Source organism: Streptomyces sp. NPDC006393, from assembly GCF_040628575.1.
GTDB lineage: Bacteria > Actinomycetota > Actinomycetes > Streptomycetales > Streptomycetaceae > Streptomyces.
Map to the genome: position 1 here is coordinate 1 of NZ_JBEXZD010000008.1, position 57671 is coordinate 57671.

The 57671-nt window shown below is 73.1% G+C and carries 47 protein-coding genes (1 of these 47 running past the window's edge); 28 read left to right on the plus strand and 19 right to left on the minus strand.

Translation table 11 applies throughout. From position 1 onward, the window contains the following. Positions 1 to 222: 222 nt before the first annotated feature. On the minus strand, positions 223 to 1161 hold the full coding sequence (mmuM, locus tag ABZ484_RS05920; RefSeq protein WP_358864638.1) for a homocysteine S-methyltransferase: 939 nt from the start codon (positions 1159 to 1161) through the stop codon (positions 223 to 225). A gap of 147 nt (positions 1162 to 1308) precedes the next feature. Here mmuM and ABZ484_RS05925 point away from each other — a divergent pair, with 147 nt between their 5' ends. Together ABZ484_RS05925 and ABZ484_RS05930 are read left to right on the plus strand one after the other, a co-directional pair. Then, entirely contained in the window at positions 1309 to 1680 is a 372-nt protein-coding gene (locus tag ABZ484_RS05925) for a VOC family protein (protein ID WP_358864639.1), read from the plus strand. A gap of 105 nt (positions 1681 to 1785) precedes the next feature. Beyond that, on the plus strand, positions 1786 to 2244 hold the full coding sequence (locus tag ABZ484_RS05930) for a hypothetical protein (protein WP_358864640.1): 459 nt from the start codon (positions 1786 to 1788) through the stop codon (positions 2242 to 2244). A 6-nt stretch (positions 2245 to 2250) separates the two neighbouring features. On the opposite strand, the gene ABZ484_RS05935 is transcribed toward ABZ484_RS05930, so the two are convergent. The 8 genes from ABZ484_RS05935 to ABZ484_RS05970 all read right to left on the minus strand — a co-directional run bounded on the left by ABZ484_RS05935 (position 2251) and on the right by ABZ484_RS05970 (position 12627). Beyond that, positions 2251 to 3033 carry an alpha/beta hydrolase gene (locus tag ABZ484_RS05935; protein ID WP_358864641.1) on the minus strand — a complete coding sequence of 261 codons (783 nt, stop codon included), beginning with the start codon at positions 3031 to 3033 and terminating at the stop codon, positions 2251 to 2253. 4 nt (positions 3034 to 3037) lie between these two features. After that, positions 3038 to 3613 (minus strand): WHG domain-containing protein, encoded by a 576-nt coding sequence (locus ABZ484_RS05940; RefSeq protein WP_358864642.1) that lies wholly within the window; start codon positions 3611 to 3613, stop codon positions 3038 to 3040. 94 nt (positions 3614 to 3707) lie between these two features. Next, the gene (locus ABZ484_RS05945) at positions 3708 to 6605 is read right to left on the minus strand and encodes a glycoside hydrolase family 2 TIM barrel-domain containing protein (protein WP_358864643.1); all 2898 of its coding nucleotides are present in this window, start codon (positions 6603 to 6605) and stop codon (positions 3708 to 3710) included. 12 nt (positions 6606 to 6617) lie between these two features. Then, positions 6618 to 7493 (minus strand): carbohydrate ABC transporter permease, encoded by an 876-nt coding sequence (locus tag ABZ484_RS05950; RefSeq protein WP_358864644.1) that lies wholly within the window; start codon positions 7491 to 7493, stop codon positions 6618 to 6620. Next, positions 7490 to 8455 (minus strand): sugar ABC transporter permease, encoded by a 966-nt coding sequence (locus ABZ484_RS05955; RefSeq protein WP_358864645.1) that lies wholly within the window; start codon positions 8453 to 8455, stop codon positions 7490 to 7492. The genes ABZ484_RS05950 and ABZ484_RS05955 overlap by 4 nt, the downstream gene beginning before the upstream one ends. A 20-nt stretch (positions 8456 to 8475) precedes the next feature. Continuing rightward, complete coding sequence (locus tag ABZ484_RS05960) at positions 8476 to 9741, minus strand: sugar ABC transporter substrate-binding protein (RefSeq protein ID WP_358864646.1); 1266 nt, start codon at positions 9739 to 9741, stop codon at positions 8476 to 8478. Between the two features lie 270 nt (positions 9742 to 10011). Beyond that, on the minus strand, positions 10012 to 11259 hold the full coding sequence (locus tag ABZ484_RS05965) for an ROK family transcriptional regulator (RefSeq protein WP_358864647.1): 1248 nt from the start codon (positions 11257 to 11259) through the stop codon (positions 10012 to 10014). A 120-nt stretch (positions 11260 to 11379) separates the two neighbouring features. After that, positions 11380 to 12627: an FAD-binding protein gene (locus tag ABZ484_RS05970; RefSeq protein ID WP_358864648.1), complete on the minus strand. Its 1248-nt coding sequence runs from the start codon at positions 12625 to 12627 to the stop codon at positions 11380 to 11382. Between the two features lie 238 nt (positions 12628 to 12865). Here ABZ484_RS05970 and ABZ484_RS05975 point away from each other — a divergent pair, with 238 nt between their 5' ends. The 4 genes from ABZ484_RS05975 (at position 12866) to pntB (ending at position 19302) form a co-directional block, all read left to right on the plus strand. Continuing rightward, positions 12866 to 14233 (plus strand): radical SAM protein, encoded by a 1368-nt coding sequence (locus ABZ484_RS05975; protein WP_358864649.1) that lies wholly within the window; start codon positions 12866 to 12868, stop codon positions 14231 to 14233. Positions 14234 to 14520: 287 nt separating this feature from the next. Continuing rightward, positions 14521 to 16056, plus strand: coding sequence for a cellulose-binding domain-containing protein (locus tag ABZ484_RS05980; RefSeq protein ID WP_358864650.1), 1536 nt, complete (start codon positions 14521 to 14523; stop codon positions 16054 to 16056). Between the two features lie 213 nt (positions 16057 to 16269). Beyond that, positions 16270 to 17829, plus strand: coding sequence for a Re/Si-specific NAD(P)(+) transhydrogenase subunit alpha (locus ABZ484_RS05985; RefSeq protein WP_358864651.1), 1560 nt, complete (start codon positions 16270 to 16272; stop codon positions 17827 to 17829). 6 nt (positions 17830 to 17835) lie between these two features. Beyond that, positions 17836 to 19302, plus strand: coding sequence for a Re/Si-specific NAD(P)(+) transhydrogenase subunit beta (pntB, locus tag ABZ484_RS05990; RefSeq protein ID WP_358864652.1), 1467 nt, complete (start codon positions 17836 to 17838; stop codon positions 19300 to 19302). Positions 19303 to 19393: 91 nt separating this feature from the next. On the opposite strand, the gene ABZ484_RS05995 is transcribed toward pntB, so the two are convergent. Continuing rightward, complete coding sequence (locus ABZ484_RS05995; protein ID WP_358864653.1) at positions 19394 to 21127, minus strand: DEAD/DEAH box helicase; 1734 nt, start codon at positions 21125 to 21127, stop codon at positions 19394 to 19396. Positions 21128 to 21214: 87 nt separating this feature from the next. Beyond that, a complete protein-coding gene (locus ABZ484_RS06000; protein WP_028423304.1) occupies positions 21215 to 21418 on the minus strand; it encodes a cold-shock protein in 204 nt (67 codons plus the stop codon). 452 nt (positions 21419 to 21870) lie between these two features. Here ABZ484_RS06000 and rsgA point away from each other — a divergent pair, with 452 nt between their 5' ends. The 3 genes from rsgA (at position 21871) to ABZ484_RS06015 (ending at position 25236) form a co-directional block, all read left to right on the plus strand. Further along, complete coding sequence (rsgA, locus tag ABZ484_RS06005) at positions 21871 to 22995, plus strand: ribosome small subunit-dependent GTPase A (RefSeq protein WP_358864654.1); 1125 nt, start codon at positions 21871 to 21873, stop codon at positions 22993 to 22995. Positions 22996 to 23191: 196 nt separating this feature from the next. Continuing rightward, complete coding sequence (locus ABZ484_RS06010; protein WP_358864752.1) at positions 23192 to 24589, plus strand: AlkA N-terminal domain-containing protein; 1398 nt, start codon at positions 23192 to 23194, stop codon at positions 24587 to 24589. 128 nt (positions 24590 to 24717) lie between these two features. Further along, positions 24718 to 25236, plus strand: a complete 519-nt coding sequence (locus tag ABZ484_RS06015; RefSeq protein ID WP_358864655.1) for a methylated-DNA--[protein]-cysteine S-methyltransferase — start codon at positions 24718 to 24720, stop codon at positions 25234 to 25236. Positions 25237 to 25257: 21 nt separating this feature from the next. On the opposite strand, the gene ABZ484_RS06020 is transcribed toward ABZ484_RS06015, so the two are convergent. After that, positions 25258 to 26244, minus strand: a complete 987-nt coding sequence (locus ABZ484_RS06020; RefSeq protein ID WP_358864656.1) for a helix-turn-helix domain-containing protein — start codon at positions 26242 to 26244, stop codon at positions 25258 to 25260. Positions 26245 to 26787: 543 nt separating this feature from the next. On the opposite strand from ABZ484_RS06020, the gene ABZ484_RS06025 reads away from it, so the two are divergent. The 3 genes from ABZ484_RS06025 to ABZ484_RS06035 all read left to right on the plus strand — a co-directional run bounded on the left by ABZ484_RS06025 (position 26788) and on the right by ABZ484_RS06035 (position 31105). Beyond that, on the plus strand, positions 26788 to 28611 hold the full coding sequence (locus tag ABZ484_RS06025) for a protein phosphatase 2C domain-containing protein (protein WP_358864657.1): 1824 nt from the start codon (positions 26788 to 26790) through the stop codon (positions 28609 to 28611). 84 nt (positions 28612 to 28695) lie between these two features. Beyond that, a complete protein-coding gene (locus ABZ484_RS06030) occupies positions 28696 to 30438 on the plus strand; it encodes a pyruvate dehydrogenase (protein ID WP_358864658.1) in 1743 nt (580 codons plus the stop codon). A 184-nt stretch (positions 30439 to 30622) separates the two neighbouring features. Continuing rightward, positions 30623 to 31105, plus strand: a complete 483-nt coding sequence (locus ABZ484_RS06035; protein WP_358864659.1) for an ATP-binding protein — start codon at positions 30623 to 30625, stop codon at positions 31103 to 31105. A 128-nt stretch (positions 31106 to 31233) separates the two neighbouring features. Here the strand turns inward: ABZ484_RS06035 and ABZ484_RS06040 are convergent, their stop codons facing one another. Beyond that, entirely contained in the window at positions 31234 to 32271 is a 1038-nt protein-coding gene (locus tag ABZ484_RS06040; protein WP_358864660.1) for a DUF2637 domain-containing protein, read from the minus strand. Between the two features lie 339 nt (positions 32272 to 32610). Beyond that, positions 32611 to 33444 carry a (2Fe-2S)-binding protein gene (locus ABZ484_RS06045; RefSeq protein WP_358864661.1) on the minus strand — a complete coding sequence of 278 codons (834 nt, stop codon included), beginning with the start codon at positions 33442 to 33444 and terminating at the stop codon, positions 32611 to 32613. Between the two features lie 167 nt (positions 33445 to 33611). Between ABZ484_RS06045 and ABZ484_RS06050 the strand changes: the two genes are divergently transcribed. After that, complete coding sequence (locus tag ABZ484_RS06050) at positions 33612 to 34496, plus strand: GntR family transcriptional regulator (RefSeq protein ID WP_358864662.1); 885 nt, start codon at positions 33612 to 33614, stop codon at positions 34494 to 34496. 109 nt (positions 34497 to 34605) lie between these two features. Here ABZ484_RS06050 and ABZ484_RS06055 read toward each other — a convergent pair whose 3' ends face one another. From ABZ484_RS06055 to ABZ484_RS06065, 3 genes are all read right to left on the minus strand, one after another. Then, a complete protein-coding gene (locus ABZ484_RS06055) occupies positions 34606 to 34938 on the minus strand; it encodes a hypothetical protein (protein WP_358864663.1) in 333 nt (110 codons plus the stop codon). Between the two features lie 144 nt (positions 34939 to 35082). Beyond that, positions 35083 to 35850, minus strand: coding sequence for a hypothetical protein (locus tag ABZ484_RS06060; RefSeq protein WP_358864664.1), 768 nt, complete (start codon positions 35848 to 35850; stop codon positions 35083 to 35085). A 165-nt stretch (positions 35851 to 36015) separates the two neighbouring features. Continuing rightward, positions 36016 to 37773, minus strand: a complete 1758-nt coding sequence (locus ABZ484_RS06065; RefSeq protein ID WP_358864665.1) for a PucR family transcriptional regulator ligand-binding domain-containing protein — start codon at positions 37771 to 37773, stop codon at positions 36016 to 36018. A gap of 377 nt (positions 37774 to 38150) precedes the next feature. Between ABZ484_RS06065 and ABZ484_RS06070 the strand changes: the two genes are divergently transcribed. From ABZ484_RS06070 to ABZ484_RS06090, 5 genes are all read left to right on the plus strand, one after another. Continuing rightward, on the plus strand, positions 38151 to 39044 hold the full coding sequence (locus ABZ484_RS06070) for a xanthine dehydrogenase family protein subunit M (RefSeq protein WP_358864666.1): 894 nt from the start codon (positions 38151 to 38153) through the stop codon (positions 39042 to 39044). Continuing rightward, the gene (locus ABZ484_RS06075; protein ID WP_358864667.1) at positions 39044 to 39625 is read left to right on the plus strand and encodes a (2Fe-2S)-binding protein; all 582 of its coding nucleotides are present in this window, start codon (positions 39044 to 39046) and stop codon (positions 39623 to 39625) included. The genes ABZ484_RS06070 and ABZ484_RS06075 overlap by 1 nt, the downstream gene beginning before the upstream one ends. 1 nt (position 39626) lies before the next feature. Further along, positions 39627 to 42011 (plus strand): molybdopterin cofactor-binding domain-containing protein, encoded by a 2385-nt coding sequence (locus ABZ484_RS06080; protein ID WP_358864668.1) that lies wholly within the window; start codon positions 39627 to 39629, stop codon positions 42009 to 42011. Positions 42012 to 42230: 219 nt separating this feature from the next. Next, positions 42231 to 43697 (plus strand): NCS2 family permease, encoded by a 1467-nt coding sequence (locus tag ABZ484_RS06085; RefSeq protein WP_358864669.1) that lies wholly within the window; start codon positions 42231 to 42233, stop codon positions 43695 to 43697. Between the two features lie 49 nt (positions 43698 to 43746). After that, positions 43747 to 44898, plus strand: coding sequence for an XdhC/CoxI family protein (locus ABZ484_RS06090; RefSeq protein WP_358864670.1), 1152 nt, complete (start codon positions 43747 to 43749; stop codon positions 44896 to 44898). Between the two features lie 35 nt (positions 44899 to 44933). Here ABZ484_RS06090 and ABZ484_RS06095 read toward each other — a convergent pair whose 3' ends face one another. After that, positions 44934 to 47714, minus strand: a complete 2781-nt coding sequence (locus tag ABZ484_RS06095) for an SIR2 family protein (RefSeq protein ID WP_358864671.1) — start codon at positions 47712 to 47714, stop codon at positions 44934 to 44936. A 206-nt stretch (positions 47715 to 47920) separates the two neighbouring features. Here ABZ484_RS06095 and ABZ484_RS06100 point away from each other — a divergent pair, with 206 nt between their 5' ends. Continuing rightward, positions 47921 to 48601, plus strand: a complete 681-nt coding sequence (locus ABZ484_RS06100; protein WP_358864672.1) for a hypothetical protein — start codon at positions 47921 to 47923, stop codon at positions 48599 to 48601. Positions 48602 to 48618: 17 nt separating this feature from the next. Here ABZ484_RS06100 and ABZ484_RS06105 read toward each other — a convergent pair whose 3' ends face one another. Next, positions 48619 to 49077, minus strand: coding sequence for an SRPBCC family protein (locus ABZ484_RS06105; RefSeq protein WP_358864673.1), 459 nt, complete (start codon positions 49075 to 49077; stop codon positions 48619 to 48621). A gap of 78 nt (positions 49078 to 49155) precedes the next feature. On the opposite strand from ABZ484_RS06105, the gene ABZ484_RS06110 reads away from it, so the two are divergent. The 9 genes from ABZ484_RS06110 to ABZ484_RS06150 form a co-directional block, all read left to right on the plus strand. Next, positions 49156 to 49665 (plus strand): GNAT family N-acetyltransferase, encoded by a 510-nt coding sequence (locus ABZ484_RS06110; protein WP_358864674.1) that lies wholly within the window; start codon positions 49156 to 49158, stop codon positions 49663 to 49665. A 110-nt stretch (positions 49666 to 49775) separates the two neighbouring features. Further along, positions 49776 to 50738, plus strand: a complete 963-nt coding sequence (locus ABZ484_RS06115) for an NAD-dependent epimerase/dehydratase family protein (protein ID WP_358864675.1) — start codon at positions 49776 to 49778, stop codon at positions 50736 to 50738. A gap of 289 nt (positions 50739 to 51027) precedes the next feature. Further along, complete coding sequence (locus ABZ484_RS06120) at positions 51028 to 52665, plus strand: carbamoyltransferase C-terminal domain-containing protein (protein WP_358864676.1); 1638 nt, start codon at positions 51028 to 51030, stop codon at positions 52663 to 52665. Then, positions 52662 to 53699, plus strand: coding sequence for a glycosyltransferase (locus tag ABZ484_RS06125; protein ID WP_358864677.1), 1038 nt, complete (start codon positions 52662 to 52664; stop codon positions 53697 to 53699). The genes ABZ484_RS06120 and ABZ484_RS06125 overlap by 4 nt, the downstream gene beginning before the upstream one ends. An 86-nt stretch (positions 53700 to 53785) precedes the next feature. Then, positions 53786 to 54409 carry an HAD-IIIA family hydrolase gene (locus ABZ484_RS06130; RefSeq protein ID WP_358864753.1) on the plus strand — a complete coding sequence of 208 codons (624 nt, stop codon included), beginning with the start codon at positions 53786 to 53788 and terminating at the stop codon, positions 54407 to 54409. 16 nt (positions 54410 to 54425) lie between these two features. Then, positions 54426 to 55421: a glycosyltransferase family 9 protein gene (locus tag ABZ484_RS06135; RefSeq protein WP_358864678.1), complete on the plus strand. Its 996-nt coding sequence runs from the start codon at positions 54426 to 54428 to the stop codon at positions 55419 to 55421. Continuing rightward, complete coding sequence (locus ABZ484_RS06140; protein WP_358864679.1) at positions 55418 to 56371, plus strand: glycosyltransferase; 954 nt, start codon at positions 55418 to 55420, stop codon at positions 56369 to 56371. Before ABZ484_RS06135 ends, ABZ484_RS06140 begins: the two co-directional genes overlap by 4 nt. Next, positions 56368 to 57597 carry a glycosyltransferase gene (locus tag ABZ484_RS06145; protein WP_358864680.1) on the plus strand — a complete coding sequence of 410 codons (1230 nt, stop codon included), beginning with the start codon at positions 56368 to 56370 and terminating at the stop codon, positions 57595 to 57597. Before ABZ484_RS06140 ends, ABZ484_RS06145 begins: the two co-directional genes overlap by 4 nt. 30 nt (positions 57598 to 57627) lie before the next feature. Next, a protein-coding gene (locus tag ABZ484_RS06150; protein WP_358864681.1) for an SIS domain-containing protein crosses the window boundary here: on the plus strand, positions 57628 to 57671 show its beginning. The gene runs 541 nt beyond the window's last position; only the first 44 of its 585 coding nucleotides appear in the window; its start codon is at positions 57628 to 57630; its stop codon lies beyond the right edge, outside the window.

A 57671-nucleotide genomic window follows, 5' to 3' on the forward strand; every position in this document is an offset into this window, starting at 1 on the left:
CGGGCCCCCGCCCGCCCCGCCGGCCGCCGGCCGCGCCCCGGCTCGCCGCCCGCGCCGCCGGCACCCCGCCCGCGCCGCCAGCGCCGCGCGTGTCCGCGGGGTGCCGGCGGCTTGGCGTGCCTCGGTGCCGTATGCGGTGCCCGAGCGAGGCCGCGTGCCCGCGCGTGCGGGGGTGTCGGCCGGGTCGGATCGCCGGGCCGGTGGGTGTCCCGTCCGGTGGGGCTATGACCGGACCAGTGCGTGGGCGATCTCCGCGATGGCCGCCGGGCCCACGCGGCAGCAGCCGCCGATCAGGCGGGCGCCGTGGGTGTGCCAGTGCGCGACGCGGTCGGGCGTGAAGGTGGAGCGGCCGTTCCAGGCGCGGGCGCCGGGGTCCCAGGTCTCGCCGCTGTTGGGGTAGACGACGACCGGCTTGCCGGTCACCCGGGCGGCCGTCGCCACGGCGGCGTCCGCGTCCTCGGGCGCGCAGCAGTTCACGCCCACCGCGATCACCTCCTCCGCGTCGGCGGCCAGGGCGAACGCCTCCTCCAGGGGCTGACCGGCGCGGGTGCGCGGACCGTCGACCGTGTACGACAGCCACACCGGTACGCCGAGCCCGCGCACGGCCCGCAGCAGGGCCTCCGCCTCGTCGGTGTCCGGGACCGTCTCCAGGGCCAGCACGTCGGGCCGGGCCGCGGCCAGCACCTCCAGGCGGGGCCGGTGGAAGCGCTCCAGCTCCCGAACGGTCAGCCCGTAGCGGCCCCGGTACTCCGAGCCGTCGGCGAGCATCGCACCGTAGGGCCCCGCCGACGCGGCCACCCACAGCGGCCGTGCGACACCCTTCTCGCGCGCCCGCCGCACCGCGGCCCGGGCCAGCTCCACGCTCGACGCGATGAGCCCGGCGGCGCGCTCCCGGCCGATCCCGCGCCGTGCGAACCCCTCGAACGTCGCCTGGTAGCCCGCGGTGATCGCCACGTCCGCTCCCACCTCGAAGTAGGCGAGGTGGGCCTCGGTGATCGCCTCCGGCCGTTCGGCCAGCAGCCGGGCCGACCACAGTTCGTCGCTCAGGTCGTGCCCGGCCGCCTCCAGCTGGTTGGACATCCCGCCGTCGAGCACCACCGTCCCGGCGGCGAGGGCTTCGGGGAGGCCGGGGGGAGGGGAGGACGTGCCGTTCGTGCTCATAGGACGACGCTAGTCGAGAGTGTCCGCCGGTGTTCGCCCCAACCGGACCGGCCGACCCGGCCGCGGCACCTGACGGTCTGTGAAGGGCCGGCTGACGCCGCAGAAATCCCGGCTCGAGGTCGTGGACGTCTCTGCCAGGATGCCCGTATGACTTCAGCCATCCGCCACACGACGATCGACTGCGCCGACGCCTATGCCCTGGCCGTCTTCTGGTCACAGGTCCTGGACCTGCCCGTGCACGACGACGACAAGCCGGGTGACGAGGAGGCGCTGATCGAGGGCGCCGGGCTCCTGTTCGTCACCGTGCCGGAGGCCAAGACGGCGAAGAACCGCGTCCACCTCGACCTCCAGCCGCAGGACCGCACCCGTGACGAGGAGGTCGAGCGGCTGCTCGCCCTCGGTGCCACCCTGGTCGACGACCGTCGCAACCCGGACGGCACGGGCTGGGCGGTCCTCGCGGACCCGGAGGGCAACGAGTTCTGTGTCGAGCGCGGTGCCGGGGAACGCGCGGCGGGATGAGGGAGCGGGCGGCGGGCCGAGGGCACCGAGGAGCGGGGCGGAGCGCGAGGCGTTCCCCGGACACTTCGGCCGGCGCCGAAGCAACCGGCTCCTAGCGTGAGCCGCATGAGCGAGAACGCCCACGACACGCCCGCCGCCTCCGTGACCGCCATGGTCGACCACGTGCTCGCCCTGGCCGCCACCTGGACGGCCTGGGACGGCACACCCGCACCCGTCGACGACCGCGTCTACACCCCGCACAAGGCGATCCGCCGCGTCGCCGACCACATGATCGACCACCTGGCGGAGCTGGAGGCTCGGCTGGCCGGTGAGGAGCCGCGCCCGGACCACTGGCACGCCTCGGCGATCACGACCGAGGCCGACCGGGCACCCTTCACCGAGGAGGACCTCGACGAGGCGCGCAGCCGCCTCACCCGGCTGGCCCGGATCTGGGCGAACCGCCTGGACGCGCTCACCCCCGAGCAGCTCGACCACTCGCCGGGCGAGGGCTGGAGCTTTCGCGAACTCGCCCGGCACCTCGCCGGATCCACGTACTACGCCGACGCCCTCGGTGACCTGTCCTGAGCGTGGTCACCGGGAGGTGAGGACGTCGGCGAGCCGGTCCGCGAACGCCTCGGGCTGCTCGACGGCCCCGATGTGCCCGCCCGGGAACTCGGCGAAGCCGGCGCCGTACCGCTCGGCGAGGAAGACGGCCGTCCGGTGGAGCAGCTGTCCGCGGGAGCCGACGCCGGCGGCGAGGGTGAGGGGGACGGCCGGGGGGCCCGCGGGCGGAACGTACGAGGTGAACCGGCGCAGTACGTGGGCCAGGAAGAGGGCCATCGGCGAGGACAGCTCCTCCTCACGGGTCAGGGGCCGGCCCTCGGGGGTGCCGTCCTCCACGGTCCGTTCCGCCAGCACGGCGGCCATCCGCGCTCCGGCGGCCTGCGGCCCCGCCGCACGGTAGGCGTCGTACACCTCCCGGAAGCGCTCCCGCTGCCGCGCCCCGTCCGGCAGCACCGCCACGCACGGAGGCTCGTGGGCGACGACGTGCCGCAGCCGCTCGGGATGCCGGGCCAGCAGATCCAGGGCGGCGACGCTGCCGGAGCTGGTGCCGAGGACGTACGCCGACTCGCCCTCGGGGAGCACCGCGTCGAGCACCCGGCTCGCGCCGTCGCTCCACTCCTCGGCCCGCTGGTCGGCGACGGGCAGCCCGAGCCGGCCATGGGCCAGGCCGAGCGGGTCGTACGTGACGACGGTGAACCGGCGGGCCAGGCGCCGGGTCATCGGCTCCAGCCCCATGGGGTGCCCGGCCCCGCCGGGGAAGAGGAGCAGCACGGGCCCCGTGCCGCACACGTCGTGGTGCAGGTCGCTCATGTCGTCAGCGTTCCTCTCGCGGCCAGTGGGTGAGCGCCGTGTGCAGGGCGTCGACGGCCTTGTCCCACGAGGCGTCCACGTCCCGGGGCGCGCCGAAGCCGCCGGTGGCCTCCAGGGCGCAGTAGCCGTGGAAGGTGCTGCGCAGCAGGCGGACGGCGTCGGTGAGGTCGGGTTCGTCCAGGCCGTAGGCGCGCAGCATGCCGTAGGTGATGTCGGCGGTGCGGCGCATGGCGGGGGAGTCGGCGGCGAGGTCCTGGTCGATCCGGACCTGGGTGGCCGCGTACCGGCCGGGATGGCGGTGGGCGTACTCCCGGTAGGCACCGGCGAACGCGGCCAGCGCGTCCTTCCCGGCCCGGCCCGCCACGGCGGCGGCGATCCGGTCGATCATCTCCCCGCCGGCGAACAGGGCGAGCCGGGTGCGCAGTTCCTTCAGATTCCTGACGTGTGAGTACAGGCTCGCGTCCTTCACCCCGAAACCGCGCGCCAGCGCGGACAGCGTGACGTTCTCGAACCCCACCTCGTCGGCCATCTCGGCGGCGGCCGCGACCAGCCGCTCGACGCTGACACCGGCTCGGCCCACGGGCGTCGCCTCCTCCTGCCTAGAGCCTCTAGGCCAGAGCCTAGTGCATCCGCACGGCAGGAGGAGGCGACGCATCGAGGCGGACCGGGAACCGTCAGCCCGTCGCGGAGAAGACGAACGAGAACTCCCGGGGCTCGGCCCGCAGGAAGTACCGCGGCAGGGGGCCCGGGCCGCAGGACTGGGAGCCGATGCCGTGCTGGGCGTGGTCGAGGTTGACCCACACCCCCGCGGCGGAGCCGCTGTCGGACGCGGCGCCGGGCGTGAGGTCGGTGAGGTGGCGGGCGGCGTCCAGGTGTTCGCTGGTCCAGCGCCGGGCCGTCAGCCAGAACTCCGGGTCGCCCTCGATCCGCAGGCCGCCGAGCCGGGCCCAGCGGACGTCCGCGCGGGCACCGTTCTCCTGCGGGCGGACGTACGGCGTCTGGAGCTCGTCGACCGTGGAGTCCCAGCGGGCGATCAGCGACGCGGACCGGGTGTCCGGATACGCCTCGCCGGGACCGCCGCCGTACCACCGCACCTCGTCGGCGGCGGACAGCCCGAACCGGATGCCGAGCCGGGGCAGCGGCACGGTCCAGTCGCCCTCGGGCGACACCGAGACGGTCAGCCGCAGCCTCTCGCCGTCCGACGTCCAGCGGTACACCGTCGCCAGGCCCAGCTCCCGGGCGGCGGGCGCCACCCGGGTGCGTACCGTCAGCGCGTCCTCGCCCGCCTCCACGGCGTCCGGACGGTGCCGCATACGGTGCAGGCCGAGCCGCCGCCACAGCAGGCCGTAGCGGGTGTCGGTCTGCCACTCGGCGCCGTCGTCGTTGTCGGTGGGGGCCCGCCACACGTCCAGCCGCAGCCCGGTGACCTCCACGTCGCCGACGCGCCGCAACGCGCCCGTGCGGGCATCGAAGACGGCCGGGCCGAGGGTGATCAGATCCCCGGCGGGACCGCGCACCGGCCGCTCGGTGGCCGGCACCGTCGGCGGCGTGCGCGGGGCCACGGTGGCCTGGCCCCAGGCCACCACGTGCCCCTTCGGGGCCCACGCGGTGTCCGACGCCAGCAGCGCCCGGACCGTCCAGTGCGTCTCGCCGTCATGTCCCCCGGGTGGCTCGGGCAGCTTCACGTCGGCCGACTCGCCCGGCGCGAGCGCCGGCACGGACAGGGCGCCGGACTCCACGGTCTCCCCCTCGACCTGGTACGCCCACTCGAAGGCGAGCGCCGACAGATCGGCGAAGTCCTGGAGGTTGGTCACGCGCACCATGCCTTCCGGGCCCTCGCCCCCGCCCTCGATCCGGACCGGCTCGATCACCTTCTTGAACTCGATCAGGCCGGGGGAGGGGCGGCGGTCGGGGAACAGCAGGCCGTCGCAGACGAAGTTGCCGTCGTGCAGCTCCTCGCCGAAGTCGCCGCCGTAGGCGTAGCCGTAGCGGTCGTCCTTGATGCCGTGGTCGATCCACTCCCAGACGAAGCCGCCCTGGAGGCGGTCGTACCTCTCGAACAGCCGCTGGTAGTCGGCGAGTCCGCCGGGGCCGTTGCCCATGGCGTGGCCGTACTCGCAGAGGATGAAGGGGAGTTCGCGGCGCCGGTGCGTGCCGCCGTCCAGGCCCTCGCCGATCCGCTCGACCTCCTCGTGGAAGGCGTACATCCGCGAGTACACGTCGGTGTTCCGGCAGTCGCGGTCGCCCTCGTAGTGCAGCGGCCGGGAGGGGTCGCGGCCGTGGATCCATTCGGCCATGGCGGTCAGTCCGCGGCCGGTGCCGGCCTCGTTGCCCAGGGACCACATGACGACCGAGGGATGGTTCTTGTCGCGTTCGACCATGCGGGCGGCGCGGTCGAGCAGCGCCGGGGTCCAGCGGTCGTCGTCCACCGGGTTGTCCCGCCAGTCCTGTTCGACGAAGCCGTGGGTCTCCAGGTCGCACTCGTCGATCACCCACAGTCCGTACTCGTCGCACAGGTCCAGGAAGGCGGGGTGCGGCGGGTAGTGGGAGGTGCGGACGGCGTTGATGTTGTGCCGCTTCATCAGCAGCACGTCCTCGCGCATGGTGTCGAGGTCCAGCGCGCGGCCCTTCTCCGGGTGCCACTCGTGCCGGTTGACGCCCTTGAAGAGGACCGGGCGGCCGTTGACCTTGATCAGGCCGTCCGACAGCTCCACCGTACGAAAGCCGATCCGCAGCGGCACCCGCTCGCCCTCGGTGGCCAGTACGCCGTCGTAGAGCACCGGCGTCTCCGCGGTCCACGGGCGGACCGGCACGGTCGCCGGCTCGCCCGTGGCGACATCGATGTCCAGGGCCGGCACGGTCACCCGGCCGGCCACGTCCGAGTCGACCCTCAGCGTGCCCTCGCCCGTCGCGTGGTCGTAGGAGGCGTGCACGAAGAAGTCCTGGACGCAGGCCGCCGGGCGGTGCAGCAGGGTGACGTCCCGGAAGATGCCCGGCAGCCACCACTGGTCCTGGTCCTCCAGGTAGGAGCCCGCCGACCACTGGTGGACGCGCACCGCGAGCACGTTGCCGGCCGGCCGCAGCAGCTGCCCGACCGCGAACTCGTGCGGCAGCCGGGAGCCCTTGAACTCGCCGAGGTCCGTGCCGTTGAGCCAGACACGGGCGCAGGACTCGACACCGTCGAAGCGCAGCGCCGCGCCCCCGTCCGCCGGCCAGCCCGCGGGCAGGTCGAAGACGCGCAGGTGGTCGCCGGTCGGGTTCTCGATGGGGACGCGGGGCGGGTCGACGGGGAAGGGGTAGAGGTGGTTGGTGTAGATGGGCGAGCCGTGCCCCTGGAGGACCCAGTGGCCGGGGACCGCGACCTCCGCCCAGTCCCCGGCGTCGTACCCGGGCTCGGCGAAGGAGTCGTCCTCGGCGTCGGCCGTGCGCGACAGCCGGAACCGCCAGCTTCCGTTCAAGGACAGTGACATGGCGTCCGAGGACGCGTAGCGGGCGCGGGGCGGCAGCACCCCGGAGCCCGGCGAGACGTCCTCGACGTGATCGGTGACGGTGCGACGACGGGGGAAAGACATAGGACTCCTAGCTCAGCCCTTGATACCGGTCTGCGCGATCCCCTGCACCAGCCAGCGCTGGAGGAAGAGGAACACGAACAGCAGGGGCAGGATGGAAATGGCGGTGGCCATGAAGATCAGGTGGTAGTTGACCGTCTGGTTGGTCATGTACGAGGACAGTGCGACCTGGACGGTCCAGGCGCTGGGGTCCTGGCCGATGACCAGTGGCCACAGGAACGAGTTCCAGCCGTTGATGAAGGTGATGGTGGCGATGGCCGCGAAGAAGTTCAGTGAGTTCGGGACGACGACGCGCCAGTAGGCACCCCAGTAGCCGAGCCCGTCCACCCGTGCCGCCTCCTCGAGTTCCTTCGGGAACCCGAGGAAGTACTGCCGGAACAGGAAGCAGGTGAAACCGGTGAACAGGCCCGGGACGATCAGGCCCCGGTAGCTGTCCACCCAGCCGAGCGACGACACCAGCACGAAGCTGGGCACGAAGGTGACAGCGGTCGGGACCATCAGGGTGAACAGGACACCGTAGAAGACCTTGTTGGCGTGCCGGTACGGGATGCGGGCCAGGCCGTAGCCGGCCATCGAGCAGACGAACAGGGTGCCGGCCGTGTGCAGGACGGCCACGATCAGCGAGTTCACCATCGACTGGCCGAAGTCGACCGTCATGTCCCGGAACGGCTCGGTGATGTTGCCCCACTGGATGTGGGTGGGGAAGAACTTCCAGTTCTCGCCGGTGATCTCGGGATCGGTGGAGAGGGCGTTGCGGATCAGGATGTAGAAGGGGACGAGGAACAGGACGGCGGCAAGGCCCGTGGCGAGGTAGAGGCCGGAGGAGCTCATCACCGCGCCACCGCGCCTCGTGCGGCGTGGCTTCCCGGCCTCGGGCGTGGTCGTGGTCACTTGGACTCCTCACCCCTTCCGAATCCCATGATCCGGCCCTGGAACAGGGTGACGACGCAGATCAGCAGCGTGAGGATCACGGCGCCGGCGCTGCCCTTGCCGTAGTTCTGGTCCTGTCCGAGGGCGGTGTAGTAGAGCTCGACGAGGGGCGGACGTCCCCAGGTCGTCTTGGACAGCAGATTGAAGAACTCGTCGAAGGCCTGATAGGCGGCCACGATCAGCAGCAGGATCACGGCCGTGGAGGTGGCGCGCAGCTGCGGCAGCGTGATGTACCGGAAGGTCTGCCAGCCGCGCCTGGCGCCGTCGATGGCGGCGGCCTCGTACAGCTCCCGCGGGATGTTCTGCAGCGCGGCCAGGAAGAGGATCATGTAGAAGCCGGACTGGAGCCACAGGCGGGCGGTGACGATGACCAGCCAGTACCACGGCGGGCTGGGGTCGGCGAGCCAGGCGGTGTTGTCCACACCGAACACGCCGAGGACGGTGTTCGCCAGACCGAAGCGCACCCCGTTGAAGATCGACATCTTCCAGATCAGCGAGGCGGCGACATAACTGCACGCCGTCGGAAGGAAGAACACCGACCGGAAGAAGGCCCGCATGAACCGCAGCCGGTTCACCAGCAGCGCCAGGCCCAGGGAGACCGCCCATGTGGTGGGCACGATGAACAGGGCGAACACGGTGAAGGTGACGAGGGAGCCGGTGAAGTTGCCGTCCGTCAGGATCTCCCGGTAGTTGCCCAGGCCGACGAAGTCGCTGGGCGTGACCGTGAACCGGGCCTCGAAGAAGCTGAGATAGACGCTCCAGCCGATGGGTACGTAGACGAAGACGATCAGCCCGATGAGGAACGGGCTGGTGAAGAGCCAGAAGTTGAAGGTGCGGCTGCCGCGCAGCCCCCGCCGCGGCCTGGCCGGGGAGGCCTCGGCCGGGGCGGGGCCCGCCAGTCCGCGCGTCGTGGTCGTCGACATGTCGTGATCCGTCCGCCGGCCTATCCGAAGAGCTTCTTCAGCTCGGCGTTCACCGTCTTGTCGCACGTGTCGAGGGCGGCCTCCGGGTCACCGTTCTTGCGCACGCAGTCGGCGAAGACGTTCTCCGTCGCGGTGATCATGGCCTGGGTCCAGCCGATCCGGTCGAAGTGGCCGTACTCGTCGAACAGCTTCACGCCCTCCGCCGGCAGGCCGGACTTCAGCTTGGTGGCGGACCGGGCGATGGAGGTGCGCGGCGGGATGTGGAAGCCGTAGGACAGAGCCCAGTCCTCCTGGTACTTCTTCTGGTCGATCCACAGCCACTTCACGTACTCCTTGGCCGCGTCGAGGTTCTCGCTCTTGGCGTTGACGAAGACCGACCAGCCGCCGTTGTAGACGGAGGGCTTCCCGCCGGCGCCGACCTTCGGGAACGGCATGATGCCGAGGTCGTCGCCGAGGGTCTGCTGGAACTGCGGCATGGCCCACATGCCGCAGAACTGGATGGCGCACAGGCCCTGGTTGAGCGCGGAGGGGTCCCAGTAGTCGGCCGGGGCGTCCAGCAGCAGGTCGCCGCTGGTGAAGAGCTTGCGCAGCTGCTTCAGGCCCTCGACGACGCCGTCCGTGTGGTAGGCGATCCTGTTGTCGTCGGTGAGGGTGTCGGCGCCGGCCGAGTAGAACAGCGGCTGGATGACGGCGTGCAGGTCGTTGCCGAGGAAGACGCCCTTGACCTTGTCGGTGGTGAGCTTGGCGGCGGCCTCGATCAGCTCCTCCAGGGTCGTGGGCGGTTCTATGCCCGCCTTCTCCAGCAGCGACTTCCGGTAGAAGAAGAACTGCGGGTCGTCGATCATGCGGATGCCGTAGATCTTGCCGTCCACCGTGTGCGAGGCGATGTCCGCCTGGTTGAAGTCGTCCTTGACCGGCTCGATGAGGTCGGTCAGGTCGGCGACCTGGCCGCTCTTGATGAGCTGGTACTGCGGGTGGAACTCGAACACGTCCGGCGCGTTCTTCGTGAGCAGGCTCGCGAAGAGCTTGCTCTCGAAGTTCGACCCGGTGATCCACTGCGTGGAAACCTGTGCGCCCTTGTAGGCGGCGGCGTACCGCTTGACCGCCTGCTCCGTCCCCGCCTCGCCGTAGGCGTGGAACATCTGGGCGAGGTGCTCGCCCGACCCGCTCCCCGAGCCCCGGCCGTTGTTGCTGCCGCAGGCGGCGAGCGTGCCGGCGGCGGCCAGGCCCGCGGCGGCCCGGAGGATCGATCGGCGGTCCCAGTTGCTGCTGCTCAGTGCAGGCATGCTGACGTCCTTGTCTCGATTGCGGCTGCGGTGTGGCGGGACGTTATTCTTCGGCTAAGGCTTCGGCAAGGGGTTGGACGAAGTCTGTTCGAAGCGTTGCGGGCGGTTCGTGATACCGAACGCACCGACGGCGTACGCGGGTTGAGGGCCGCCGGGTCAGGGTGTCCGGCGGCCCTCGGTCACAGGGAAGGGGTGGCTGCCCGGGGGCGGGGGAGTTGGGTGCTGTTGCCGCGCCTCGGGGGAGATGTGCTGTTGCCGGGCCGTGCCTCGTCAGGAAGGCGGCGCGGTACGGCCCCTGGCGGCGGTGGTGGTGCGCTTGTGGTTCCTCTGGCCGACCGACTGCAACGCGCCTTCGAGCGCGAACGTGGCCGCGCCGAGGCACACGGGGTCGGTGGGGATCGGGGACAGGACGATCTCGGTGGCGGCGTACGGCCGCTTCAGCGCGTGCTGGGCGACGGTCTCGCGCACCTCGTGCAGCAGGGGCTCGCCGAGCGTCGCCGCGACCCAGCTGCTGAGCACGACCACCTCGGGGTTGAGGAGGTTCACCAGGTCGGCGATGGCCGCGCCGAGGTAACGGGCGGTGTCGCGGACGACCTTGACGGCCACCGGGTCCTCGGCGGCGACCCCCCGGGCCAGCGCGTCGATGGTGGCCGTCTGGTCCCCGGGGTGCAGCAGCGGGCTCTGCGGACTCAGCTCACGCAGGTTCAGCATGATGCCGGGCGCGCCGACGTACGTCTCCACACAGCCGTGGTTGCCGCAGTGGCACAGCCGGCCGTCGAGCACGAGCGTGGTGTGGCCCCACTCGCCGGCGCTGTTGCTGACGCCCCGGTGCAGCCCGCCGCCCAGCGCCAGCCCGGCGCCCACCCCGGTGCCGAGGTTGACCACCACCGCGTCCCCCCGCCCGCGCGCGGCCCCGAACCACAGCTCGGCGACCGCGCAGGCGCGCAGCGGGTTGTCCAGGTGGAGCGGGTAGGCGATGTGCTCGGCGAGCAGGTCGAGGAGCGGTACGTCGTGCCAGTCCCAGTTGGGCGCGTACTCGGCGACGCCGGTGTCACGGTCCACCTGGCCGGGCACGCTCACGCCGACGCCCAGCACCCGGGCGCCCTCGACCCCGGCCTGCGCGACCACCGAGCCGACGGCCGCGGCGACATGGCCGACCACCTGCTCGGGACGGCTCTCGCCGGGCCGCATGTCCTCGTCGGCGCGGGCCAGCACGTTCAGCGCCAGGTCGAACAGCTCGACCCTGACATACGTCTCCGCGATGTCCACGCCGATCAGCGCGCCGCCCGCGGAATCGACGGCCACCAGGCCGCGCGGCCGACCGCCCGCCGAGTCCTCGAACCCCACCTCGGTGATCATGCGCAGGTCGAGCAGCTCGCCGACGAGCGTGGCGACCGTGGCGAGGCTGAGCCCGGTGGCGGCCGCCAGCTCCTGGCGGGAGGTGGGCGACCGGGCGATGATCTGGCGCAGCACCTCGTAGCGGTTCGCGGTGCGAATGTCCCGTGACGTGCGCTTCACTGCGTCTGCCCCCATCCCCTCGCCGAGACCGCCGCAAGGCTATGGCCTGCGGCGGCCTTTCGACAAGGGCTTAGGAAAGGGGCTGTAGAAAGTAGGCGGTTCCATGGCCGCCGTGGGAGGTCATCGTCGGCCGAGAAGGTCCCGTACGAAGGCGTTGGTGAACTTCCCGGCCGGGTCCAGCTCGCGCACCAGCGCCCCGAAGTCGTCCAGACGCGGGTACCGCGCGCGCAGCTCGGCGGCCGGCACGGCGAACACCTTTCCCCAGTGGGGCCGCGGGCCGAAGGACTCCAGGGTCTCCTCCAGCCGCCGCACCACCGGCAGCACCGCCGCCGTGTCCTCGACCCAGGTGAAGTGCAGCGCCACCGTGTCCCGGCCGTGGCTCGGGCTCAGCCACTGCTCGTCGGCGGCGACCGTGCGCACCTCGCAGGTCTGGAGGACCGGGGCGACCGTCTCCCGGATCCGGTCGACGGCGTGCAGCGCGTCCATGGCGAAGGGGCGCGGCAGCAGGTACTCCGACTGGAGCTCCGCGCCGCTGCTCGGGGTGAACTCCGCCCGGAAGTGCGGCAGCCGCTCGTGCCAGGGCCCCGGCACGCCGAACTGCTCGGTGCAGTTCTCCGCCGGCATCCCGGGCACCGGGTGGAGCGCGACCTTGGCGGGCACCGCCCAGGGGAACTCGGGCAGCACCTGGTCGGTGCGCCGCTTGAGCCACACCTGCCGAAAGCCCGGATCCCGCCAGTCGGTGAACAGGCTGACGCTGTACGCGGCGCCCGCCACCGTCTCGAAGTCCAGCCCGTCCAGGGGGAGTTCGGTGAAGAGGTGCTGCTCCACCTCGTAGGCCGGCTCCAGGTCCAGGGTGAGCGCCGTGACCACGCCCAGCGCCCCGAGGGACGTCACGGCGCCGCCGAACCGCGCGTCGCCCTTCCCGATCCGTACCGTCGAGCCGTCCGCCGTGACCAGCTCGACCTCGCGCACCGCCGCCGCGAGCGGCCCGTTGGTCACCCCCGAGCCGTGGGTGCCGGTCGCCACCGAGCCGGCCACCGAGATGTGCGGCAGGGACGCCATGTTGGGCAGCGCCAGCCCGTGCGCGTGGACCCGGCGGGCCAGTTCCGCGTACCGGACCCCGCCGCCGACCCGGACCGTGCGGGCCGCCGTGTCGACGTCCACCTCGGCCGGCAGCGCGTCCAGGCGGAGCAGTACGCCGCCGGCGCCCGGGTCGGCGATCTCGTTGAAGGAGTGCCCGCTGCCCAGGGCGCGCACCGCCGCGCTCTCGGCGACCACCGCGCGCAGCTCCTCGACCGAGTCCGGCCGGTGCACCTCCGCGGCGGTGTAGACGATGTTGCCCGCCCAGTTGGTCACGGTCCCGCTCATGTCGTCGTCCCTCCCCAGGGCGTCCAGGCCTGTCGTCGGACTCCCGTCGTGCGCCCGTATGCCGAGGGAACCTACCCGACGGTCGGTGATGTCGTCTTATTTTGTCAAGCCACCATACTAATTCCCCGAGCCCCGCCCCCGCCCCGCCGACGGGTGCGAAGGGGACCCGGCACGGCCGCGCCGCGGGCGGGGGCATACCGTGAGGAGTCGTACGCACCGAGCCAGGAGGAGAGACGGGATGGGCAGCCGTACCGCGCTGGTCGAGGATCTGATGGAGCGCTTTCCACATGTGCCGCGGGAGGCCGTCTTCAAGGAGGACCTGCTGCGGGGCGGGGTGGCCTTCGACCCCTCCGCGCTCAGTGACAACGAGAGCGGCGAGGTGAAGCCGAAGTCGTACTTCATCTTCTCCTTCGACCACGGCACCCTCCCCGAGCTGGGCGAGGCCGCGCTCAGGCGCCCGCCCGAGGAGATCATCCTCACCGGCGGCCCGTACGACCTGCGGCGCACCGTCGTCTCCGTTCGGGTGAATCCCGCCTCGCCCTACCGCGTGGCCGCCGACGACGAGGGCCTGCTCGGCCTCTACCTCGACGGCCGGCGCATCGCCGACGTCGGAGTGCCGCCCATGCCGGAGTACTACCGGCACACCCTCGCCAACGGGAAGTCCGTCATGGAGGTGGCCCCCACCATCCAGTGGGGCTACCTGATCTACCTGACCGTCTTCCGGGTCTGCCAGTACTTCGGCGCCAAGGAGGAGTGCCAGTACTGCGACATCAACCACAACTGGCGTCAGCACAAGGCCGCCGGCCGGCCCTACACGGGCGTGAAGGACGTCGAGGAGGTCCTCGAAGCCCTCGAGATCATCGACCGGTACGACACCCAGAAGGCGTCCACCGCGTACACGCTGACCGGCGGCGCGATCACGTCCAAGGTGGCGGGCCGCGACGAGGCCGACTTCTACGGCCACTACGCCAAGGCCATCGAGCAGCGCTTCCCCGGCCGCTGGATCGGCAAGGTCGTCGCCCAGGCGCTGCCCAAGGACGACGTGCAGCGGTTCAAGGACTACGGCGTGCAGATCTACCACCCCAACTTCGAGGTGTGGGACCGGCGCCTGTTCGAGCTGTACTGCCCCGGCAAGGAGCGCTACGTCGGCCGGGACGAGTGGCACCGGCGCATCCTGGACTCCGCGGACGTCTTCGGGGCGCGCAACGTGATCCCCAACTTCGTCGCGGGCGTGGAGATGGCCGAGCCGTTCGGCTTCACCACGGTCGACGAGGCCATCGCCTCCACCACCGAGGGCCTGCGCTTCTTCATGTCGCACGGCATCACGCCCCGCTTCACCACCTGGTGCCCGGAGCCCACCACCCCGCTCGGCAAGGCCAACCCGCAGGGCGCGCCGCTGGAGTACCACATCCGGCTGCTGGAGGCCTACCGCGCCACCATGGACGACTTCGGTCTCTCCTCGCCCCCCGGCTACGGCCCGCCCGGACCCGGCCGCGCCGTCTTCTCGGTCAGCTCGTTCATGGACAGCCTGCCGGCGGACGATGCCGCGGACGACGCGGCGGACGGCGCGGCGCGCGAGAAGGAGACGGCGCCGGAGAGGGCGTAGGAAGGGGCGGGACAGCGCGCGGAGCAGGGCCCGGCGGCTGACGGGCGCCGGTGCGGTTCTCCGCGCGCCGTGAGCAGGATGCGGCGCCGATCCGTATCACGGAGATGACGGAGCGGAGCCGGGGCCGGCGGCGCGGGTCACGGCAGCGGAACACGCGGCTCGCCATCCCCATACGCGGCTTGTCAGTCGTGTCCGGGACGTGCGAAGCTCGGGCCCTGCCGCGAGGCCGCACCCCAACTCCGCTGTGAACACGGTCAGTCGACCTCGCCCGTGGACGCAGGAGACCCATGCCCGAGCAGCCGAGCCCCAAGGACGCCACCGAGGCGGCGCTGTGGGCCGAGTGCTGGGACGCCGTGCTCTCCTACGCCGACCTGTGCACGGCCGGCGCCGCGGCGGCGCACGAACTGGCCACGGAGGCGTTCGCGCTCGGCCTGCGCGAGGTGCGCGCCGCCGACGCCGGGGCGTCCCGCGGCCGCCGTACGCCCCGCCTGCCCGCGATCCCGCTGATGCTGACCGCGGTACGCACCACGGCCGCCTCCTGGGAGGCCGGCGGGCTCGGTGACCGGCTCGACCCGGATCTGCGGCTGTGGCTCAACTCCGACCGTGCCGCCCGCTATCCGGGCCCGCCGCCGCTTCGCCCCCTGGCGCTGCGCGGACTGCGGGATCTCCAGGAGGCGGACGCCGCGCTGCTGTGGCTGGCCGAGGTGGAGGCGCTGCCGCTGGTCGTCGTGGCCCGCCGGCTCGGGCTCGACCCGGCGGCCGTCTCCGAGGAACTGGACCAGGTCCGGTCCCTGTTCCGGGACCGCTGCCGGCGCAACCACCTCGACTCCCCGATGGACGCCGAGTGCCGCCGCTACGCCCGGCTGCTGGACGCCGTCACCCGCTCCGCGCCCGCCGGCGAGGCACCCGAGGACCTGTCCCGGCACCTGGCCACGTGCGTGCGGTGCGCGGAGGCCGCCGCCTGCCTCCGGCCGCACGGCGGCGGACTGCCCGCCGCCCTGGCCGGCGGTGTGATCGGCTGGGGCGGCCTCGCCTATCTGGAGCGCCGCCGCCGGGCCGCCGAGGTACGCCTCGGTCCGCCACGCGCCGCCGCCGGCACCGAGAGCGCCGATCCGCCGGGGACCGGAGCGGGCCGGGCCCGGGTGGTGCGCGGCAGCCTGCTCGCGGCGGCGGTGGCGCTGTCGGCGCTGGCACTGACCGTGTCGCTGATGCCGTTCGGCGGCTCGGCGAACGACTCCGCCGGCGGCGAGGGGGAGGGCCGGCCGGTCGCTGACGGCGGATTCACCCTGCCCTCCGCAGACCCCTCACCGCACTCGGCCCGTGGCTCGGCCGCGTCCACCGCCCCGGCGTCCCCGTCCCGCCGGACCTCCCCGAGCGGTACGGCGACCGGCTCCGGCCACGCCGACCCGGACCCGGAACCCCAGGGCACCTCGTCGTCCACCACCGCGACCGGATCAAGCGACGGCTCCGGCCCCTCCCGCACGCCCGCCCCGTCCAGCAGCGCGTCCCCGGTCTGCTCGGTCCGCTACGACCTGGCCGACCAGTGGAACGACGGCTTCCAGGCCCGCGTCACCGTCACCACCACCCGGGCCCTGGACACCTGGCGGACGAGCTGGACCTTCCGCGACGGCCAGCACATCACCCAGATGTGGGACGCCACCGTCCACCAGGACGGCCCCCGCGTCACCGCCACCGCCGCCGACTACGACCGCACCGTCCCCGCCGCCGGCACCCTCTCCTTCGGCTTCATCGCCTCCTGGCACGACCACAACTCCGCACCCACCGACTTCACCCTCAACGGCCGCGCCTGCACCACGACGTGACGGCGCACACCCGACCGGGGCACACCGGGGAGGCAGGAACAGCCCTCTTCGGTGACTGTCCTGAAACGGGCACGACGTTCTCGAGGGGAAGGGTAGGTATGTACCTGCGGCTCCGCCCCCGGAGACCCCGTGCCCACCGGGGACAGGGCCGACGAACGCCCGATCGATCACGGATGCCCCGTCAAAGCCTCCCCAGAGGAGAGAACACGAGACATGTCTTCACGTGAACCCGCGCACCAGCCACCGCAGCGCATCGGCGTCGTGACCGAGTCCGCCTCCGGGGAGACCCGTGTCGCGGCGACTCCCGCGACAGTGCGTCAGCTGCTGGGCCTCGGTTACGAGGTCGTGGTGGAGCCCGAGGCCGGCGAGGCCTCCGGCTTCGGCGACCAAGCCTATGTCGATGCCGGCGCCGAGATCGGCGAGGCCTGGACCGCGGATGTCGTCCTGAAGGTGAACGCCCCCTCCGACTCGGAGATCGGCCGATTGCGACAGGGCGCGGCCCTGGTGGGCCTGCTGGCTCCCGCCGGGCGGCCCGAGTTGCTTCAGGCGCTCGCCGACGCCGGGATCAGCGCTCTGGCGCTGGACGCGGTGCCGCGTATCTCGCGCGCCCAGTCGATGGACGTGCTGTCGTCGATGGCGAACATCGCCGGATACCGGGCGGTCATCGAGGCCGCCCACGTCTTCGGCCGGTTCTTCACCGGGCAGGTCACCGCGGCGGGCAAGGTGCCGCCGGCGAAGGTGCTCGTCGCGGGCGCGGGCGTGGCCGGTCTCGCGGCGATCGGCGCGGCCTCCAGCCTCGGTGCGGTCGTGCGGGCCACCGACCCGCGGCCGGAGGTGGCCGACCAGGTGAAGTCGCTCGGCGGCGAGTACCTGCCGGTGGACGTCGCCCAGGAGACGAGCACCGACGGGTACGCCAGGGCGACCTCGGCCGACTACGACCGCGCCGCCGCCGAGCTCTACCACGCCCAGGCGCAGGACGTGGACATCGTGATCACCACCGCGCTGATCCCGGGCCGGCCGGCGCCTCGCCTGCTGACCGCCCGGGACGTGGCCGTCATGAAGCCGGGCAGCGTCGTCGTCGACATGGCCGCCGCCCAGGGCGGCAACGTCGAGGGCACCGTGCCGGGGCGCGCGGTGGTCACCGACAACGGCGTGACCATCATCGGCTACACCGACCTCGCCTCCCGGCTGCCCGCTCAGGCCTCGCAGCTGTTCGGCACCAACCTGGTGAACCTGCTGAAGCTGCTCACGCCCGGCAAGGACGGCCGGCTGGTGATCGACTTCGAGGACGTCGTGCAGCGGGCCGTGACCGTGGTGCGGGACGGGGCCGTCACCTGGCCGCCGCCGCCCGTGTCCGTATCGGCCGCCCCGGCCGCGCAGACCACGACCGCCGAGCCGGAGCCCAAGCCGTCCGGGCAAACCGGGCCGACGCCGAAGGCACGCTTCGCCCTGATCGGGCTCGGCATGCTCGCGATGTTCCTGCTGGTCGCCTTCGCCCCCGCCCAACTCGCCGGGAACTTCACCGTGTTCGCCCTGGCGGTGGTGATCGGCTACTACGTCATCGGCAAGGTGCACCACGCGCTGCACACACCGCTGATGTCGGTGACCAACGCGATCTCCGGCATCGTCGTCATCGGCGCCCTGCTGCAGATCGGGCACGAGAGAGCGATCGTCACCGCGCTGTCCTTCGTCGCGATCCTTCTGACGAGCGTCAACGTCTTCGGAGGTTTCGCCGTCACCCGCCGCATGCTGTCCATGTTCTCGAAAGGCTGAGCCGAGATGACCTCCCTGACAGCCTCCCACGCTGCCGACCTGGTCGCCGCGCTGCTGTTCATCCTCAGCCTGGCCGGCCTGTCCCAGCACCGCACCTCCCGCGCCGGCGTCGTCTACGGCATCGCCGGCATGGCCCTCGCCCTGGTCGCCACGGTCGTGCTGGCGGCGCAGAGCATCACCGCCGGGGCGGTGGCCCTGATCGTGCTGGCCATGGCGCTGGGCGCGGCGATCGGCCTGTGGCGGGCCCGCCGTGTCGAGATGACGCAGATGCCCGAACTGATCGCGGTCCTGCACAGCTTCGTCGGCCTCGCCGCGGTGCTGGTGGGCTGGAACAGCTACCTGGAGGTGGAGGCGCACGGCACGGCGCAGACCCGGATCGGCGCCGACCTGCTGGGCATCCACCACGCCGAGGTGTTCATCGGCATCTTCATCGGTGCCGTCACCTTCACCGGCTCCATCGTCGCGTTCCTCAAGCTCTCCGCCCGCATCAAGTCCCGTCCGCTGATGCTGCCGGGCAAGAACGCGCTCAACATCGGGGCTCTCGTCGCGTTCGTCGCGCTCACCGTCTGGTTCACGATCAGTCCGAACCTGTCACTGATGATCGCGGTGACCGTTCTGGCGCTGGTCCTGGGCTGGCACCTGGTCGCCTCGATCGGCGGCGGGGACATGCCCGTCGTCGTCTCCATGCTGAACAGCTACTCCGGATGGGCGGCCGCCGCGGCCGGGTTCCTCCTCGACAACAACCTGCTCATCGTCACGGGCGCGTTGGTCGGCTCCTCCGGTGCCTATCTGTCCTACATCATGTGCCATGCGATGAATCGTTCCTTCCTCTCCGTGATCGCCGGCGGTTTCGGCATCGAGGCGCCGTCCGGCGGCGCGGAGGAGCAGGGCGAGCACCGCGAGGTGCGAGCCGCGGAGGCCGCCGAGATGCTCGCCCGGGCCCGCTCCGTGATCATCACCCCCGGTTACGGCATGGCCGTCGCCCAGGCCCAGCACCCGGTCGCGGAGCTGACGCGGCAACTGCGCGACCGGGGAGTGGAAGTCCGCTTCGGCGTCCACCCCGTCGCCGGTCGCCTGCCCGGGCACATGAACGTGCTGCTCGCGGAGGCGAAGGTGCCGTACGACATCGTCCTGGAAATGGACGAGATCAACGACGACTTCGCCGACACCTCGGTCGTCCTGGTCATCGGCGCGAACGACACCGTCAACCCCGCCGCGACCGAGGACCCGGACAGCCCGATCGCGGGCATGCCGGTGCTGCGGGTCTGGGAGGCGGAACAGGTCATCGTCTTCAAGCGCTCCATGGCCTCCGGCTACGCGGGCGTGCAGAACCCGCTGTTCTTCCGCGAGAACAGCGGCATGCTCTTCGGCGACGCCAAACAGAGCGTCGAGGAGATCCTGCACGCACTCACCGCCGACGGCGCGCACCGAACGGCCGCGGCAGCACACCAGGCGTCAACGGCAGGGCGGTGACCCGGTCCTGAGCATCGGCGGCCGACGACGACGCGGCGAGGCGCCGTGCCGGGCCCGGCTCCCTGATCCGGCCTGATCCGGATGAGAGACCCTAGGTGGCCGTGGTGCGGCGGTTGCCTCGGCGGTCGGAGCCGCGACCGCTGGTGCCGGCGGCGCCCCCCGTGGCGGCGCCGGCCGCCGTTCGGCGGCGTGATCCGCGGGCCTTCTCGCCGGATGCGGTGCCGGCCGCCGCACCGGCCGCGGCTCGGCGGTCGGCACCGCGGCCGCCCGTGCCGGCGCCACCACCGGTGGCCGCGGCGGACCCGGCCCGGCGGGCAGAGTCCCGACCGCCGGTGGCGGAGGTGTCACCGGCTGCTGCCGCACCGGCGGGGGACCGGCGGCCCGAGCCCCGGCTCCCCGTCCTGGTGGCGGTACCGGCCGCCGTGCCGGGCCCGCCGCCGTTGCGGCGTCGGCGGCCGGACCGCCTGCCGGGCTCGGTTCCGGTCTTCCGGTCCGGGCGGGATGCCGCCGGCGTCGCCTGCTGGGGGACTTCGATGATGACGGGCACGCCGGACGGCTCGCGGGCGCCCGTGATGGTGGCCAGTTCCGCGTCGCTCGACTTGACGTGGGCCGTCCGCGGGCGGATGCCCGCGTCCGACATGAGCCGGGTGACGTCCCGCCGCTGGTCGGGCAGGACCAGGGTGACCACGCTGCCGGAGCCGCCGGCGCGGGCCGTGCGTCCGCCCCGGTGGAGGTAGTCCTTGTGGTCGGTGGGGGGATCGACGTTCACGACGAGGTCGAGGTCGTCGATGTGTATGCCCCGGGCCGCGACGTTCGTCGCCACCAGGGCGGTGACCTGGCCGTGCCTGAACTGATCCAGGGTGCGGTTCCGCTGCGGCTGGGAGCGGCCCCCGTGCAGTGCCGCCGCGCGGACACCGACGGCCAGGAGCCGTTTGGCGAGCCGGTCGGCGGACCTCTTGGTGTCGAGGAACAGGATGACCCGGCCGTCGCGTGCGGCGATGCGCGCGGTGACCGCCTTCTTGTCGGTCTCGTCCTGCACATGCAGCACGTGGTGCTCCATGGTGGTCACCGCTCCCGCCGACGGGTCCACGGAGTGCACCACGGGGTCGGTCAGGAACCGCTGCACCAGGCGGTCGATGTTGTGGTCCAGGGTGGCCGAGAAGAGCATGCGCTGTCCGTCGGGCCGTACGCGCTCGATCAGCTTGGTGATCTGCGGCAGGAAGCCCATGTCGGTCATCTGGTCGGCCTCGTCCAGCACCGTGATGCGAACGTCGCCGAGCACGCAGTCCCCGCGTTCCACGAGGTCGTTGAGCCGCCCCGGAGTCGCCACGAGCACCTCGGCGCCGCGCCGGAGGGTATGGGCCTGCTTGGTGATGGACAGTCCGCCCACCACGGTGGCCAGTCGGAGGTGGACCGCCGTCGCGTAGGGGGTCAGCGCATCGGTCACCTGCTGGGCGAGTTCACGGGTGGGCACCAGCACCAGGGCGAGGGGCGCCTTGGGCTCCGCGCGCAGCCCCGCCGTGCGGGCCAGGAGCGCGAGCCCGAACGCGAGGGTCTTGCCGGAGCCGGTACGTCCCCGGCCCAGCAGGTCACGGCCGGCGAGCGAGTTGGGCAGCGTGGCGGCCTGGATGGGGAAAGGGGTGACGACGCCCTGCGCGGTGAGGGTCTTCAGCAGCGCCGCGGGCATGTCCAGACCGGCGAAGTCCTCGACGGCGGGGAGCGCGGGTGTGGTGCTCTCCGGCAGCCGGAACTCCCTTGGCGACGCCGCGGACGACGGGGGGGACGAGGCGCGTCGCTTCGACGACTTCTGGGGCCTGCGGGACATGCGGTTGTCTGCCTTCCTGGAAACAGCACAAACCGTGGTCCGCACCATGACGGTGCGGACCACGGTGAGCGGATGCGCGTCCGGCGATCAGGCGGGGACGATGTTCTCCGCCTGCGGGCCCTTCTGGCCCTGCGTGACGTCGAAGGAGACGCGCTGACCCTCCTGGAGCTCACGGAAGCCCTGGGTCTGGATGTTCGAGTAGTGGGCGAAGACGTCGGGGCCGCCGCCGTCCTGCTGGATGAAGCCGAAACCCTTTTCGGCGTTGAACCACTTCACGGTTCCCTGTGCCATGACAATTCTCCTTCTGTAGGCAGAGGCCCCATCCGGAGATGCCGGAAAACAAATAATGCGCCTGAAGGGAGACATTCCAATCAGGCGCACATACGTTCATGGGTACCGCAACTGCAACCCCGGAACCATAGCACAGACCGGCGGCCCGTGGCGGATCACTGCTCGGTGGCGGCGGTGTGCGGTCCGGAGGCCTCCTGGCGACACGGACGGAAATACGGTGGCGCCCGAGTGCGCGCGACTCTAAGGTGATGTCTGCTTCTCGCGGCGGCCGCCGGCCGCCGCCGTCGGCTGCGTGAGGAACGGGAGGTGTGACCGATGGCTGTCTTTGCGATGGGCGTTGCCCGCGACCAGAAGAGCATCCATTCCACCTCCGCGGTCTCCGGCTGACCACTCGTCATCCTTCTTCGCGCCTGTGAGCGCTGTGCCGGGGCCGCCCTTGTGAAGGGTTCCCCTTGAATCTCTCCTCTTCATCGCTCTCTTCTTCGCTCTCTTCGGCTTCGCCGCACCCGCTGGCCCCGTACGGCTGGGACGCGGGCTGGGAAGCCGAGTTCGCCCCGTACGCGGAGCGGGGGCTGCTGCCGGGCCGGGTGGTCCGGGTCGACCGGGGGCAGTGCGATCTCGTCACGCCGGCCGGCACGGTGCGCGCGGACACGGAGTTCGTCGTTCCGCGTGACCCGATGAAGGTGGTGTGCACCGGCGACTGGGCCGCCGTGGATCCCGACGGCGGCGATCCGCGGTATGTGCGGACGCTGCTGCCGCGCCGCACCGCCTTCGTGCGGTCCACCTCCTCCAAGCGCTCCGAGGGCCAGATCCTCGCCGCCAACGTCGACCACGCGATCGTCGCGGTCTCCCTGGCCGCCGAGGTCGACCTCGGCCGCATCGAGCGGTTCCTGGCGCTGGCCTGGGAGTCGGGCGCCCAGCCGATGGTCGTGCTGACCAAGGCCGACCTCGTACCGGACGCGGTGGGGCTGTCGTATCTCGTCCAGGACGTGGAGACGACGGCGCCCGGCGTGACGGTGCTGCCGGTCAGCGCCCTGACGGGGGACGGCCTCGACGTGCTCGTCGCCTCCGTCTCGCAGGGCACCTCCGTGCTGCTAGGGCAGTCCGGCGCCGGCAAGTCGACCCTCGCCAACGCGCTGCTCGGCGAGGACGTGATGGACGTCCGGGCCACCCGGGACACGGACGGCAAGGGCCGCCACACGACCACCACCCGCAACCTCCTCGCGCTGCCCGGCGGCGGTGTGCTGATCGACACGCCCGGACTGCGCGGGGTCGGGCTGTGGGACGCCGAGAGCGGGGTCGGCCAGGTGTTCTCCGAGATCGAGGAACTGGCCGAGCGGTGCCGCTTCCACGACTGCGCCCACGGCAGCGAACCCGGCTGCGCGGTGCTCGCCGCCATCGACGCCGGTGAGCTGCCCGAGCGGCGGCTGGAGAGCTACCGCAAGCTGATGCGCGAGAACCAGTGGATCGTCGCCAAGACCGACGCGCGGGTGCGTGCGGAGATCAAACGGGACTGGAAGCGCAAGGGCGCGCTGGGCCGGGCGGCGATGGAGGCAAAGCGGGGCCGGTGGCAGTGACGGGCCGGTGGCAGTGACGGGCCGGTGGCACTGATGGGGTGGCGGCACTGACGGGGCCGTGATCCTCCGTCTCGCCCCTCCTCGAGCCTCGCCCGGCCCCCTGGGGGTGCCCAGCTGTCTGGGCGCCCCCAGCGTCAGTGCCATGTCCGATTCCCGCCAGCGACACCCCGGCCGCGGGCGGACACTGGACAGCGTGATGAACGAGGACACCAGGTACGAGGCGGTGCGCAGCCGGGACGGACGGTTCGACGGCGAGTTCTTCTTCGCCGTCGAGACGACCGGGATCTACTGCCGTCCCAGCTGCCCGGCCGTGACCCCGAAGCGGCACAACGTGCGGTACTTCACCACGGCCGCCGCCGCCCAGGGCGCGGGCTTCCGGGCCTGCCGCCGCTGCCGTCCCGACGCGGTGCCGGGCTCCGCCGAGTGGAACGTCCGGGCGGACGCCGTCGGCCGCGCCATGCGGCTGATCGGCGACGGCGTCATCGACCGGGAGGGCGTCGCCGGACTCGCCGCGCGGCTCGGCTACAGCGCGCGGCAGGTGCAGCGGCAGCTCACCGCCGAGGTCGGAGCCGGTCCCGTGGCCCTCGCCCGGGCACAGCGGGCGCACACCGCGCGCGTCCTGCTCCAGACCACCGGCCTGCCGGTCACCGAGATCGCGTTCGCGGCGGGGTTCGCCAGCGTGCGGCAGTTCAACGACACCATCCGCACCGTGTACGCGGCGACCCCGAGCGAACTGCGGGCCGCCGCCCCCCGGACCCGGCACCGCCGGACCGCCGCGCCCACCGCCGGGATCCCGCTGCGGCTCGCCCACCGGGGCCCCTACCAGGCCGGTCCGGTCTTCGACCTGCTCCAGCGCGAGGCCGTGCCCGGCGTCGAGGAGGTGCGGGGCGTGCCCGGCGACCGGACCTACCGGCGCACCCTGCGCCTGCCCTACGGCACCGGGATCGTCGCCGTCGACGAGCGGCCCGGCGGGCCGCGGGCGGGCTCCGGCGCGCACCCCGGCGGCTGGCTGGAGGCCCGGCTGCACCTGACCGACCCGCGCGACCTGACGACGGCCGTGCAGCGGCTGCGACGGCTGTTCGACCTGGACGCCGACCCCTACGCCGTCGATGAGCGGCTCGGCGCGGACCCGCGACTGGCCCCGCTGGTCGCGGCCCGCCCGGGCCTCCGCTCGCCGGGCGCCGCGGACCCGGACGAGGCGGCGCTGCGGGCGCTGCTGAGCCCGCAGGCCACGGAGGAACTGGTACGGCGCCGCGGGAAGGCGCTCGACGCCCCCTGCGGCACCCTCACCCACCTGTTCCCCGAGCCGGCCGCCCTCGCCGGTGCCGAGCCGGAGGGCACACTGGGCGCCCTGGCCACGGCCCTCGCCGACGGCACCCTGCGGCTGGATCCGGGCGCCGACCGGGAGGAGGCGCACCGCGCGCTGCTCGCCCTGCCGGGACTGGACACCACCACGGTCGCCGCCATCCGCACCCGCGCGCTCGGAGACCCCGACGTGGCCCCGCCCGGCGTGCCCGCCTCCGACCGCTGGGCTCCCTGGCGCTCGTACGCCGCACAACACCTGCTGACCGCAGGGGAGTCGAGGACATCATGAACACCGCAGCGACCAGGACAGCGACCACGACGACGACAACGGGAACGACCACGACGACGACAACGGGAACGACCACGACCACGACAACGGGAACGACCACGACAACGGGAACGGGAACGACCAGGACAATGACCACGACCACGCCTGCCGACGCGGCCACAACGACGTACTGGACACGGCTCGACAGCCCCCTCGGGCCGCTGCTCCTCACCGCGGACCGGACCGGCGCTCTCACCTCCCTGTCCGTGCCCGACCAGAAGGGCGGCCGCACGGTGCGGGACGAGTGGGTGCACGACCCCGGGCGGTTCCGCGCCGCCGAGGAACAGCTGCGGGCCTACTTCGCCGGGGAGCTCGAGGAGTTCTCCCTGCCCCTGAGCGCCCGTGGCACCGCGTTCCAGGGCCGGGTGTGGGCCGCCCTCGACAGCGTCCCCTACGGGGCGACCACGACGTACGGCGAGATCGCCGCCCGGATCGGCGCCTCCCGGGCCGCCGTACGGGCCGTCGGTGGCGCCATCGGCGCCAACCCGCTGCTGCTGGTGCGCCCCTGCCACCGGGTGATCGGCGCGGACGGCTCGCTGACCGGGTACGCGGGCGGCCTGGAGCGGAAGGTGCGGCTGCTCACCCTGGAGGGCGCGCTCGCCCCCTGACCCGGGGGCGCTCCCGGGGACTCAGTGGCGCTCCCGGGACACCCAGCCGCGCTCGTAGGCCTGCCAGCCCAGTTGCAGCCGGGTGGTCACCCCGGTCAGTTCCATCAGCCGCTTCACCCGGCGCTGTACGGTCCTCAGACCCAGCTCGAGCTGTTTGGCGACGCTCGCGTCGGTCAGGCCGGCCAGGAGGAGGGACAGCACCTCGAGGTCGGTGGCGTCGGGGCCGTCCGGGCGCTCCTCGGTGATCCCGCGGGCGCCGAGCCGCAGCGGCAGCGCGTCCCGCCACACCGACTCGAAGAGCCCGGACAGCAGCTCCAGCAGCCCGCTGGCGTGCACGACGAGCGCGGCGGGCTCGGCGGTGTGCGAGGTGAGCGGCACCATCGCGAGCGTCCGGTCGGCGACCACCAGCTTCGTCGGCACCTGGTCGACGACCCGGACCCGTTCGTCACGGCCGAGCGCGGCGGTCAGCTGTGTGATGCCGTCGGGCAGGTCCAGCACCGCGCGCTCGACCACCACCCGGTAGCGCACGCCGCGTCCGGCCGCCTGCTCCTCGGCCTCGTTCTCCGTCCCGGACACGACCACCGGGTTGCCGGTGACCAGGGCGCACACCTCCTCCGTGGCACCGAGCTGGAGTTGCAGGAAGCGCTGCGCGACCGCTGAGGCGCCGGTCACCACCTCCACCAGGTCGTGCACGGCGGGTTCGGCGGCCGCCGCCCGGTACTCCTCGGCGAGCAGCGCGGCGGCCAGTTCCGCCTTCTCCAGTTCGTGCCGCTGCTGGGTGAGCAGCGCGCCGAGCGCCACCGCGGGCGGCGCGGCGACCCAGCGGCCGGGCCGCGCCGAGGACTGGGCCGCGAGTCCGTGCCGTTCCAGGCGGCGCAGGGCCCGTTCGGTGTCGTGCTCGGCGAGCACCAGCCGCCGCGCCAGATCGGGCACATCGGCCGCGCCCACGGACACCAGCGCCCGGTACGCCGACTCGTGCCTCTCGTCGAGACCTATCGCTGCCAGCATCAGCTGCCGACCCTCCCTTTCCAGACCTCCGGCACACCCGACAGCGGCGCGTGTCGGCGGTGGCGGAAAACAGCCACGGCGCAAACCCGCCGCCGAACATCATCGCCGTACCCCTGGTGATCCTGACAAGGTGGCGGCACCGAAGCATCCGGCGGCGTCCCGGTGCCCGGCCCGGAGGGCCTGGCCTGCTCGGACACGAGCGGCATCCGGCGGGTCGACGCGGGGAGCGGGCCGCGGCCGGGAGGGGTGGCCGTGGCCGGACGGGGCGAGTGCCGCCCCGGACCCGACCACGAGGGCCGTGCTCACGGGGCACGCCGAACGGCGGTGTTTCGGACGTCCAGAACGTGACCCGCCTTCCGGGTCACCCTGGCGTCGCCGGGCGGTTCTCCCGTGGGGGGTGGGACCGCCCGGCGGCTTTTCCCCGTACGCGCTCTCCGTGCGTACGTTCGAGGTGTCACCCGGCGGGCCGTTCGCGGCCCGCCACCGGCCGGATTTTCCGCTTGCCCCGTTTTCAACGGGCCTGTGCGGTGGACAATTGGCGGCATGAGTCAGCAGGGGGGAAGGCCCACCGGTCGCGAGGACGACTGGTGGGCACAGCTGTACGACGACTCCACGGAGGACACCGGTCCCACGGCCGCGGCGGATTCCCTGGACGACCGCTTCGCCTCGGCGGCCGGGACACTGGGGCGGACGCCGGGGACCGCACGGAGCGGCCGACCGGCGGCGGAGGACCGGCCGGACACCGAAGCGGAGACCCGAGCGGACACGGAAGCGGACGTCGGGGCGGACACCGAAGCCGACGGCCGGACCGGCGACTGGCTGCCGCCCGAGGCGCCCGCGGCGCCCGCGGTGCCCGAGGTGCCCGAAGCGCCGGAGGTGCCCGAGGACGGTTCCCGCTCGCCGGCGCGACCGGTGACCGTACCCGCACCGCGCACCGCCCCGCCGGCGGTCCTGCCGCCCGACGCACCGGCCGCCACCGCGGCACCGGAGCAGCCGGACGCACCGCCGGCTCCCCGGCGCCCGGCCACGGACGCTCCCGGCACGCCGGGCCCCGCCCCGGACTGGTGGCAGCAGACCCCCTGGGACCGGTCATGGCCCCCCTCCGCGGACCCGGCAGCCGACCCTCCCGACACCGGCTCCGCCCCAGACACCGGCACAGACACCGGCACCGGTCTCGACCTCGACTCCGATCTCGATCTCGACACCGGACTCGACTCCGACTCCGACTCCGACTTCGACACCGGCCTCGACTCGGACCTCGCCCACTCAGACCCCGTCCCGCCCGAGCCCGCGACTGCCTCCGGCCCGGACGTCCCCGCGCCGCTCACCGTCGCCCACGTGGGTTCCGGGCCGCCCACCTACGACGCCGAACCCACCGCACTTCCGGCAGCGGACCCGGACGAGCTCGACGACCTGGTGCCGGACACCGTGCTGGACGGAGCCCGTTACGGGGCCTGCACGCTGCGGGCCGTGTCCATCCGGGGGGACTCTCCCCGCTACCGGGGCGAGCCGCGCCGGGACGCGCTGCTCACCGCGCGGTTCGGACAGGGCGAGCAGGCGCTGGTCCTCGTCGCGATGGCGACCGGCGCCCGTGCCGCACCGGCCGCGCACCGCGCGGCGGCCGAGGTGTGCCGGTGGATCGCGCGGGCCGTGGGCCGCAGTCACGCCCGGCTGGCCGATGACATCCGGGCCGCCCGGCGCGGCGAGCTCAAGTCGGGACTGCACCGCCTCACCGACCGCAGCCTCGGCAGACTCCGGGCCGGCGCCGCCGAACAGGGCATCGAACCCGAGGAGTACGCGGCCACCCTGCGCTGTCTGCTGCTGCCCGCCGACCCCGCGTGCCGTGCGCGCGTCTTCTTCGGCGTCGGCGCGGGCGGGCTGTTCCGGCTGCGCGACGGCGAGTGGCAGGACATCGAGCCGGACGTTCCAGAGCCGCCCGGATCACCCGGATCACCCGGATCGCCCGGATCGCCCGGATCGCTCGGGTCGCCGTGGCCGTCGGGGCCGCTGTCGGGGCCCGCCGAGACCCCGGAGGGCGACCGGCTCACCATGGACCTCGGTGTCACGCCCGTCCCGAGCCCCCACGCCCCCGCTGCGGAGCCGCCCCGCGAACCCTTCCGCTTCCGTGTCTCCATAGCCCACCCGGGTGACACGCTGCTGATGTGCACGGCGGGCCTGGCCGACCCCCTGCGCGGCGAGGCCGAGTTGCGCGCGCATCTCGCCCGGCGGTGGACCGTGCCCTCCGGGCCCGTCGCCACCACGTCCGTTCCTCCTGTGCCCGGCCTCGCCGCGTTCCTCGCGGACGCACAGGTGCGGGTCAAGGGATACGCCGACGATCGTACGGCCGCGGCCGTTTGGGAGGCATGAGCGCCGGGTCTGTGTATCCATGGACCCAGAGGACCCGCAGGAGACCGCACGATCCGCGGCAGACCGAAGGGGCATCCGAGAACCATGGCCAAGCAGAACGTCGCAGAGCAGTTCGTCGACATCCTCGTCCGCGCCGGGGTCAAGCGGCTGTACGGCGTCGTCGGGGACAGCCTCAACCCGGTCGTCGACGCGGTCCGCCGCAACGCCGCCATCGACTGGATCGCCGTGCGCCACGAGGAGACCGCCGCCTTCGCGGCCGGCGCCGAGGCCCAGATCACCGGACGGCTCGCCGCCTGCGCCGGCTCCTGCGGCCCCGGCAACCTCCACCTCATCAACGGCCTGTACGACGCCCACCGCTCCATGGCCCCGGTCCTCGCCCTCGCCTCGCACATCCCCTCCAGCGAGATCGGCCTGGGGTACTTCCAGGAGACCCATCCCGACCGGCTGTTCCAGGAGTGCAGCCACTACAGCGAGCTGATCTCCAGCCCGAAGCAGATGCCACGGCTGCTGGACACCGCCATCCAGCACGCCGTCGGCCGCAGCGGGGTCAGCGTGGTGGCGCTGCCCGGTGACATCGCCGCCGAGCCCGCCCCCGAGAAGGCCGCCGAGACCGCCATCGTCACCTCCCGGCCCACCGTCCGGCCCTCCGACGCCGAGATCGACCGGCTCGCCCGGATGGTCGACGAGGCCGGCAAGGTCACCCTGTTCTGCGGCAGCGGCACCGCGGGCGCGCACGCCGAGGTGATGGAGTTCGCCGGGAAGGTCAAGTCACCGGTGGGGCACGCCCTGCGCGGCAAGGAGTTCATCCAGTACGACAATCCCTTCGACGTCGGCATGAGCGGGCTGCTCGGCTACGGCGCCGCCTACGAGGCCACGCACGAGTGCGACCTGCTGATCCTGCTCGGCACCGACTTCCCGTACAACGCGTTCCTGCCGGACGACGTGCGGATCGCCCAGGTCGACGTGCGGCCCGAGGTCCTCGGCCGCCGGTCCAAGCTGGATCTGGCCGTGTGGGGCGATGTGCAGGAGACCCTGCGCTGTCTGATCCCGCGCGTGCGGGAGAAGACGAACCGGCGCTTTCTGGACCGGATGCTCAAGAAGCACGCGGACGCGCTGGAGGGGGTCGTCAAGGCGTACACGAGGAAGGTCGACAAGCACGTCCCGATCCACCCCGAGTACGTGGCCGCCGTGCTGGACGAAGTGGCCGACGACGACGCGGTGTTCACCATCGACACCGGGATGTGCAATGTCTGGGGCGCCCGCTACATCTCGCCCAACGGACGCCGCCGGATCATCGGCTCCTTCTCGCACGGCTCGATGGCCAACGCGCTGCCGATGGCGATCGGCGCGCAGTTCACCGACCGCCGCCGACAGGTGATCTCGATGTCCGGGGACGGCGGGTTCTCCATGCTGATGGGGGACTTCCTGACCCTGGTCCAGCACGACCTGCCGGTGAAGGTCGTGCTGTTCGACAACTCCTCGCTCGGCATGGTGGAGCTGGAGATGCTGGTCGCGGGCCTGCCCTCGTACGGTACGGCGAACAAGAACCCCGACTTCGCCGCCGTGGCCCGCGCCTGCGGCGCCCATGGAATCCGGGTGGAGAAACCCAAGGAACTCGCCGGAGCGCTGAAGGACGCCTTCCGGCACAAGGGGCCGGCCCTCGTGGACGTCGTCACCGACCCCAACGCGCTGTCCATCCCGCCGAGGATCAGCGCCGAGATGGTGTCCGGGTTCGCCCTGTCGGCCTCGAAGATCGTGCTGGCGGGCGGGGTGGGGCGGATGGTGCAGATGGCCCGCTCCAACCTGCGCAACGTACCGCGGCCGTAGCTCCGGGAGGCCCCGGCACGGTCGCTGCCGAGGCGGGCACCGTACTCGGCCAAGTTCCCGCGCTCATGGCCGAACATATGGTCGTTGACGATTCGACATGACTGCCGCGTGTCCTACGGGGCATGGATTCCCGTGAACGTGTTCGAGCTGGAGGGGAACCGACATCGGCACGCGGGCGGGGGAGATGAAGAGTCAGGCACGAGGGGGCGGTCCCGTGACGGTCGGGGCCTCCTCGGGAGAGACGGTGGAGGAAGAGACCGCCGGCGCGGCCGAGCGCATACCGGCGTCCCAGCTGAGACGGCGCCTGGGCCGGGCCGACCTGCGGGCGGTGCCCGAGGCGCGCCGGGCGCTGCGCGAGCTGCTGCGCCACTGGGGGCGACCGGACACCTCGGAGGTGGCGGAGCTGCTCACCAGCGAACTGGTTACCAACGCGCTCGTGCACACCGACGACGACGCGATCCTGACGGCGACGGTCTCGTCGCACGGACTGCGGGTGGAGGTACGGGACTTCGTGGCCCGCACCCCGCGGCCGCGCGTACCGGTCCCGGGCGAGGACACCCACGGCAGGGGCCTGGTCCTGGTGCAGTCCCTCGCGGACGCCTGGGGCGTCCTGCCGCACAAGGAGGGCAAGTCGGTGTGGTTCGAACTCGGGGCCCGGGCGGCGTGACGCCGCGACCCCGGCACGACCGAAGGGCAGCCGCATGACGAGGCGGCCCCGGCACGGCCGAGGGGCACGGCCCGTACGGCCGTGCCCCTCGCGCACATCACGGCGTCACAGCTCCGGATCCGGCCGGACTAGCCGAACTGCTGCTCCAGGTCCTTGAGCTTGCGCTCCAGTGAGTCCAGACGCGGCAGGGCCATCGTGTCGTCCTCCGCGGTGAGGTCCACGGTGATGGGGTCCGAGGCCTTGCGGACGGGCTGGAGGGAGGGCCGGGCGCGCACCGGCAGCGGTTCTGCCGCCGCTATGGCAGGCTCCGCGCCGACCTGGGAGGGACCGGGCTCCAGGGCCTGCGTCTCGCCCTGCCGGCCGCCCCGGCCGACGAAGCCGCGGTGGCCCCGGCTGATCGCCTTGAGCTGGGCGCGCTCGACGCGCTCCTGCTCGCGCCGCAGCCGCCGCCTGTCCTCCTTCTGGCGCCGGTCCTCGCGCACCTCCTCGACCGCCTCGTCCAGGCTGCGCACGCCCTCCAGGAGCATCAGCGACCAGGCGCGGTAGGTCTCCCGGGGCGCCCGCAGCCAGCGGACGATACGGATCTGCGGCAGCGGACGCGGCACCAGGCCCTGTTCGCGCAGGGCGGCCCGGCGGGTCTGCTTCAGCGCGCGGTCGAAGAGGACGGCCGCCGACAGGGACATACCGGCGAAGAACTGCGGCGCGCCCGCGTGGGCGACACCCCTGGGCGCGTGCACCCAGTTGAACCAGGCCGCGGCGGCGGCGAACATCCACACCAGTATCCGGGAGCCGAGGGCCGCGTCACCGTGGCTGGCCTCGCGCACCGCGAGCACGGAGCAGAACATGGCCGCGCCGTCCAGGCCGAACGGCACCAGGTACTGCCAGCCGTCGGTCAGGCCGAGGTTCTGCTCGCCGAAGCCGACCAGGCCGTGGAAGGAGAGCGCGGCGGCGACCGCCGCACAGCAGAACAGCAGAATGTAGGAGGCCGTGCCGTAGACGGCCTCCTTGCGCCTGCGGCGCTCCTCGCTGCGCTCCCACGAGTCGTCGGCACTCGCGCTCCCGTCGGACCGCTTGCCGCGCGCGAGCACCGCCACCGCCGCCAGCACACCCAGGAGCAGCACGGCGCCCGGAAGCAGCCAGTTCAGCGATATGTCGGTCAGTCTCATCTGGGGTCCCTTGCATGGGGATAGGGCGTAACGCCCGCCATAGTGGCCCAATCCCGCGGGGCCTCAGGGGGTTTCGGGGCAAGAGGCCGCCAGGAAGGTGCAAGGGGATGCCCGGGGACGGCGTTCTGCTCGAACTGCCGCTTGAGGGGCGGGAGTTGAGTTCGAATAAGACTACCCGTACGGGTGGTTCCGCGGAAAGTTCCCGCGACGGGTGAGGAAGTTGTGAATCCCCGGCACCCATATGGGTGTCCCACTGGCGGATGATCTTACGGGACGCGGGCGGACGCGCCCGCGCGGGGACGGGCGGCCCGCCCGACAGCCGACGGTGACTCAGGAACTTCAAGCGGCGGACGGGGTTGCCGATCTGACGACCCGTTCCGCGTCGCAGGTGCGCGGGCAGGTGGCGCAGGTGTCCTCGGGGCGCACCGTGTAGAACATGCAGCAGCTGACCCGGTCCCGGGTGGGCGGCGTCTCGCCGTCCGGGCCGGTCGGTTCGCGGAACGCCGCCGAACCGGCGTACGGCCGGGTCGCACCCGGAAGCAGCAGCTCCAGCTCGCGCATCGCCCGCCGCTCCTCGCCGAGCAGCTGGGCGACGTACCACAGGCCCTCGACGATCTCGTCGGTCGCCATGCCCCACAGGGCCCGGCCGCGCCGCCGCATGCGCGGTCCGAAGGCGGCGAGGAGCGGCTCCAGGTGCTCGGCGACGGCCGCCCGCACCTCGGCCCGCAGCGCCTCCTCGTCGGGCACCACACGGGCGCCGGGCCACGCCGCCGCCGGGTCGCCCGGCAGACAGGCGAACGCGACGGGGCGTACGGCCATGCGGCCGGCGGTGCGGTCGTAGGAGACGTGGGTCACGGGGAGCCGGGGCACCCGGCGGTGCAGGAACCACGGCACGGTGAACAGCAGGCACGCGGGCCAGGCGTACCGGTGCAGTCCGAAGCTCGCCACCACGTCCGGGCGGGCGCGCACCCCGTAGTCCCGCAGCACCTGGGCGTCGTCCCAGGCCAGGAACGCGTCCAGGCCGGGCCCGCCCTGCGCCAGACGGGCCGCCGTGACCCAGCCGCCGCCCCGGGGGGCCCGCTCGCCGGGGCCCAGCACCGTCACCGCCAGGCCCGGGTGGACCTCGGTGAGGCGGGCGTAGGCGTCCGCCGTGACCGACGCGGAGAGGGGCATGCCGGACCACCGATCCGCACTCGACTGAAGGGGTGACTGAAGGCAAGGCTTACCTTACTTCACTTGACCGGAATGTGACCCCGCCATCACTTGCGCCTAAGGTGCTTGACGGGCGAGTAGCAACCCGCCGTAATGACCCCAAGCACCCACAAGACCGGAGGAGGACCGTGAAGCAGGGCGCGCAGGACTCCGCCGGGAGCACCGGGGCCGGCATACCGCGGTTCCCGTCGGCCGGCGGCGCGGTGCGGGTGCCCCGGCAGCCGCAGGCGGCGGACGTACGGCGGGAACGGAACACCCCGGCCGCCGATGCATGGCGGGAACGGGAGACCCCGGCCGCGGGCCTACGGCGGGAACGGGAGGCCCCGGCCGCGGACGGCGCCCGGGGGGAGCACACGCACTGCGAGCGGCCCGTCCCGCCGCCCCGCCCCGTCGTGCGGCGCTCCTCCGTGCGCGGGCAGATCCTCGACGCCCTGCGCGTCGCGCTGGTCAGCGGGGAGCTGCGGCCCGGCGAGGTCTACTCGGCGCCCGCGCTCGGCGAACGGTTCGGGGTCTCCGCGACCCCGGTGCGCGAGGCGATGCAGCAGCTCGCGCTGGAGGGCGCCGTCGAGGTCGTGCCCAACCGCGGCTTCCGGGTCGTCGAGCGCGACGCCCGCGAACTCGCCGAACTGGCCGAGGTGCGGGCCCTCATCGAGGTCCCGGTGCTGCTGCGGCTGGCCCGTACCGTGCCCGTCGAGCGCTGGGCCGAACTGCGGCCGCTCGCCGAGGCCACCGTGTGCGCCGCGTCCTCGGGGTGCCGGGCCACCTACGCCGAGACCGACCGCGCCTTCCACCGCGCGATGCTCTCCCTGGCCGGCAACGAACAGCTCGTGCAGATCGCCGAGGATCTGCACCGCCGCGCCCAGTGGCCCCTGGTCGGCGGCTCCGGTCGTCCCACGCGGGCCGGGCTGATGGCCGACGCCGCCCAGCACACGGCCCTGCTCGACGCGCTGATCGCGCGGGAGACCGACGTGGTGCACCTGCTCGTGCGCCAGCACTTCGCGGCCGCGGGCTGAAGGCGGCGGCGGTGGCGCCCATGCGGTCGGCCGCCGTCGGTCGACCACCACCGGCCGGCCGCCGCCGGTCGGCCGCCGCCGGTCGGCCGCCGTCGCCCGGCTCGTGGCGTCAGTCCCCGTCGCCCGGCCTCGTGGCGGTCTTCGAGCAGGCGTCGTGCCAGGCGGCCTTCGCGCCCGAGTCGCCGATCCGGTACACCTCCACGACCGCGCCCACCACCACCACGGAGAGCACGGCCGCAGCCACCCGCACCACCGTGCCGGAGCGCGCCCCGGCCCGCGTCGCGGGCGTCCGCCGGGAGACCAGCCAGACCCCGGCCGCCGGTACGAACAGGCCCAGCGCCCACGGGAGCATCCCGTCACCCCGCTCGGCGTGGCGCCGCACCAGCGGGTCGACGGCCACGTACCGCTCCAGCCATTCGCCCGCGCCGGTCCTCAGCGGCACGCTCACCAGCGTGACCAGGGCGCGTGCTCGGGCGCGTCAGCCTGGCACGGCAACCTCTCGGATTCCTCCGAGCCGGATTCCTCTGAGCCGGACCGGTCGCTCCCAGCCGCGAGCCCGGGGCCGTCTGCCCCCGCCCGGCCCCGATCAGGCCGTCGCCGCCCCCGCCGCCGGTGGTGTCAACTGGCGGGCCAGCCAGGTCGGTACGCCCCCCAGGAGCCGGAACAGGCGCCGGGCCTCCTCGCGCAGGCGGGACGCCTCCGGTTCCGTCTCCGTGTCGGCCAGCGACACCAGCGCCGGCGCCGTGCCGACGAGGTAGCCGAGCTCCTCGCGGATGCGCAGGGACTCGGCGAAACCGTGCCGGGCCTCGGCCAACTCGCCGTCGCGCAGGGCCAGTCCGGCCAGGTGGCGCCAGGTGAAGGAGAGCAGCAGCGGGTCGGCGTGGGCGGTGGCGGCCGCGTGGGCGCGGCGGTAGGCGGCGCGTGCGGCCTGCGGGGAACGCGTCAGGTTCTCGGCGATCAGCCCGCGCCGGAAGTCCAGCAGCGCCCGCCCCGGGGCCCCCGGCGCGATCAGCGCCGCCGCCCGGCCGAGCGCGGCGCGCGCCTCGTCGGCGCGGTCCCGTACGCCGTGCAGCGTGGCCGAGTAGGCCAAGTACCCGCGTTCACAAGCGGCCGCGCCCCGCTCCTCGTCGGAGTGCGCGAGCGCCTCCGCGGTGCGCAGCGCGTCCTCGGCCTCCTGCCAGCCGGACTCCGTGTACAGGCAGCGTTCCACCAGCAGCACGGTGCGCTGGAGCGCGGCGTCGGCGGTGGCCGACGGCAGCAGCGCGGCCGCGTCGGCCCAGCACGCGCGTGAGCGCAGCCGCCACACCGCGGTCTGGAGTGGATCGTCACCTGGGGTCGTTCCGTTACCAGACATGGCGGTATGCGCCACGTTGCCCTCCCCGAGCACGCCTTCGAGCCTTGAGTGGTGGCGGCATCTCAGCACGAATTCCGCGGCCCGGCCAAGAGGGTGGGTGAAGGATTTCACAAAGTCCTGGTGCGTCGACGGCGGCGGCGCCGGCCGCCGTCGGCCGCCCTGACCTCAGCTCATGCGCAGTGCGAGGAAGAAGTCGAGCTTGTCCTCCAGGCGCGAAAGGTCACGTCCCGTCAACTGCTCGATCCGCCCGACCCGGTAACGCAGTGTGTTGACGTGCAGGTGGAGACGGGTCGCGCAGCGGGTCCAGGAGCCGTCGCAGTCGAGGAACGCCTCCAGGGTCGGGATCAGTTCGGCGCGGTGCCGGCGGTCGTAGTCCTTCAGCGGGTCCAGGAGACGGGCGGTGAAGGCGCGGCGCACGTCGTCCGGGACGAAGGGCAGCAGCAGGACGTGGGAGGCCAGTTCCTGGTGGCCGGCCGCGCAGACGCGTCCCGGGCGGGCCGCCGCGACCCGGCGGGCGTGCCGGGCCTCCTCCAGCGCCCCGCGCAGCCCCTCCGCCGAGTGCACGGCCGCGCTGACGCCGAGGGTGAGCCGCCCGTCGTCGTCGAGACCGGCCGACAGCGGGTCCCGTACGGCCTCCAGGAGCGCGTCGGCGAGGATCCCGGACTCCGAGCCGTCGTGCTCGCTGGAGACGGCGGGGAGCGGCACCAGGGCGATGGCCTCGCCGCCGGTGTGGGCGACCGCTATCCGGTCGGAGGGCTCGGGTCCGGTGCTGAGCGGGTCCACCAGGATCTCCTCCAGCAGCGACTGGGCCACCGGGCCGCCGTCGACCGTGCCGCCCGTGCGTCGCCCGCCGGGCCCCTCGGCCGGGGCCCCGGCGGGGCCACCCGGCACGCCCGGGACGCCCGGTCCGCCCGGTGCGTCGTCCCACTCGACGCGGGCCACCACCACCTGCCAGTGCGGGGCCGCGCCGAGGCCGGGCAGCAGCACGGGCGCCGCGACCCGGAGCCGGGCGGCGATCTCGGCGGGCGGCGCGCCCGTCTGGACCAGCTCCAGGACCTCCTGGGCCAGCCGGCGGCGCACCGTGCGGGCCGCGTCCCGGCGGTCGCGTTCGACCGCGATCAGCTGGGTGACGCCGTGCAGCAGGTCGAGCCGCTCCTCCGGCCAGTCGCCGGCGTCCGCCTCCACCGCCAGCAGCCACTCCGACAGCACGGTCTCGCGCACGTCCCGCACGGCCTGCGGGGAGCGGCCGCTGCTGCGGATGGGGAACAGGGAGTACGTCGTCCCGCCGAGCGCCACGCGGTGCGGGCCGCGCCGGCCGGTACGGCCGGCCGCCAGGTGCTCGGCGGCGAGCTTGGCGCACACGCCCGCGGGCAGGGCCGGGCCGGCCACCTTGGGACCGGCGATCAGCCGGCCGGCGGGGGAGAGCAGCCAGGCCCGCAGGTCCAGGTCCGAGCCCAGCAGGTCCAGGACCACGTCCGGGCCGCCGCCGGCCGGGCCGGACGTCATCATCCTGCGGTGCCGGTCCACCACGGCCGCGAGGTCCCCGGCGCGCTCGCCGGAGACCTGCCGTACGACGTGCTCGGTGATCGTCGCGAACGCGACCGACTCGTTGACCGCGAACAGCGGCAGCCGGTGCCGGGCGCAGGCCAGTACCAGGTCGTCGGGCACATCGCCCAGCTCGGCCTCGCCGGCGGCCAGCGCGGCGACCCCGGCCTGCACCAGGATCCGTACGAACGGCTCCGAGTCGGCGGGTCCGCGGCGCCAGGCCAGGCCGGTCAGCACCAGCTCACCGCCGGAGAGGTAGCGGCTGGGGTCGCGCAGATCGGTGGTCATCACGCCCCGGACGGTGCGGTCGAGCTCCTCCTCGCCGCCGAGCAGCTTCAGGCCCAGCGCATCGGTGTCCAGTAGTGCGCGCAGCCGCATTCTCGTCGCCGCCGTTCCTTGTCTCGAAAACTACGATGAATCTTGTGGGCGAGGGCCTGGCCCGGGCGGCCGGACGGCGGATGTCACCGACCCGGCGTGCGGCCGGACGGCAGCTCCGCCGCGGGTGGGACCGTGGCCTCTGTTTCCAGGGGGAAACCAAGAGGTTGCCGTTGGCCTCCGTTCATACGAATCTACAAGATGTCCGCGCTGGCCAGCCAAACCCTTCATGTTTTCGGTGACTGACTCCGGCGGAGCAGTGGGCGGTGTACTGAGGCCACTCCACGTGAACACCACATGAACGAGCCTGGCCCGCCGCACACGGATTGGCTCAATCTGCACGACTTCCAAGAGCACCGAGACGAAGAAGAGAGCCGGTCATGGACTTCCTTCGCCCCGCCAGCTGGGAGGAGGCGCTCGCCGCGAAGGCCGAGCACCCCACCGCTGTGCCGATTGCGGGTGGCACCGACGTGATGGTCGAGATCAACTTCGACCACCGCCGGCCCGAGTACCTCCTCGACCTGAACCGCGTCGGCGACCTCTACGAGTGGGAGGTCGGCGAGGGGAGCGTGCGGCTGGGCGCCTCGGTGCCCTACGCCAGGATCATGGAAGATCTCCGTGCCGAGCTGCCCGGCCTCGCGCTCGCCTCGCACACGGTCGCCTCCCCGCAGATCCGCAACCGCGGCGGCGTCGGCGGCAACCTCGGCACGGCCTCTCCCGCCGGTGACGCCCACCCCGCCCTGCTGGCGGCGGGCGCCGAGGTCGAGGTCGAGTCGGCGGCGCGCGGCTCCCGCCTGATCCCCATCGACGACTTCTACACCGGTGTGAAGCGCAACGCGCTGGCGCCCGACGAGCTGATCCGCGCCGTGCACATCAAGAAGGCCGACGGCCCGCAGCAGTACTCCAAGGTCGGCACCCGCAACGCCATGGTGATCGCGGTGTGCGCCTTCGGCCTCGCCCTGCACCCCGGGACCCGCACGGTCCGCACCGGCATCGGCTCGGCCGCCCCCACCCCCGTCCGCGCCCGCGCCGCCGAGGAGTTCCTGAACGCGGCCCTGGAAGAGGGCGGGTTCTGGGACAACGGAAAGATCATCACCCCGTCGGTCGCCAAGCAGTTCGCCGAGCTGTGCTCCGCCGCCTGCAACCCGATCGACGACGTCCGGGGCACCGCGAGCTACCGCCGCCACGCGGTCGGCGTCATGGCCCGCCGGACACTCACCTGGACCTGGGAGTCGTACCGCGGCACCCGCAACACCTCGGAGGGAGCTGCGTAATGCGCGTCAACTTCACCGTCAACGGACGTCCGCAGGAGGCCGACGACGTCTGGGAGGGCGAGTCCCTGCTGTACGTCCTGCGCGAGCGCCTCGGCCTGCCCGGCTCCAAGAACGCCTGCGAGCAGGGCGAGTGCGGCTCGTGCACGGTCCGCCTGGACGGCGTGCCGGTCTGCGCCTGCCTGGTCGCGGCCGGCCAGGTCGAGGGCCGCGAGGTCGTCACCGTCGAGGGCCTGGCGGAGTACGCCAAGCAGCGCGCGTGCGGCACCGACGCCTGCGGCACGAAGAGCGCCTCGCTCGACGAGGCCCGGCGCTGGCAGGCCCAGGGCACCGACTCGCAGACCGGCGAGGGCACCGAACTCTCCCCCGTGCAGCAGGCGTTCATCGACGCCGGCGCCGTCCAGTGCGGCTTCTGCACCCCCGGCCTGCTGGTCGCCGCCGACGAGATGCTGGAGCGCAACCCGAACCCGAGCGACGCGGACATCCGCGAGGCGCTGTCGGGCAACCTGTGCCGCTGCACGGGCTACGAGAAGATCATGGACGCGGTCCGCCTGGCGGCCGCCCGGCAGTCCGAGGGGGTCTGACATGCCGGCCAACGGCGCACCTACGAAGATCACACAGGGTTCGCAGACCAAGGGCGGCATCGGCGAGTCCACGCTCCGCCCGGACGGCACCCTGAAGGTCACCGGCGAGTTCGCGTACTCGTCCGACATGTGGCACGAGGACATGCTGTGGGGCCAGATCCTGCGCTCCACCGTCGCCCACGCCGAGATCGTCTCGATCGACACCTCCGAGGCGCTCGCCACGGCCGGCGTCTACGCCGTCTTGACGTACGACGACCTGCCGGCCGAGGTCAAGCACTACGGCCTGGAGATCCAGGACACCCCGGTCCTCGCCCACGGCAAGGTCCGCCACCACGGCGAGCCGGTCGCGCTCGTCGCCGCCGACCACCCGGAGACCGCGCGCCGCGCCGCCGCCAAGATCAAGGTGGAGTACCGGGAGCTGCCCGTCATCACCGACGAGGCCTCCGCGACCGCCCCCGGCGCCGTCCTCGTCCACGAGAACCGCACCGACCACCACGCCGGTCACGTCCCGCACCCCAACATCGTGCACCGCCAGCCGATCATCCGCGGCAACGCCGAGGAGGCCGCGAAGCGCGCCGACCACGTCGTCACGGGCGACTACTACTTCGGGATGCAGGACCAGGCCTTCCTCGGCCCCGAGTCGGGCCTCGCGGTGCCCGAGGAGGACGGCGGCGTCCACCTCTACATCGCCACCCAGTGGCTCCACTCCGACCTGCGCCAGATCGCGCCCGTGCTCGGCCTGCCCGAGGACAAGGTGCGGATGACCCTGGCCGGCGTCGGCGGCGCGTTCGGCGGCCGCGAGGACCTGTCGATGCAGATCCACGCCTGTCTGCTGGCGCTGCGCACCGGCAAGCCCGTCAAGATCGTCTACAACCGGTTCGAGTCCTTCTTCGGGCACGTCCACCGCCACCCGGCCCGGCTGCACTACGAGCACGGCGCCACCAAGGACGGCAAGCTCACCCACGTCAAGTGCCGCATCGTGCTGGACGGCGGCGCGTACGCCTCCGCCTCCCCGGCGGTGGTCGGCAACGCCTCCTCGCTGTCCATCGGCCCCTACGAGGTCGACGACGTCGAGATCGAGGCGATCGCCCTCTACAGCAACAACCCGCCCTGCGGCGCCATGCGCGGCTTCGGCGCGGTCCAGGCGTGCTTCGCCTACGAGGCGCAGATGGACAAGCTCGCCGACGCCGTCGGCATGGACCGGGTGGAGTTCCGGCAGCTCAACGCCATGAGCCAGGGCACGATCATGCCGACCGGGCAGCCGGTGGACTCCCCGGCCCCGGTCGCCGAACTCCTGCGCCGCGTCAAGGCGATGCCCATGCCGCCCGAGCGCCAGTGGGAGAGCTCCGAGGGCCCCGACGTACGGCAGCTGCCGGGCGGCCTGTCCAACACCACGCACGGCGAGGGCGTCGTACGGGGTGTCGGGTACGCGGTCGGCATCAAGAACGTCGGCTTCTCCGAGGGCTTCGACGACTACTCCACCGCCAAGGTGCGCATGGAGGTCGTCGGCGGCGAGCCCGTCGCCACCGTGCACACGGCCATGGCCGAGGTCGGCCAGGGCGGTGTCACCGTCCACGCGCAGATCGCCCGCACCGAGCTGGGCGTCGCGCAGGTGACCATCCACCCCGCCGACACCCAGGTGGGCTCGGCCGGTTCGACCTCCGCCTCCCGGCAGACGTACGTCACCGGCGGCGCCGTGAAGAACGCCTGCGAACTCGTCCGCGAGCGGGTGCTGGAGATCGGCCGCCGCAAGTTCGGCACGTACCACCCCGCCTGGGCCACCGCCGAACTGCTCCTGGAGGGCGGCAAGGTCGTCACCGACGGCGGCGAGGTCCTCGCCGACCTGGTGGACGTCCTGGAGGGCGAGGCCGTGGAGGTCGAGGAGGAGTGGCGGCACCGGCCGACCGAGCCGTTCGACCTGCGCACCGGCCAGGGCAACGGCCACGTGCAGTACTCCTTCGCCGCGCACCGCGCCGTCGTCGAGGTCGACACCGAACTCGGCCTGGTGAAGGTGGTCGAACTGGCCTGCGCCCAGGACGTCGGCAAGGCGCTGAACCCGCTCTCCGTCATCGGGCAGATCCAGGGCGGCACCACCCAGGGCCTGGGTATCGCCGTCATGGAGGAGATCATCGTCGACCCGGAGACGGCGAAGGTCCGCAACCCCTCCTTCACGGACTACCTGCTCCCCACCATCCTCGACACGCCGACCATCCCGGTCGACGTGCTCGAACTCGCCGACGAGCACGCCCCGTACGGGCTGCGCGGCATCGGCGAGGCCCCCACCCTGTCGTCCACGCCGGCCGTCCTCGCGGCGATCCGGAACGCGACCGGGCTGGAACTCCCGCGCACACCCGTCCGGCCGGAGCACCTCACCGGCAAGGCGTGAGCGAGGAACCCCGAAAACCCTCCGGGCGGCGAACGGAACGTCACACTCCCTCACGCCGCCCGGAGCACTCCCCACCTCTTCGAGCACCGCTCCGCTCGCGGTCTTGAGGTACCAGCAGTGAGGTTCGTCTCGGGCCGTCCCCCGGGTCGTCCATTCCCAAATCCCGTGCCCCGGAGGGTTTCCACACGGGTGCCCCTATGAACCTTGGGAGATGGCCCCATGACCCAGCAGTCAGTGGAGCCCAGGACCACCGCCGAAGACGCGGGCGCGGGCAGCCGCGTCCCGGCGGGACGGTCCTGGCTCGACCGGTACTTCCACATATCCCAGCGGGGATCCACCGTCGCGCGTGAAGTGCGCGGTGGCGTCACCACCTTCATGGCGATGGCGTACATCCTGCTGCTCAACCCCGTCATCCTGTCCGGCAAGGACGTGGCGGGGGACACCCTGGGCCAGAAGGCCCTGATCACCGCGACCGCGCTCGGCGCGGCGTTCACCACCCTGCTCATGGGCTTCGCCGGCAAGGTGCCCCTCGCCCTGGCCGCCGGCCTGTCCGTGTCGGGTGTCATCTCCACCCAGGTCGTGCCCCACATGACGTGGCCCCAGGCCATGGGCATGTGTGTGGCCTACGGTGTCGTGATCATGCTGCTGGTCGTCACCGGCCTGCGCGAGATGATCATGAATGCGATCCCGTTGCCGCTCAAGCACGGCATCACCATGGGCATCGGCCTGTTCATCGCCTTCATCGGCCTGGTCAAGTCCGGTTTCGTCGGCCGCAACCCGGCCCCCGGCGGCGGGCCCGTCATCCTCGGCCCCGGCGGTGAGCTGGCCGGCTGGCCGGTCCTCCTCTTCGCGGGCACGCTCCTGCTGATCTTCGCCCTCCAGGCCCGCAACGTCCCCGGCGCCATCCTCATCGGCATCGTGGGCGGCACCATTGTCGCGGCGATCCTGAACGCCGCCGGTGTCATCGACGCCAAGCAGTGGGTGAACGGCGCCCCCGAACTGCACGGCAGCCCCGTGTCGATGCCCGACTTCTCGCTCTTCGGCCATGTGTCGTTCAGCGGCTGGGGCGACGTGGGCGTCATGACGATCACGGTGATCGTCTTCACCCTGGTCCTCGCCGGGTTCTTCGACGCCATGGCCACCATCATCGGCGTCGGCACCGAGGCGAACCTCGCCGACGACAAGGGCCGTATGCCGGGCCTGTCCAAGGCCCTGTTCATCGACGGCGCCGGCGGTGTGATCGGCGGTGTGGCGGGCGGCTCGGGCCAGTCCGTCTTCGTCGAGTCCGCGACGGGCGTCGGGGAAGGCGCCCGCACGGGCTTCTCCTCCGTCGTCACCGGCCTGTTCTTCGCGGCCTGTCTGTTCTTCACCCCGATCACCGCGATCGTCCCGTCGGAGGTCGCCTCCGCGGCCCTCGTCGTCATCGGCGCGATGATGATGATGAACGCCCGGCACGTCGACTGGGGCGACCGCGCCACGGCCATCCCGGTGTTCCTGACCGTGGTGATCATGCCGTTCACGTACTCCATCACGCCCGGCGTCGCCGCCGGCGTGGTCTCGTACACGATCATCAAGATCGCTCAGGGCAAGGCCCGGGAGATCGGCGCCTTCATGTGGGGGCTGTCGGTGATCTTCCTCGTCTACTTCGCCCTGAACCCCATCGAGGGCTGGCTGGGCGTGCACTGAGCCGCCCGGCGACTCCCTTCACACCACCGCTGCTTAAGGAGACCGACAGATGCTGGACATCGCCGAGGAGCTGAACCGGTGGGTCGAGCAGGGCCGTGACTTCGCCGTCGCCACCGTGGTCGCGGTCGGCGGCAGCGCGCCCCGGCAACCGGGCGCGGCCCTCGCCGTCGACAGCGAGGGAACGGCGGTCGGCTCGGTCTCCGGCGGTTGTGTGGAGGGGGCGGTCTACGAGCTGTGCCAACAGGCGCTCGAGGACGGCGAGTCCGTCCTGGAGCGCTTCGGGTACAGCGACGAGGACGCCTTCGCCGTCGGCCTGACCTGCGGCGGCGTCATCGACATCCTGGTCACACCGGTACGGGTGGGCTCTGCGGCCCGGCCGGTGCTAGCGGCCGCGCTGGCCGCCGCCGCCCGAGGGGAGGCGGCGGCGGTCGCGCGGATCGTGTCCGGACCGTCCGAACTCATGGGCCGCGCCCTGCTGGTCCGCCCCGACGGCTCCCACGAGGGCGGCTTCGGCGCCCATCCGGAGCTCGACCGCACCGTGGTCGCGGAGACGTCCGCGTTCCTGGACGCCGGCCGCACCGGCACCCTGGAGATCGGTGAGCAGGGCTCCCGCTGCGGTGCCCCGCTCACCGTGCTCGTCGAGTCCTCGGTGCCGCCGCCCCGGATGATCGTCTTCGGTGCGATCGACTTCGCCTCGGCGCTGGTGCGCACCGGCAGGTTCCTCGGCTACCGCGTCACGGTGTGCGACGCCCGCCCCGTCTTCGCCACCCGGGCGCGCTTCCCGGAGGCCGACGAGATCGTCGTCGAGTGGCCGCACCGGTACCTGGAGCGCACGGACGTGGACGCCCGTACGGTCCTCTGCGTCCTGACCCACGACGCGAAGTTCGACGTCCCCCTGCTGAAGCTGGCGCTGCGGCTGCCGGTGGCGTACGTCGGCGCGATGGGCTCCCGCCGCACCCACCTCGACCGCAACGAACGCCTGCGCCAGGTCGGCGTCACCGAGCTGGAGCTGGCCCGCCTGAGGTCCCCGATCGGCCTGGACCTCGGCGCCCGCACCCCGGAGGAGACGGCCGTCTCCATCGCCGCGGAGATCGTCGCCGCCCGGCGCGGCGGCAGCGGCGTCTCGCTCACCGGCGCCCACACCCCGATCCACCACGACGCCGCGCCGGTGGCGGCGAGGCGCGTCGGCTCGGTGGCCTGAGAGCCGCCCGGCGGCCGGCGGTGCACCCGGACCGGTCAGCGGAGTTCCGGCGTGGGCTTCGCCGACAACGCGCCCTTGGTGAGCAGGGGCGCGATGGCCCCGGGCGCGCCGGGCAGCAGCCGGTTGACGGCCGCCTGCACGGCGTCCCAGCCCTCCGTGCCGTCGAGCGGCGTCGCGCCGTGTCCCTCGATGTACTTCCTGTGGTTGTCCAGGAAGCCATGAGCGTCGTGCCGGCCCGGGAAGATGTTCGGGGTGATCTTGCGAGCGGACAGTCCCACCACCGCCCGCAGCGCGTCGAGGAACACCTCCTCGGCCGAGGCGCGGTGCAGTTCCGTCAGCGGAACACCCATGCTGAGCAGACTGCCGACGGCGTCCCGCGCACTGCGGGACTTGTGCAGCGCGACTCCGTGGAGCAGCGTGTTCATGTCGTACTTCCGTGCCTGGCCGGCCGCCGTGCCCCACTCCTGGACGAAGGCGATCTCGGACTCGGGATCGGTCACCGAGTCCAGCTCCCGGCAGGTCTCCTCCGCCAGACGGAGCGCCTCGTCCAGACGACCGGTCAGACGCAGACTCGTCATCATCGCGGTGCGGAAGCTGAGCCGCTGGGGGGCGGCGTCGATGGCGGAACGGCCGGCCGCCAGCGACTCCTTGACCAGCCCGAGCTGTCTGTGGCGACGGGCAAGCCCCGGGGACAGATACGCCGCCGCGTGCAGGTCGTCGGAGAAGGAACCGGTCTCGCGGGAGAGGTCGACCGCGGCCGTCACCAGCTTCGTCGCCAGTCCGGTGAGCTCCTCGGGATCCCGCTCCCCGCTGATCGCGAGGGCGGCCTCGGCGATGCTGTGATGGCGGATCCACAGCCCGTTGTCGAATCCGCCGAGCGCGGCCTCCTTGCCGAGCGGGATGACGACGGCCTCCTCCACCAGGTACTCGTCCTCCAGTCCCATCACCCGGGCCAGTACCCGTGCCGACAGCGGACTGGAGTTCTTGCGCCGCTGGTCGAAGGCGACATGGAGCAGGGCGATCATCAGGAAGCAGTGCACCAGCGAGGTGCCCTCCACCGGGGGATGGGCGCTGAGCTGGTCCAGCAGCCTGCCGACGTGCTCACGCAGGAGCGGGCCGTAGCGCAGCTGCAGCATGGCCCCCACGAGCGAGCTGTCCCGCCGTCCGTAGGTGGCCCGGGACAGGGCCACCAGTCGGGTCGCCCGCTCGTGCCCGGGTGTCCTGGCCAGTTCGCGCAGGACACCGAGCTGTTCCCATGCCTGCACCAGCAGCTGCCCGTCCGCGTCCTGGAGACCGAGGTTGGTCACCACCTTGGTCTGGGCCGAGAGCTTTTCGAAGGCCCGCCGCGCGCGCCACTCCCGCTGCTGGCCCGCGAGCAGGACCAGGATGTCGCCGCGGCCGGCGCTCTCGCAGGCGCGCAGCAGCCGCCGCAGCTCCTCGATGTGCTGCGCGCCCTGGTCCGTGACGAGGACGATGCGGTGTCCGGGCCGTTGCGGCATGGACAGGATGGCCTCGGGCACGATCCTCGTCCGGTGCTCGCGCCACAGCACCGTGACATCGTCCCGGCCGCGCGCCAGGTCGACCGCGGCCTGCCTGAGCGCGATCGACTTGCCCTCGCCCATGGGGCCGACGGCGGCCACGACGCGCTTGTCGAGCCGGCCGTCCAGGCAGCCGTTCAGCTCGCCGGTGAGCCGGCCGACGACGGACAGGCGGGGCACTCGTGGATCGAGCGCGGTCGCCCAGCCGGGCTCCGCGCCGTCGAAGAACCGCTCCACGTCTTGGGCGGTGTGCTCGTCGGCCGCGACGGAGTCGAGGAAGGAGCGGTCGATCCGGATCCAGCCCGGCGGGCATTGGACGGTGTCCTGGTAGGCCGAGTACAGCCGGGGGAACAGCCGGTGGGCGTCGACCCGGTCGTAGAACGTCCACCGCGCCGGCCTCCGCAGCTCCGCCAGCAACGGGGACGCCCGGACGGCGTCGTCCAGCGCTTCGTAACAGCACCAGATCACGTCGAAGCCGTAGAGGTTCCGCTCGCGTACCCGTTCCAGCAGGGAGCGCGAGAAGGCGTCCTCCCAGCCGCTGTAGCCGACCACCACGACCGTGTGATCGGTGAGCGAACTGCGCAGGCTGCCGGCCAGTTCGGGCCGGTCCTCGGTGAGCTGGCCCACCGTGTGCAGAGTGTCTCCCAGGCGCCAGTATCCGTGCACGTGGACGACGTTGACGGCGTCCTCGACCTCGCGGTGCTGGAGGCTGCCGTCGAATTCCAGAGGCAGGGGATTGGCGACGCCGCCGGCCTTGCGCACGGCGATCTCCAGCAACGGGTCGAAGTTGGTCGTGATCACCGGCCCGCGCCGCTGCTCGGGCAGCGCCCGCAGCAACGCGCCCAGGCTCTCCACAGCCGGAGTGAGCTTCCACAGGCCGGTGTTGTACTCGGCGTCCTTCAACTCGTCCTTGTCCTCGCGCTCGGCGAGGAGGAAGCGCTCCTGTGGCCCGAGCCCCGTGCAGGCCTCGAGGACGGCGCGCCGGATCGCCAGGTTGAGCCCGTCCTGCCCGCGGATGTCCTTCAACAGCGCTGCGGCGGCCTGGTACTTGTCGCCCCCCGACCGGTTCTTGAGTTCCCTCTTGAACATCAGCTTGTCGTCGAAGTCGGAGGGGATGGCGCTCATGTGGTCCACGATCCCGTCCACGCCGGGGATCGCGCCCAGGCTGACCCCCGAGCCCGTGATGAAGGCGACCTTTCTGGTTCCCTCGGTCAGCTCGTGCCTCAGACGTGAGACCAGGCGCTGTTCCTTGACGCTCTCCACCCCACTGCCGCTCACCGAACCGCCCCCTTGCCGTCGCGCCAGAGCCTTTGGAGTTTAGCCGTTCGGCGCTGCTCTCCCTCGCACAGCGCACTCTCACAGCGCACTCTCACAGCGCACTCGCACAGCGCACTTGCGAGGGCCGGTGCCCGGCCTGCACAGTGGGCAGCCGGTCGCGGCGCCGTCGGGTGCCGCAGCGGGGCGGGTGTCGCGAAGGGGGACGGGTGGCAGGGGCAGAGGTGGCGCCGGGAACGGCCGGGCAGGGCACGGCAGGGGACCCGGCGGTCGCCGGCGGGGACGAACGGACGCCGGCCGTGGCCACGGTGCCCGACGCAGACCCGGCACGACGGCTCTCGGCCTGGGGAACCGTTGTCCTGGGCGTTTTCCTGCTGACCGACGTCGTCGTGCTGTGCGGGGCGCTGCTGAGTCTGTGGCCGGTGCTGCTCCGCCTGGTCCAGGAGCAGTCCGCGACGGCCGGGGCCGCCCGGTGGTCGCCGTTCGGCCTCGGCCACTGGGCGCTCACGGCCGACACCGCCATGATGCTCGCCGTGATCTGCTGCAGCGCGCTCGGCAGCTTCGTCCACGCGGCGACGTCGTTCGCGACCTACGTGGGCAATCGGCGGCTGTACGCCAGCTGGTTGTGGTGGTACCTGCTGCGGGCCGGCATCGGTGTCGCCCTCGCCCTGCTGGTCTACTTCCTGCTGCGCGGAGGTCTGTTCGCGGGCAGCTCGGGAGCCGGGGCGACGAACCCGTACGGCTTCGCCGGCATCGCGGGCCTGTGCGGGCTGTTCTCCAAGCAGGCGACGGACAAGCTCCGCGAGATCTGCGACACGATCCTGAGCACCCGCAGCGACGGCGATCGTGACCGACGGGACAAGCTGTCCCGGCCCGACGCCGCTCCCTGACCGGCCGGCCGCCGGCCTCAGCGCCGCGGTGCCGAACGCGGCGTTCTGAGCAGCCGGTTGACCGCCCGCCCGAACATCCGGCGGGCCACGCTTTCCAGCGCGCCGTCGAGGGCGCGGGGCAGGAAGCGCACCCGCAGATTCTCCCGCCAGACGACCCGGCTGCGGCCCCCGGGGCCCGGCAGGACCTCGATCTCCGCCCAGCCCAGCACCACCCGGCCGCGCTTCTCCAGGCGGCACAGCCCGCCCTCGCCGTCGGCGGGCGGGCGCCAGACCGTCACCTCCATGACGTCGTCGAAGGCCAGCGGGCCGATGCCGGAACGGGCCCGCAAGCGCGTGCCCACGCCGGTGGGCTCCGGCGTGAGCACGCTGACCCGGGTCAGCGGCACCGCGTCGGCGTGGCGGGGCCATTCGGTGAGCCGCCGCCAGGCCTCGTCGAGGGGGAGCGGTGCCGTACGTTCGAGGAAGAAGTCGACCACGCGATGATCGTAGGCAACCGGGGCCCCGCACCGGCAGGTTCGTTCACGGGTCACTCGCCCGGCCGTATGCTCGCGGCCATGCTGATCCTCCAGCGGCTGCGGCCCGACCACGCGGATGCCCTGCTGGCCTTCGAACGGGAGAACCGGAGGTACTTCACCCGGTTCATCTCCGACCGCGGCGACGCGTACTTCGCGGACTTCGCCGCCATGCTGCGCGACCGGCTCGCCGAACAGGACGCCGGTGTCTGCCACTTCCACGTCGTCGTGGACGAACAGGGCGCGCTGCTGGGCCGCGTCAACCTCGTCGACGTCGCCGACGGATCGGCCGAGCTCGGCTACCGGATCGGCGAGCACGCGGCCGGCCGCGGTGTCGCGACGGCCGCCGTGCGGGAGGTGTGCCGGCTGGCCGCCGGGACGTACGGGCTGCACACGCTCACCGCGGTCACCACCCTCGGCAACCGGGCCTCCATGACCGTGCTCGCCCGCAACGGGTTCGTCGCCGTGGGGGAGACGACCGTGGCCGGGCTGCCCGGAATCGGCTACCGGCGCGACCTCACCACCGAGCCGACGCGGCAACCCACGGAGTAGAACAAGTAATCGATGGCCGTCCGGCGGGCCGGTGGGGGCCGATGTGTGCCCGTGCGGCCACGGGGTTACTCAGCCGACACGCGAGTGAAGGCGAGAGGGAGGAGAGCCCCGTGAGTGGACGCGACTGGCGCCGGGCGCTGGTGACCGGTGGAGCCGGCTTCGTGGGATCCCATCTGTGTGCGCGGCTGCTCGACGCCGGCACCGGCGTGCTGTGCCTGGACGACCTGTCCACCGGCACCCACGCGAACATCGCCGAACTGGAGCGGCGACGCGGCTTCCGCTTCGTCCGCGCGGACGTCACCGACCCCGACGCCCTGCGCGGTCTGCCCGGCCGCTTCGACCTGGTCCTGCACTTCGCCTGCCCGGCCTCGCCCGCCGACTATCTGCGGCTGCCGTTGCAGACCCTCGACGCCGGCAGCAGCGGCACCCGCAACGCCCTGGAGCGCGCCCGCACCGACGGCGCCCGCTTCCTGCTCGCCTCCACCTCCGAGGTCTACGGCGACCCGCTGGAGCACCCGCAGCGCGAGAGCTACTGGGGCAACGTCAACCCGGTCGGCCCGCGCAGCGTCTACGACGAGTCCAAGCGCTTCGCCGAGGCCCTGGTCACCGCGCACCGGGGAGCCCGCGGCACCGACGCCGCCATCGTCCGCATCTTCAACACCTACGGCCCCCGGATGCGCGCTGGCGACGGCCGTGCCGTACCCACCTTCATCGCGCAGGCCCTGGACGGCGCGCCCCTCACCGTCGCCGGGGACGGCAGCCAGACCCGGTCGCTGTGCTACGTCGACGACACGGTCGACGGCATCCTCGCGCTGGCCGCCGCCGCGGAGACCGGCCCGGTGAACATCGGCGGCGGCGACGAGATCACCGTCCTGGAGCTGGCCCGCCGGATCGTGGAGCTCACCGGCTCCGCCTCCCGCATCCGGTTCGTCGACCGGCCCGTCGACGACCCCGCCCGGCGCCGGCCCGACACCCGGCTCGCCCGTGAGCGGCTCGGCTGGGAGCCGCGCGTGGCCTGGAACGCGGGGCTGGAACGCACCATCGGCTGGTTCGCCCGCGCGGCCGCCGCCTGAGCCGCCGCCTGAGGCCGCCGCCTGAGGCCGTCGCCTGAGGCCGCCACCTGACGCTGCCGCGTCAGCGGTAGACCGCGGTGTCCCGAACCGTACTGCCGCCTCCTGGCCAGCGGCGTTCACATTGCGTGTGCAAACAGTGACGTATTGCGAAAATTCGGCTTTTCCCGGCATCAGTTGACTTCACGTGTTTGAGACAGCTGAGTCGCGGCACACAGAAGCCCGAAGCGACCGGCGCGCCGAGCGGTCCCCACCCGCCGAACCATCGCCGAACGGGACGGAGCCCACCCCCATGCGCATCCTTGGTATCAACGCCCTGTTCCACGACCCGGCCGCCGCCCTCGTCGTCGACGGCCGCACGGTCGCGGCCGCCGAGGAGGAGCGCTTCAGCCGACGCAAGCACGGCAAGCGCCCGGTGCCGTTCTCCGCGTGGGAGCTGCCGGAACTCTCCGCCCGCTGGTGCCTGGAGCACGCGGGCGTCCGGCCCGGCGAACTGGACGCCGTCACCTACTCCTTCGACCCCGCGCTGGCCCGCCCGGCCGCCGACATGGGCCTGTTCGACCCCTGGGACCCGCTGCGCCTGGAGTACGCGCGCCGCGCCCCCGAGTTCCTCGCCGAGGCGCTGCCCGGACTCGACCCCGCCAAGGTGGTCTTCGTCCCGCACCACATCGCGCACGCCGCCTCCGCCGGGCCCGCCTCCCCGCACCCCGACAGCGCCGTCCTCGTCCTCGACGGCCGCGGCGAGGCCGCCTCCCATCTCGCCGGCCGCTTCCACGACGGCAAGCTCGACACGCTCGCCGCACAGGCCCTGCCCGACTCCCTCGGCCTGGTCTACGAGGAGCTCACCGACCACCTCGGCTTCCTGCGCAGCAGCGACGAGTACAAGGTCATGGCGCTCGCCTCCTACGGCAAGCCCCGCTTCCTGTCCCGGCTGCGCACGCACGTCCACGCCGCCGGCGACGGCGGCTTCCGCGCCCACGGCGTCGACTGGGCCGCCCTCGCCCCGCCGCGCGCCCCGCACGAACCCTGGACCCAGGAGCACGCCGACCTCGCCGCCAGTGGCCAGGCGGTCCTGGAGGAGGTACTCCTCGAACTCGTCCACTGGCTGTACGGCGAGGCGGGCGGCGACGCCCTCACCATGGCGGGCGGTGTCGCCCTCAACTGCGTGGCCAACTCCCGGATCGCCGCACGGGGCCCCTACCGGCACGTGTGGGTCCAGCCGGCCGCCGGGGACGCCGGCACCGCGCTCGGCGGCGCCCTCTACCTGGCCGCGAGCGAGGGAGCCGTCCCCGAGCCGATGCCCGGCGCCGACCTCGGACGGAGCTGGAGCGACGACGAGCTGCGCGGATGGCTGGAGCAGGCCGCCGTACCCTACGAGCGGCCCGGCGACATCGCCGAGGCGGTCGCCGAGGAACTGGCCCGCGACGGCATCGTCGCCTGGTTCCAGGGGCGCGGCGAGTACGGACCGCGCGCCCTCGGCCACCGCTCCCTGCTCGCCCACCCGGGCCGGGCCGAGAACCTGGAACGGCTCAACCGGGTCAAGGGCCGCGAGGAGTTCCGTCCCGTCGCGCCCATGGTGCTGGCCGAACGCGCCCACGAACTCTTCCACGGGCCGCTGCCGAGCCCGTACATGCTCTTCGTGCACGACGTCCACCGCGACTGGCGCGACCGCGTCCCGGCCGTGGTGCACGTCGACGGCACCGCCCGCATCCAGACCGTCGACGAGCGGCAGGAGCCCTTGGTCGCCCGGATGCTGCGCGGCTTCGAGCGGCGCACCGGGCTGCCCGTCGTCGTCAACACCAGTCTCAACACCGCCGGCCGGCCCATGGTCGACGACCCGCGCGACGCGCTGGAGTGCTTCGGCTCCGCGCCCGTCGACCTGCTGGCGATCGGTCCGTACGCGGTGCGCAGGGGAAGGGCGTACAGGTGAGCCGCCCCGACGGCCCGGCCGGTCCCCGCGCCACCGGGCCCTCCTACGCCGTGGTGATCCCCACCCTGGCGCGGGACACCCTGGCCGACTGCCTGGCCGCGCTGGCCGCCGCGCACGGCCCCCAGCCGGACGAGATCGTGCTGGTGGACGACCGGCCCGAGCCCGAACCGGGGGCCCTGGAGCACCCGTTGAGCGTGCTCGGCGACCTGAGCGCCCGCACCACCGTGCTCACCAGCGGCGGCCGGGGACCGGCGGCCGCCCGCAACACCGGGCTGCGCGCGGTCACCACGCCCTGGGTGGCCTTCCTCGACGACGACGTGCAGGTCGGCCCGCACTGGTGCGACCAGCTGGTCCAGGACCTGGCCGAGTCGAGCCCGGACACCGCCGCCGTGCAGGGCGTGATCGCCGTCCCCCTGCCCGGGGAACGCCGGCCGACCGACTGGGAGCGGGGCACCGCCGCCCTCGCGCGGGCCCGCTGGATCACCGCCGACATGGCCTACCGCACCGACGCCCTCAAGCAGGTCGCCGGCTTCGACGAACGCTTCCGGCGTGCCTTCCGCGAGGACGCCGACCTGGCCCTGCGCGTCCTCGACGCGGGCTGGCGCATCCGCCAGGGCCGCCGCACCACCCGCCACCCCGTCCGCCCGGCCGACCGCTGGGTGTCGCTGCGGGCCCAACGCGGCAACGCCGACGACGCGCTGATGCTGCGTCTGCACGGTCCCGACTGGTGGCACAAGGCGGTCGCGCCGCGCGGACGCATCCGCTCCCACCTCGCCGTCACCGCGGCGGGCGTGGCCGCCTGCGCGCTGGCCGCGTCCGGGCGGCGCCGGGCCGCCGCCGTCGCCGCGCTCGGCTGGGCGGCGGGCACCGCGGAGTTCGCCTGGGCGCGGATCGCGCCCGGGCCGCGCACCCGGTACGAGGTGACCACCATGGCCGTCACCAGCGTCCTCATCCCGCCCGCCGCCAGCTGGCACTGGCTGAGCGGTATGTGGCGCCACCGGGCGGCCCCCGCCTGGCAGGAGGTGGCCCCGTGAACCCGATCAGGCCGATGCACCCGATGAGGTCCGTGCACCCGGTCAGGTCCCCGGGCCCGGCCAGGTCCCCGGGCCCGGCCAGGTCCGTGCCCCCGGTCAGGGCCGTCCTGTTCGACCGGGACGGCACCCTCGTCGAAGACGTCCCCTACAACGGCGACCCCGAACGGGTCCGCCCGGTCGAGGGCGCCCGCGAGGCCGTGGAACTGCTGCGCGCGGGCGGCATCGGAACCGGCGTCGTCACCAACCAGTCCGGCGTGGCCCGTGGACTGATCTCCACCGCGGACGTCCGCCGAGTCGACGAGCGTGTCGACGAACTCCTCGGCCCCTTCGACGTGTGGGCCGTCTGCCCGCACGGCCCCGGCGACGGCTGCCCCTGCCGCAAGCCGGAGCCGGGTCTGATCCTCCGGGCGGCCGGGCGGATGGGCACCCCGCCCGACGCCGTCGCGGTGATCGGCGACATCGGCGCCGACATGGAGGCCGCCCGCCGCGCGGGCGCCGACGGCATCCTCGTCCCCACCCCGGTCACCCGCCCGCAGGAGACGGCCGCCGCCGACCATGTGGCACCGGACCTGCTGACGGCGGTGCGCGCCGTGCTCACCGGCCCGCCGTGGGGCCGCGACCTGGCCGGTGAACGCCCCGCCGAGACCGCCCACGCCACCACCGGCCCCGGGCGGCCGGCGCTCGAACGAACCGGCCGGAGGCCGCGATGAAGACCCGGAGGCCGCGATGAAGGCTCTGGTCACCCGACTCGACAGCTTCGGCGACGTGCTGCTCGCCGGGCCCGCCGTCCGTGCCGTGGCCGCCCGCGCCGAGCAGGTCACCCTCCTGTGCGGGCCGCGCGGCGAACCCGCCGCCCGGCTGCTGCCCGGCGTCGACGAGATCCTCGTGTGGGACGCGCCCTGGGCCTCCTTCGAGCCGCCGCCCGTCGACCGCGCCGAGACCGACAAGGTGCTCGACTCCCTCGCCTCCCTCGACGCCGACACCGCCCTCGTGCTGACCTCCCACCACCAGTCCCCGCTGCCCACCGCGCTGCTGCTGCGCCTGGCCGGCGTACCGCACATCGCCGCCGACAGCGTGGACTACCCGGGCTCCCTGCTCGACGTACGCCACCGGCGCGCCCCGCACGCCCACGAGGCCGAGGCCGCGCTCGACCTCGCCGGGGCCGCGGGCTTCCCGCGCGCCGACGAGGGACGGCTGCGGGTGCTGCCCCCGCCGGACACCACGAGCCTGACCGGCCCCGGGCCGTACGTCGTGCTGCACCCGGGCGCCAGCGTCCCCGCGCGTGCCTGGAGCCCGGAGCGCTGCGCGCAGGCCGTGCGCGAACTCGCCGCGGCCGGACACCGGGTGGTCGTCACCGGCGGCCGCGGGGAGAAGGGCCTGACCTCGCGCGTGGCCGGCGGGCGCGGTCTCGACCTCGGCGGCCGCACCGGAGCCGCCGAACTCTCCGGTGTCCTGGCGGGCGCCGGCGCGGTCGTCACCGGCAACACCGGGCCCGCGCACCTGGCCGCCGCCGTCGGCACCCCCGTCGTCTCGCTGTTCGCGCCGGTCGTGCCCGCCGAGCGCTGGCGCCCCTACGGAGTGCCGTACGTGCTGCTCGGCAACCAGGACGCGCCCTGCGCCGGCAGCCGCGCCCGGACCTGCCCGGTGCCCGGGCACCCCTGCCTGGAGTCGGTGACCACGCACGACGTGCTCGCCGCCGTGGAGAAGGTGATGACGGCATGAGGATCCTCATCTGGCACGTGCACGGCTCCTGGACCACCGCGTTCGTCCAGGGCCCGCACACCTGCCTCGTGCCCGTCACCCCCGGCCGCGGACCCGACGGCCTCGGCCGCGCCCGCACCTTCGACTGGCCCGAGTCGGTGATCGAACTCCCGCCGGAGCGGCTGCGGGACGCCGGCGTCGACCTCGTCGTCCTGCAACGCCCGCACGAGTACGAGCTCGTACGGCGGTGGCTGGGGCGCCGCCCGCCCATGGTGTACCTGGAGCACAACGCCCCCCACGGAGACGTCCCCGACACCCGGCACCCCGTCGCCGGCCTGCCCGGCGACATCCCGCTCGTGCACGTCACCCACTTCAACCGGCTGATGTGGGACGCCGCGGGCGCCGAGACCGCCGTCATCGAGCACGGCATCGTCGACCCCGGCCCACTGTGGACCGGAGAGCTGCCGCACGCGGCGGTCGTCGTCAACGAGCCGGTCCGGCGCGGCCGTACGACCGGCACCGACCTGCTGCCCGCCTTCGCGCGGGCCGCCCCGCTGGACGTCTTCGGCATGGGCACCGACGGGCTCGCCGGCCGGCTCGGCCTGCCGCCCGGACGCTGCCGCTCGCACGAACTGGTCCAGCGCGAGCTGCACCGGGAGATGGCCAGGCGCCGCGTCTACCTCCACCCGGTCCGCTGGACCTCCCTCGGGCTGTCCCTGCTGGAGGCGATGCACCTCGGCATGCCCGTGGTCGCCCTCGCCACCACCGAGGTCACCGAGGCGGTGCCCCCGGGCGCCGGAGTGGTCTCCAACCGCATCGACGTACTGACCGACGCCGTACGGGACTTCGTCGCCGACCCGGCGCACGCCCGCGCGGCCGGCGAACGGGCGCGGACCGCCGCGCTCGCCCGCTACGGGCTGACCCGCTTCCTCGACGACTGGGAGCGGCTGCTGAAGGAGGTGACCCGATGAGGATCGCCATGGTGTCCGAGCACGCGAGCCCGCTCGCCGCGCTCGGCGGGGTGGACGCCGGCGGCCAGAACGTGTACGTCGCCCGGCTCACCGAGGAACTGGCGCGCCGCGGACACGACGTCACCGTCTACACCCGGCGCGACGCCCCCGGCCTGCCCGACCGGGTGCCGCTGCCCGGCGGCGGCGTCGTCGAACACGTACCGGCCGGACCGCCCGAAGCCCTTCCCAAGGACGCGCTGTTCGAGCACATGCCGGCCTTCGGGGCGTACCTGGCGCGCGTCTGGCGCCGCGAGCGGCCCGACGTGGTGCACGCCCACTTCTGGATGTCCGGCATGGCCTCCCTGCTCGGTGCCGCCCCGCACGGGATCCCGGTCGTGCAGACCTTCCACGCCCTCGGCACCGTCAAGCGCCGCCACCAGGGCCGCGCCGACACCAGCCCGGTCGAACGCGTCGGCGTCGAGCGGCAGATCGGACGCACCTGCGAACGCGTCCTGGCGACCTGCACCGACGAGGTCCACGAACTCGCCGACATGGGCATCTCCCCGCGCCGGGTGTCCGTCGTGCCCTGCGGTGTCGACGCCGCCCACTTCCACCCCGGCGCCGACCCCACCGGCGCCCCCGCGCCCGTCCGGGGCCAGCGCCACCGGCTGCTCGCCTGCGGCCGGCTGGTCCCCCGCAAGGGCTACGACCAGGCGATCCGCGCCCTCACCCGGATCCCGCACACCGAACTCCTCGTCGCCGGCGGCCCGCCGGCCGAGCTGCTGCACACCGAACCCGAGGCCGAACGGCTGCTGAAACTGGCCGTGGCCGAGGGCGTCGCCGACCGGGTACGGCTGCTCGGCGCCGTCGACCCGGGCGCCATGCCCGCGCTGATGCGCGGCGCCGACCTGGTGCTGTGCACGCCGGTGTACGAGCCGTTCGGGATCGTGCCGCTGGAGGCGATGGCGTGCGCGGTGCCCGTCCTCGCCACGGACGTCGGCGGCCACCGCGACTCGGTGGCCGACGGGCGCACCGGCCGGCTGGTCCGGGCGGGCGACCCCGTCGCCGTCGCCGCCGCGGCCCGCGAACTGCTCGGCAGCGAACGGCTGCGCCGCAGCTACGGAAGGGCCGGCCGGGAACGCGTCCTCGCCCGCTTCACCTGGCGGCGCGTCGCCGACGGCGCGGAACAGGTCTACCGGCGGGCCAGGGGCACCGCCGACGGCGCACTGGACTCGGAGGTGGCGTGAGATGGCCACCGGCTCCCCGGAGGTGACGTCATGAGCGTCGACACACCGGCCGTCGCCGGGCACTGCGACGAACT

Bases quoted from the DNA above. Each gene is read 5' to 3' on its own strand.
- ABZ484_RS06040 (WP_358864660.1), bottom strand. From the start codon at position 32,271: ATGAGACTGACCGACATATCGCTGAACTGGCTGCTTCCGGGCGCCGTG.
- ABZ484_RS06025 (WP_358864657.1), top strand. From the start codon at position 26,788: ATGAGTCAGCAGGGGGGAAGGCCCACCGGTCGCGAGGACGACTGGTGG.
- ABZ484_RS05930 (WP_358864640.1), top strand. From the start codon at position 1,786: ATGAGCGAGAACGCCCACGACACGCCCGCCGCCTCCGTGACCGCCATG.
- ABZ484_RS06120 (WP_358864676.1), top strand. From the start codon at position 51,028: ATGCGCATCCTTGGTATCAACGCCCTGTTCCACGACCCGGCCGCCGCC.
- ABZ484_RS06140 (WP_358864679.1), top strand. From the start codon at position 55,418: ATGAGGATCCTCATCTGGCACGTGCACGGCTCCTGGACCACCGCGTTC.
- ABZ484_RS06010 (WP_358864752.1), top strand. From the start codon at position 23,192: ATGAACGAGGACACCAGGTACGAGGCGGTGCGCAGCCGGGACGGACGG.
- ABZ484_RS06045 (WP_358864661.1), bottom strand. From the start codon at position 33,444: ATGCCCCTCTCCGCGTCGGTCACGGCGGACGCCTACGCCCGCCTCACC.
- ABZ484_RS05995 (WP_358864653.1), bottom strand. From the start codon at position 21,127: ATGTCCCGCAGGCCCCAGAAGTCGTCGAAGCGACGCGCCTCGTCCCCC.
- ABZ484_RS06060 (WP_358864664.1), bottom strand. From the start codon at position 35,850: ATGTCTGGTAACGGAACGACCCCAGGTGACGATCCACTCCAGACCGCG.
- ABZ484_RS06030 (WP_358864658.1), top strand. From the start codon at position 28,696: ATGGCCAAGCAGAACGTCGCAGAGCAGTTCGTCGACATCCTCGTCCGC.
- ABZ484_RS05980 (WP_358864650.1), top strand. From the start codon at position 14,521: ATGCCCGAGCAGCCGAGCCCCAAGGACGCCACCGAGGCGGCGCTGTGG.
- ABZ484_RS06000 (WP_028423304.1), bottom strand. From the start codon at position 21,418: ATGGCACAGGGAACCGTGAAGTGGTTCAACGCCGAAAAGGGTTTCGGC.
- ABZ484_RS06110 (WP_358864674.1), top strand. From the start codon at position 49,156: ATGCTGATCCTCCAGCGGCTGCGGCCCGACCACGCGGATGCCCTGCTG.
- ABZ484_RS06135 (WP_358864678.1), top strand. From the start codon at position 54,426: ATGAAGGCTCTGGTCACCCGACTCGACAGCTTCGGCGACGTGCTGCTC.
- ABZ484_RS06080 (WP_358864668.1), top strand. From the start codon at position 39,627: ATGCCGGCCAACGGCGCACCTACGAAGATCACACAGGGTTCGCAGACC.
- ABZ484_RS06015 (WP_358864655.1), top strand. From the start codon at position 24,718: ATGACCACGACCACGCCTGCCGACGCGGCCACAACGACGTACTGGACA.
- ABZ484_RS06145 (WP_358864680.1), top strand. From the start codon at position 56,368: ATGAGGATCGCCATGGTGTCCGAGCACGCGAGCCCGCTCGCCGCGCTC.
- ABZ484_RS06065 (WP_358864665.1), bottom strand. From the start codon at position 37,773: ATGCGGCTGCGCGCACTACTGGACACCGATGCGCTGGGCCTGAAGCTG.
- ABZ484_RS06085 (WP_358864669.1), top strand. From the start codon at position 42,231: ATGACCCAGCAGTCAGTGGAGCCCAGGACCACCGCCGAAGACGCGGGC.
- ABZ484_RS06090 (WP_358864670.1), top strand. From the start codon at position 43,747: ATGCTGGACATCGCCGAGGAGCTGAACCGGTGGGTCGAGCAGGGCCGT.
- mmuM (WP_358864638.1), bottom strand. From the start codon at position 1,161: ATGAGCACGAACGGCACGTCCTCCCCTCCCCCCGGCCTCCCCGAAGCC.
- ABZ484_RS05955 (WP_358864645.1), bottom strand. From the start codon at position 8,455: ATGTCGACGACCACGACGCGCGGACTGGCGGGCCCCGCCCCGGCCGAG.
- ABZ484_RS06070 (WP_358864666.1), top strand. From the start codon at position 38,151: ATGGACTTCCTTCGCCCCGCCAGCTGGGAGGAGGCGCTCGCCGCGAAG.
- ABZ484_RS05945 (WP_358864643.1), bottom strand. From the start codon at position 6,605: ATGTCTTTCCCCCGTCGTCGCACCGTCACCGATCACGTCGAGGACGTC.
- ABZ484_RS05960 (WP_358864646.1), bottom strand. From the start codon at position 9,741: ATGCCTGCACTGAGCAGCAGCAACTGGGACCGCCGATCGATCCTCCGG.
- ABZ484_RS05985 (WP_358864651.1), top strand. From the start codon at position 16,270: ATGTCTTCACGTGAACCCGCGCACCAGCCACCGCAGCGCATCGGCGTC.
- ABZ484_RS06075 (WP_358864667.1), top strand. From the start codon at position 39,044: ATGCGCGTCAACTTCACCGTCAACGGACGTCCGCAGGAGGCCGACGAC.
- pntB (WP_358864652.1), top strand. From the start codon at position 17,836: ATGACCTCCCTGACAGCCTCCCACGCTGCCGACCTGGTCGCCGCGCTG.
- ABZ484_RS05925 (WP_358864639.1), top strand. From the start codon at position 1,309: ATGACTTCAGCCATCCGCCACACGACGATCGACTGCGCCGACGCCTAT.
- ABZ484_RS05970 (WP_358864648.1), bottom strand. From the start codon at position 12,627: ATGAGCGGGACCGTGACCAACTGGGCGGGCAACATCGTCTACACCGCC.
- ABZ484_RS06035 (WP_358864659.1), top strand. From the start codon at position 30,623: ATGAAGAGTCAGGCACGAGGGGGCGGTCCCGTGACGGTCGGGGCCTCC.
- ABZ484_RS05975 (WP_358864649.1), top strand. From the start codon at position 12,866: ATGGGCAGCCGTACCGCGCTGGTCGAGGATCTGATGGAGCGCTTTCCA.
- ABZ484_RS05935 (WP_358864641.1), bottom strand. From the start codon at position 3,033: ATGAGCGACCTGCACCACGACGTGTGCGGCACGGGGCCCGTGCTGCTC.
- ABZ484_RS06020 (WP_358864656.1), bottom strand. From the start codon at position 26,244: ATGCTGGCAGCGATAGGTCTCGACGAGAGGCACGAGTCGGCGTACCGG.